Source organism: Nostoc sp. UIC 10607 (genome assembly GCF_047228265.1).
Lineage (GTDB): Bacteria > Cyanobacteriota > Cyanobacteriia > Cyanobacteriales > Nostocaceae > Nostoc > Nostoc foliaceum_A.
On record NZ_JBIQNW010000006.1, the window covers coordinates 173,014 to 230,684 of the forward strand.

General features: G+C 42.5%; 59 protein-coding genes and 1 pseudogene (1 of these 60 running past the window's edge). 30 read left to right on the forward strand and 30 right to left on the reverse strand.

Annotation, left to right across the window (positions count from 1 at the left end; genetic code table 11):
* A protein-coding gene (gene gltB, locus ACEYW6_RS08175) for a glutamate synthase large subunit (RefSeq protein WP_412979314.1) crosses the window boundary here: on the reverse strand, positions 1 to 763 show its 5' end (the start). Its footprint begins 3,980 nt before the window's first position; 763 of the gene's 4,743 nt are visible here — the first part of the coding sequence; the start codon lies at positions 761 to 763; the stop codon falls past the left edge of the window.
* 761 nt (positions 764 to 1,524) lie between these two features.
* Here gltB and ACEYW6_RS08180 point away from each other — a divergent pair.
* The 9 genes from ACEYW6_RS08180 (at position 1,525) to ACEYW6_RS08220 (ending at position 11,162) form a co-directional block, all read left to right on the forward strand.
* The gene (locus ACEYW6_RS08180) at positions 1,525 to 3,579 is read left to right on the forward strand and encodes a phosphodiester glycosidase family protein (protein WP_412979315.1); all 2,055 of its coding nucleotides are present in this window, start codon (positions 1,525 to 1,527) and stop codon (positions 3,577 to 3,579) included.
* Positions 3,580 to 3,851: 272 nt separating this feature from the next.
* A complete protein-coding gene (locus tag ACEYW6_RS08185) occupies positions 3,852 to 4,271 on the forward strand; it encodes a cupin domain-containing protein (RefSeq protein ID WP_012410234.1) in 420 nt (139 codons plus the stop codon).
* Between the two features lie 256 nt (positions 4,272 to 4,527).
* Positions 4,528 to 4,857, forward strand: coding sequence for a HesB/IscA family protein (locus tag ACEYW6_RS08190; RefSeq protein WP_412979317.1), 330 nt, complete (start codon positions 4,528 to 4,530; stop codon positions 4,855 to 4,857).
* Between the two features lie 126 nt (positions 4,858 to 4,983).
* Positions 4,984 to 5,367, forward strand: a complete 384-nt coding sequence (gene rpsL, locus ACEYW6_RS08195) for a 30S ribosomal protein S12 (protein WP_012410236.1) — start codon at positions 4,984 to 4,986, stop codon at positions 5,365 to 5,367.
* A gap of 523 nt (positions 5,368 to 5,890) precedes the next feature.
* Positions 5,891 to 6,361 carry a 30S ribosomal protein S7 gene (rpsG, locus tag ACEYW6_RS08200; protein ID WP_190892864.1) on the forward strand — a complete coding sequence of 157 codons (471 nt, stop codon included), beginning with the start codon at positions 5,891 to 5,893 and terminating at the stop codon, positions 6,359 to 6,361.
* Positions 6,362 to 6,497: 136 nt separating this feature from the next.
* Entirely contained in the window at positions 6,498 to 8,576 is a 2,079-nt protein-coding gene (fusA, locus tag ACEYW6_RS08205; RefSeq protein WP_190892866.1) for an elongation factor G, read from the forward strand.
* 23 nt (positions 8,577 to 8,599) lie between these two features.
* Positions 8,600 to 9,829 (forward strand): elongation factor Tu, encoded by a 1,230-nt coding sequence (gene tuf / locus ACEYW6_RS08210; RefSeq protein ID WP_196510854.1) that lies wholly within the window; start codon positions 8,600 to 8,602, stop codon positions 9,827 to 9,829.
* A 184-nt stretch (positions 9,830 to 10,013) separates the two neighbouring features.
* Complete coding sequence (gene rpsJ / locus ACEYW6_RS08215) at positions 10,014 to 10,331, forward strand: 30S ribosomal protein S10 (RefSeq protein ID WP_008232935.1); 318 nt, start codon at positions 10,014 to 10,016, stop codon at positions 10,329 to 10,331.
* A 183-nt stretch (positions 10,332 to 10,514) separates the two neighbouring features.
* On the forward strand, positions 10,515 to 11,162 hold the full coding sequence (locus ACEYW6_RS08220; protein ID WP_412979318.1) for an LON peptidase substrate-binding domain-containing protein: 648 nt from the start codon (positions 10,515 to 10,517) through the stop codon (positions 11,160 to 11,162).
* 99 nt (positions 11,163 to 11,261) lie between these two features.
* On the opposite strand, the gene pheA is transcribed toward ACEYW6_RS08220, so the two are convergent.
* Positions 11,262 to 12,137, reverse strand: coding sequence for a prephenate dehydratase (pheA, locus tag ACEYW6_RS08225; RefSeq protein ID WP_412979319.1), 876 nt, complete (start codon positions 12,135 to 12,137; stop codon positions 11,262 to 11,264).
* A 467-nt stretch (positions 12,138 to 12,604) separates the two neighbouring features.
* Between pheA and ACEYW6_RS08230 the strand changes: the two genes are divergently transcribed.
* Positions 12,605 to 13,195 (forward strand): DUF1997 domain-containing protein, encoded by a 591-nt coding sequence (locus tag ACEYW6_RS08230; protein WP_412979320.1) that lies wholly within the window; start codon positions 12,605 to 12,607, stop codon positions 13,193 to 13,195.
* A gap of 8 nt (positions 13,196 to 13,203) precedes the next feature.
* On the opposite strand, the gene ACEYW6_RS08235 is transcribed toward ACEYW6_RS08230, so the two are convergent.
* The 4 genes from ACEYW6_RS08235 to ACEYW6_RS08250 form a co-directional block, all read right to left on the reverse strand.
* Positions 13,204 to 13,860 (reverse strand): ribonuclease HII, encoded by a 657-nt coding sequence (locus ACEYW6_RS08235; protein WP_412979321.1) that lies wholly within the window; start codon positions 13,858 to 13,860, stop codon positions 13,204 to 13,206.
* 8 nt (positions 13,861 to 13,868) lie between these two features.
* Positions 13,869 to 15,992, reverse strand: coding sequence for an Rne/Rng family ribonuclease (locus ACEYW6_RS08240; RefSeq protein WP_412979322.1), 2,124 nt, complete (start codon positions 15,990 to 15,992; stop codon positions 13,869 to 13,871).
* An 850-nt stretch (positions 15,993 to 16,842) separates the two neighbouring features.
* Entirely contained in the window at positions 16,843 to 19,545 is a 2,703-nt protein-coding gene (locus ACEYW6_RS08245) for a TIGR03960 family B12-binding radical SAM protein (RefSeq protein ID WP_412979323.1), read from the reverse strand.
* Positions 19,546 to 19,693: 148 nt separating this feature from the next.
* Positions 19,694 to 20,023: an STAS domain-containing protein gene (locus ACEYW6_RS08250; protein WP_190892879.1), complete on the reverse strand. Its 330-nt coding sequence runs from the start codon at positions 20,021 to 20,023 to the stop codon at positions 19,694 to 19,696.
* Between the two features lie 465 nt (positions 20,024 to 20,488).
* On the opposite strand from ACEYW6_RS08250, the gene ACEYW6_RS08255 reads away from it, so the two are divergent.
* Entirely contained in the window at positions 20,489 to 20,692 is a 204-nt protein-coding gene (locus ACEYW6_RS08255; protein ID WP_190892880.1) for a hypothetical protein, read from the forward strand.
* Positions 20,693 to 20,945: 253 nt separating this feature from the next.
* Here ACEYW6_RS08255 and ACEYW6_RS08260 read toward each other — a convergent pair whose 3' ends face one another.
* Complete coding sequence (locus tag ACEYW6_RS08260; protein WP_190893040.1) at positions 20,946 to 21,305, reverse strand: hypothetical protein; 360 nt, start codon at positions 21,303 to 21,305, stop codon at positions 20,946 to 20,948.
* Positions 21,306 to 21,605: 300 nt separating this feature from the next.
* Here ACEYW6_RS08260 and clpS point away from each other — a divergent pair, with 300 nt between their 5' ends.
* The 3 genes from clpS (at position 21,606) to ACEYW6_RS08275 (ending at position 23,706) form a co-directional block, all read left to right on the forward strand.
* Complete coding sequence (gene clpS / locus ACEYW6_RS08265; RefSeq protein WP_104907504.1) at positions 21,606 to 21,887, forward strand: ATP-dependent Clp protease adapter ClpS; 282 nt, start codon at positions 21,606 to 21,608, stop codon at positions 21,885 to 21,887.
* 71 nt (positions 21,888 to 21,958) lie between these two features.
* A complete protein-coding gene (locus ACEYW6_RS08270) occupies positions 21,959 to 22,792 on the forward strand; it encodes a CPBP family intramembrane glutamic endopeptidase (RefSeq protein ID WP_412979324.1) in 834 nt (277 codons plus the stop codon).
* Complete coding sequence (locus ACEYW6_RS08275; RefSeq protein WP_412979325.1) at positions 22,789 to 23,706, forward strand: pentapeptide repeat-containing protein; 918 nt, start codon at positions 22,789 to 22,791, stop codon at positions 23,704 to 23,706. The genes ACEYW6_RS08270 and ACEYW6_RS08275 overlap by 4 nt, the downstream gene beginning before the upstream one ends.
* A gap of 51 nt (positions 23,707 to 23,757) precedes the next feature.
* Here the strand turns inward: ACEYW6_RS08275 and ACEYW6_RS08280 are convergent, their stop codons facing one another.
* The 4 genes from ACEYW6_RS08280 to ACEYW6_RS08295 all read right to left on the reverse strand — a co-directional run bounded on the left by ACEYW6_RS08280 (position 23,758) and on the right by ACEYW6_RS08295 (position 27,777).
* On the reverse strand, positions 23,758 to 23,991 hold the full coding sequence (locus ACEYW6_RS08280; RefSeq protein ID WP_190933721.1) for a hypothetical protein: 234 nt from the start codon (positions 23,989 to 23,991) through the stop codon (positions 23,758 to 23,760).
* Positions 23,992 to 24,061: 70 nt separating this feature from the next.
* Positions 24,062 to 24,700, reverse strand: coding sequence for a pentapeptide repeat-containing protein (locus tag ACEYW6_RS08285; RefSeq protein ID WP_412979326.1), 639 nt, complete (start codon positions 24,698 to 24,700; stop codon positions 24,062 to 24,064).
* A complete protein-coding gene (locus ACEYW6_RS08290; protein WP_412979327.1) occupies positions 24,697 to 26,094 on the reverse strand; it encodes a DICT sensory domain-containing protein in 1,398 nt (465 codons plus the stop codon). Before ACEYW6_RS08290 ends, ACEYW6_RS08285 begins: the two co-directional genes overlap by 4 nt.
* 93 nt (positions 26,095 to 26,187) lie before the next feature.
* The gene (locus ACEYW6_RS08295; protein ID WP_412979328.1) at positions 26,188 to 27,777 is read right to left on the reverse strand and encodes a photosystem II high light acclimation radical SAM protein; all 1,590 of its coding nucleotides are present in this window, start codon (positions 27,775 to 27,777) and stop codon (positions 26,188 to 26,190) included.
* A gap of 585 nt (positions 27,778 to 28,362) precedes the next feature.
* Here ACEYW6_RS08295 and ACEYW6_RS08300 point away from each other — a divergent pair.
* The 4 genes from ACEYW6_RS08300 to ACEYW6_RS08315 all read left to right on the forward strand — a co-directional run bounded on the left by ACEYW6_RS08300 (position 28,363) and on the right by ACEYW6_RS08315 (position 30,854).
* Positions 28,363 to 28,758, forward strand: a complete 396-nt coding sequence (locus tag ACEYW6_RS08300) for a DUF1830 domain-containing protein (protein ID WP_196510867.1) — start codon at positions 28,363 to 28,365, stop codon at positions 28,756 to 28,758.
* Between the two features lie 143 nt (positions 28,759 to 28,901).
* Positions 28,902 to 29,363: a DUF4079 domain-containing protein gene (locus tag ACEYW6_RS08305; RefSeq protein ID WP_412979329.1), complete on the forward strand. Its 462-nt coding sequence runs from the start codon at positions 28,902 to 28,904 to the stop codon at positions 29,361 to 29,363.
* Between the two features lie 68 nt (positions 29,364 to 29,431).
* Positions 29,432 to 29,998 (forward strand): hypothetical protein, encoded by a 567-nt coding sequence (locus ACEYW6_RS08310; RefSeq protein ID WP_412979330.1) that lies wholly within the window; start codon positions 29,432 to 29,434, stop codon positions 29,996 to 29,998.
* Positions 29,999 to 30,074: 76 nt separating this feature from the next.
* Positions 30,075 to 30,854, forward strand: coding sequence for an ATP-binding cassette domain-containing protein (locus ACEYW6_RS08315; RefSeq protein ID WP_412979331.1), 780 nt, complete (start codon positions 30,075 to 30,077; stop codon positions 30,852 to 30,854).
* Between the two features lie 67 nt (positions 30,855 to 30,921).
* Here ACEYW6_RS08315 and ACEYW6_RS08320 read toward each other — a convergent pair whose 3' ends face one another.
* A complete protein-coding gene (locus tag ACEYW6_RS08320) occupies positions 30,922 to 31,695 on the reverse strand; it encodes a response regulator transcription factor (RefSeq protein ID WP_190892895.1) in 774 nt (257 codons plus the stop codon).
* Positions 31,696 to 32,278: 583 nt separating this feature from the next.
* Here ACEYW6_RS08320 and ACEYW6_RS08325 point away from each other — a divergent pair.
* Positions 32,279 to 32,527 (forward strand): DUF6761 family protein, encoded by a 249-nt coding sequence (locus ACEYW6_RS08325; protein WP_104907495.1) that lies wholly within the window; start codon positions 32,279 to 32,281, stop codon positions 32,525 to 32,527.
* A gap of 353 nt (positions 32,528 to 32,880) precedes the next feature.
* Here the strand turns inward: ACEYW6_RS08325 and grxD are convergent, their stop codons facing one another.
* The 8 genes from grxD to ACEYW6_RS08365 form a co-directional block, all read right to left on the reverse strand.
* Positions 32,881 to 33,204 carry a Grx4 family monothiol glutaredoxin gene (gene grxD / locus ACEYW6_RS08330; RefSeq protein ID WP_190893041.1) on the reverse strand — a complete coding sequence of 108 codons (324 nt, stop codon included), beginning with the start codon at positions 33,202 to 33,204 and terminating at the stop codon, positions 32,881 to 32,883.
* Between the two features lie 87 nt (positions 33,205 to 33,291).
* Positions 33,292 to 33,549: a BolA family protein gene (locus ACEYW6_RS08335; protein ID WP_412979332.1), complete on the reverse strand. Its 258-nt coding sequence runs from the start codon at positions 33,547 to 33,549 to the stop codon at positions 33,292 to 33,294.
* Positions 33,550 to 33,778: 229 nt separating this feature from the next.
* On the reverse strand, positions 33,779 to 34,384 hold the full coding sequence (locus ACEYW6_RS08340; protein ID WP_190892896.1) for a hypothetical protein: 606 nt from the start codon (positions 34,382 to 34,384) through the stop codon (positions 33,779 to 33,781).
* 152 nt (positions 34,385 to 34,536) lie between these two features.
* Entirely contained in the window at positions 34,537 to 34,683 is a 147-nt protein-coding gene (locus ACEYW6_RS08345; RefSeq protein WP_190892897.1) for a hypothetical protein, read from the reverse strand.
* Between the two features lie 521 nt (positions 34,684 to 35,204).
* Positions 35,205 to 35,963: a lysophospholipid acyltransferase family protein gene (locus tag ACEYW6_RS08350; RefSeq protein WP_196510871.1), complete on the reverse strand. Its 759-nt coding sequence runs from the start codon at positions 35,961 to 35,963 to the stop codon at positions 35,205 to 35,207.
* 112 nt (positions 35,964 to 36,075) lie between these two features.
* Complete coding sequence (gene tadA / locus ACEYW6_RS08355; protein ID WP_196510872.1) at positions 36,076 to 36,561, reverse strand: tRNA adenosine(34) deaminase TadA; 486 nt, start codon at positions 36,559 to 36,561, stop codon at positions 36,076 to 36,078.
* A 302-nt stretch (positions 36,562 to 36,863) separates the two neighbouring features.
* Positions 36,864 to 37,178: a glutaredoxin 3 gene (gene grxC / locus ACEYW6_RS08360; RefSeq protein WP_190892904.1), complete on the reverse strand. Its 315-nt coding sequence runs from the start codon at positions 37,176 to 37,178 to the stop codon at positions 36,864 to 36,866.
* Positions 37,179 to 37,312: 134 nt separating this feature from the next.
* Positions 37,313 to 37,885, reverse strand: a complete 573-nt coding sequence (locus tag ACEYW6_RS08365) for a DUF981 family protein (protein ID WP_412979333.1) — start codon at positions 37,883 to 37,885, stop codon at positions 37,313 to 37,315.
* Positions 37,886 to 38,237: 352 nt separating this feature from the next.
* Here ACEYW6_RS08365 and glpX point away from each other — a divergent pair, with 352 nt between their 5' ends.
* The 4 genes and pseudogenes from glpX (at position 38,238) to ACEYW6_RS08385 (ending at position 41,760) form a co-directional block, all read left to right on the forward strand.
* Complete coding sequence (gene glpX, locus ACEYW6_RS08370; RefSeq protein ID WP_190728269.1) at positions 38,238 to 39,275, forward strand: class II fructose-bisphosphatase; 1,038 nt, start codon at positions 38,238 to 38,240, stop codon at positions 39,273 to 39,275.
* A 240-nt stretch (positions 39,276 to 39,515) separates the two neighbouring features.
* Positions 39,516 to 40,802: a glutamyl-tRNA reductase gene (locus tag ACEYW6_RS08375; RefSeq protein ID WP_412979334.1), complete on the forward strand. Its 1,287-nt coding sequence runs from the start codon at positions 39,516 to 39,518 to the stop codon at positions 40,800 to 40,802.
* A gap of 126 nt (positions 40,803 to 40,928) precedes the next feature.
* Positions 40,929 to 41,126, forward strand: a pseudogene (locus ACEYW6_RS08380) (DUF2087 domain-containing protein); the annotation flags it as partial.
* A gap of 43 nt (positions 41,127 to 41,169) precedes the next feature.
* Positions 41,170 to 41,760: a Uma2 family endonuclease gene (locus ACEYW6_RS08385; RefSeq protein WP_412979335.1), complete on the forward strand. Its 591-nt coding sequence runs from the start codon at positions 41,170 to 41,172 to the stop codon at positions 41,758 to 41,760.
* Positions 41,761 to 41,950: 190 nt separating this feature from the next.
* On the opposite strand, the gene ACEYW6_RS08390 is transcribed toward ACEYW6_RS08385, so the two are convergent.
* The 4 genes from ACEYW6_RS08390 to ACEYW6_RS08405 all read right to left on the reverse strand — a co-directional run bounded on the left by ACEYW6_RS08390 (position 41,951) and on the right by ACEYW6_RS08405 (position 47,081).
* On the reverse strand, positions 41,951 to 43,858 hold the full coding sequence (locus ACEYW6_RS08390) for an ATP-binding protein (protein WP_412979336.1): 1,908 nt from the start codon (positions 43,856 to 43,858) through the stop codon (positions 41,951 to 41,953).
* 138 nt (positions 43,859 to 43,996) lie between these two features.
* Positions 43,997 to 44,866, reverse strand: a complete 870-nt coding sequence (locus ACEYW6_RS08395) for a substrate-binding domain-containing protein (RefSeq protein ID WP_412979337.1) — start codon at positions 44,864 to 44,866, stop codon at positions 43,997 to 43,999.
* Positions 44,867 to 45,175: 309 nt separating this feature from the next.
* Entirely contained in the window at positions 45,176 to 45,958 is a 783-nt protein-coding gene (locus ACEYW6_RS08400; RefSeq protein WP_412979338.1) for an ABC transporter ATP-binding protein, read from the reverse strand.
* Positions 45,948 to 47,081: a branched-chain amino acid ABC transporter permease gene (locus ACEYW6_RS08405; RefSeq protein ID WP_412979339.1), complete on the reverse strand. Its 1,134-nt coding sequence runs from the start codon at positions 47,079 to 47,081 to the stop codon at positions 45,948 to 45,950. The genes ACEYW6_RS08400 and ACEYW6_RS08405 overlap by 11 nt, the downstream gene beginning before the upstream one ends.
* Positions 47,082 to 47,256: 175 nt before the next feature.
* Here ACEYW6_RS08405 and ACEYW6_RS08410 point away from each other — a divergent pair, with 175 nt between their 5' ends.
* The 6 genes from ACEYW6_RS08410 to ACEYW6_RS08435 all read left to right on the forward strand — a co-directional run bounded on the left by ACEYW6_RS08410 (position 47,257) and on the right by ACEYW6_RS08435 (position 52,264).
* Entirely contained in the window at positions 47,257 to 47,454 is a 198-nt protein-coding gene (locus ACEYW6_RS08410; protein WP_412979340.1) for a hypothetical protein, read from the forward strand.
* Between the two features lie 51 nt (positions 47,455 to 47,505).
* Complete coding sequence (locus tag ACEYW6_RS08415) at positions 47,506 to 47,763, forward strand: cytotoxic translational repressor of toxin-antitoxin stability system (RefSeq protein ID WP_069073154.1); 258 nt, start codon at positions 47,506 to 47,508, stop codon at positions 47,761 to 47,763.
* A gap of 113 nt (positions 47,764 to 47,876) precedes the next feature.
* Positions 47,877 to 49,463, forward strand: coding sequence for a glucose-6-phosphate isomerase (locus tag ACEYW6_RS08420; protein ID WP_412979341.1), 1,587 nt, complete (start codon positions 47,877 to 47,879; stop codon positions 49,461 to 49,463).
* Positions 49,464 to 49,787: 324 nt separating this feature from the next.
* Positions 49,788 to 50,690, forward strand: coding sequence for a cell division protein FtsX (locus ACEYW6_RS08425; RefSeq protein ID WP_412979342.1), 903 nt, complete (start codon positions 49,788 to 49,790; stop codon positions 50,688 to 50,690).
* Between the two features lie 38 nt (positions 50,691 to 50,728).
* Positions 50,729 to 51,538 (forward strand): DUF3598 family protein, encoded by an 810-nt coding sequence (locus tag ACEYW6_RS08430; RefSeq protein WP_412979369.1) that lies wholly within the window; start codon positions 50,729 to 50,731, stop codon positions 51,536 to 51,538.
* 162 nt (positions 51,539 to 51,700) lie between these two features.
* Positions 51,701 to 52,264 (forward strand): Uma2 family endonuclease, encoded by a 564-nt coding sequence (locus ACEYW6_RS08435; protein ID WP_412979343.1) that lies wholly within the window; start codon positions 51,701 to 51,703, stop codon positions 52,262 to 52,264.
* Between the two features lie 189 nt (positions 52,265 to 52,453).
* Here ACEYW6_RS08435 and aat read toward each other — a convergent pair whose 3' ends face one another.
* Positions 52,454 to 53,032, reverse strand: a complete 579-nt coding sequence (aat, locus tag ACEYW6_RS08440) for a leucyl/phenylalanyl-tRNA--protein transferase (protein WP_412979370.1) — start codon at positions 53,030 to 53,032, stop codon at positions 52,454 to 52,456.
* A 106-nt stretch (positions 53,033 to 53,138) separates the two neighbouring features.
* On the opposite strand from aat, the gene ACEYW6_RS08445 reads away from it, so the two are divergent.
* A complete protein-coding gene (locus tag ACEYW6_RS08445) occupies positions 53,139 to 53,468 on the forward strand; it encodes a hypothetical protein (protein WP_012410384.1) in 330 nt (109 codons plus the stop codon).
* 78 nt (positions 53,469 to 53,546) lie between these two features.
* On the opposite strand, the gene rpsN is transcribed toward ACEYW6_RS08445, so the two are convergent.
* The 5 genes from rpsN to ACEYW6_RS08470 all read right to left on the reverse strand — a co-directional run bounded on the left by rpsN (position 53,547) and on the right by ACEYW6_RS08470 (position 57,585).
* A complete protein-coding gene (gene rpsN, locus ACEYW6_RS08450) occupies positions 53,547 to 53,849 on the reverse strand; it encodes a 30S ribosomal protein S14 (RefSeq protein WP_190892923.1) in 303 nt (100 codons plus the stop codon).
* A 187-nt stretch (positions 53,850 to 54,036) separates the two neighbouring features.
* Entirely contained in the window at positions 54,037 to 54,726 is a 690-nt protein-coding gene (nth, locus tag ACEYW6_RS08455) for an endonuclease III (RefSeq protein ID WP_412979344.1), read from the reverse strand.
* The gene (gene rseP / locus ACEYW6_RS08460; protein WP_412979345.1) at positions 54,702 to 55,802 is read right to left on the reverse strand and encodes an RIP metalloprotease RseP; all 1,101 of its coding nucleotides are present in this window, start codon (positions 55,800 to 55,802) and stop codon (positions 54,702 to 54,704) included. Before rseP ends, nth begins: the two co-directional genes overlap by 25 nt.
* A 131-nt stretch (positions 55,803 to 55,933) precedes the next feature.
* Positions 55,934 to 57,214 (reverse strand): serine--tRNA ligase, encoded by a 1,281-nt coding sequence (gene serS, locus ACEYW6_RS08465; protein WP_412979346.1) that lies wholly within the window; start codon positions 57,212 to 57,214, stop codon positions 55,934 to 55,936.
* Between the two features lie 170 nt (positions 57,215 to 57,384).
* Positions 57,385 to 57,585 (reverse strand): hypothetical protein, encoded by a 201-nt coding sequence (locus ACEYW6_RS08470; protein ID WP_190892927.1) that lies wholly within the window; start codon positions 57,583 to 57,585, stop codon positions 57,385 to 57,387.
* Between the last annotated feature and the right edge of the window lie 86 nt (positions 57,586 to 57,671).

Below are 57,671 nucleotides of genomic sequence, written 5' to 3' on the forward strand. Positions count from 1 at the left end.
GAGCTAGGGGCCACTTGGGCATCGTGTTGGTACTAAAGCGACGGTGATAGACAGCAAAGGCACTTTTATAAGCTGGATTTTTTAAATCCTCATAAAAGCTGCCCAATACAGCAGAACGCACCATGCCTTTGTAGACAATCGTGCGGCTTGACAACGAGCAGATATAAAATTCTTCTGAGATGTTGGTTGCAGCTTTACTAATTCGGCGGCGGGTAATGTACAACTGCCGTTCTAATTCATCGCCGCTTTTGTCAACAGAAGCTAACAAAACTTGTTCAATCTGGGGTTGATTTTCTCTTGCTTGTACACCCAGTAAATCAGGTTGCACTGGCACTACTCGCCAACCCAGTACAATCAATTTTTCTTCGGTCGCTACTTGCTCAACTGTCGCTCTAGCTTTTTGTGCTGCTTGTTGGTCTTGTGGTAGAAAGATCATCCCAACAGCTATATTATTGATGGATGGAAGTTCCTTCCCCCTTTCGGCAAAGTCTTGTTGAAACAACTCCCAAGGGATAGCTGTCAATACTCCAGCACCATCACCAGAGTCTTGATCGGCGCTACAACCTCCCCGGTGTTCTAAGCAGGTTAAAGCAGCTAAGGCTTTTTCGACAATTTCGTGGCTGGTATGATTTTGGCGATGAGCAATAAAACCTACACCACAGGCATCTCTTTCCTCTACTAACCACTTTTGCCCCTGATAGGTATCTCTTGAATTTATATCCACTGTGATTTGTTGGTCTTGATTCATCGGTTTATTATTCATACCCTGTTCCTGAAGTATTGAGTTACCAATTTTGCCACTACGTTATGGAAAAAATTTCTAAATTCCGCGATGGAAAAATATACAAGCACCGAAATTTAGGGAAAAAAAATTTTAACTTCGGTTTTACTTTGTTAGTTGACCCGTGTTAAAATGTTTACGTATCTTTATGTATTTATGCGGTGTTAGACAAGTTACCTCCGCCAAGACATCATTTTTGCCCTGACAGTTTCTTTTTTATATTGTGAAGCTAAGTATTTTCTCAATTCCCTTTTTCCAGATGCACGCTAGCTACTCATAGAGCCTATTTCGGCTCACCTGAAACAAAACTAAAACTGAACGCTGTACTATCTTTTAAAGCCAAAGCCATCCTGATCCAGCAATAAAATCAGCGTATTACAATATATACCCATTTGACAATTCCCAAATATCTTTGCTGCCTAGAGTTTTGCTGCTTATAGTAGCCGCATGTATTACTATTAACTAGACCTTACTGAAGTAACTTTCAGTGAGGATTGAATATCTTAATCCAGTTTTGATAACCAAAACTACCGTGTATAGTGTGGTTAGAATTAGTGCTAGTTAAAACACTTGATTGCAGTGGCTTTAGCGTCTAAATAAATTGGCTGATGCCTAAAAGAGATGACTAGCCAATATATAGAATACCATGTTTTTTCAAAAATAAACTCATGTTATTTTTATATTTCCAAATAATTAGTTAATTTATACCTTGGGTCATAGTTTTCAAAAGTACTAAGTAAATTATGGTAAAAATGCCGAATTGTTGCCAATCAGGGATTAGCGATGGCTCCGCCAATGCCAAGGGCGATCGCAGATTTTTCCGGGCTACTGTGTCACCAATACTTTTAACATTACTGTGCTTAACTACTACCTGTGCTACCAACGCCCAGGAGTCTCCAAAAAATTTCCAATCAATACTAAGGCTGATCTCCCAGTCACCTGCACCTCCTTTAACAGGTGTAGTATCCTCTGGTAATCAAATTTCCCTCAATGGTCGTACTTTACCAGGAACTTGGTTGCAACGACCTGGAAAATCTGGTCAGGTGACAACTCATCTCAGTGATGGGGTATTTAGGCAATTAATTGGAGTAAATTTCTTAAACAGTAGTAATTCAGCGAAGCAACCAATACAGTGGTTTTCATCGGTAACAAAGCCACTGGTTTTAACCACCAGGCTACTAGGAGCATATCGCTATCTGGATATTAGTAATTTTGCTCAAACATCTGGATGGCAGATCCAAACCAATGGCAATACCTTGGTAATTACTACCCCAAAAGCACAAATTACAAATATTATTCAGAGCCAGGAACGTCCAGAGGCAAGTGCCCTTTTGCAACAAACTCGGATTCTTGTCGATTTAGACCGTCCAACTCCCTGGCAAGTTACACAAGGATCAGTTATTAAAAAAATTCAAACTTCACCTTCTGATCCAGACACACCAACTCCCAAATCCACTGTACCGCCAAATCGAGAGTGGACAATTACCCTGGATGGAATAGCCGATCCCGTTTTGATAGAACGCTATACACCGCAGCCACCAGCAGCAGCACCAACATTGCTGCCAAACCTGCTCAAACAATTATTACCAACTACACCAACACAACCAATACCGCCAGCCCCTGAACCACTGATTCAACAAGTAAAGGTGGTCAAAAACCAAACCATTATTAGTCTGAGCGTTCCCTTCGGTCTATCACCTCAAGTTAGTAGTGTCGCTAACCCCAATCGCCTGATTATCGATATTCGACCCGATCCCCTAGAAGAACGAGATATTACTTGGGCCCCAGGATTGCGCTGGCGACAGAATTATGTAAACTTAGGCACAGAACGCTTCCCGGTTGTCTGGTTAGAAGTTAATCCCCGTAAATTTGGGCTAACGTTGAAACCCATGTGGGCTAGTCCTGATGGGCTTGCGGGTACTGCTCCCTTAATTCAAACAGCACAACGTTACTTAGCAGTAGCTGGAATTAACGGTGGTTATTTTAACCGCAATAACAGATTGCCCTTGGGTGCAATTCGTCAGGATGGTCAGTGGTTATCAGGCCCCATTCTCAACCGGGGCGCGATCGCTTGGAATGATTCTGGCCAATTTTACTTCGGTCGTCTTACCTTAGAAGAAACTTTAATCACGGCAAATAATCAGCGCCTACCAATTCTGTTTCTTAACAGCGGTTACGTCCAGAGTGGCATTGCTCGTTACACTCCAGCTTGGGGAGCAACTTACACGCCCTTGACGGATAATGAAATTATCCTATTGGTACAGAAAAACCAAGTTACTCAACAGTTACCAGGGGGGAAAGTTGGTGAGGCAGCGGTTCCTATTCCCCAGGATGGCTACCTACTAACCTTACGCGCCAACGCTGTTACTGCTGCCTCACAGTTACCTATTGGCACCGCAGTAAGCATTTCCAGCAGCACTGCTCCCACTGATTTTAGTCGTTATCCCCACATTATCGGAGCTGGGCCGCTGTTAATCCAAAACCGTCAAATTGTTCTTGATGCCAAAGGTGAAAAATTCAGCAATGCCTTTATTGCCGAAAAGGCTATTCGTAGCGGTATTTGCACAACGGCAACAGGCACACTCATGATTACTGCCGTGCATAATCGTGCAGGCGGCTATGGTCCTAATTTGGCAGAACATGCCCAACTGATGCAACAGATGGGCTGTGTGAATGCCCTAAATTTGGATGGTGGTAGTTCTACCAGCCTTTATTTAGGAGGGCAACTACTTGACCGATCGCCTAGTACTGCTGCTCGTGTTCATAACGGAATTGGTATTTTCCTGAAACCACGATAATGAGGGAGTAGGGAGTAGAAAAATCTCTTAATCACCAATGCCCAATGTCCAATCTTTTTTTAAAGTTTAGAACAAGCTGTCATTTTGCTTGATGAAGACTTGGTGTAGATACAAGAGTTTTAGTAGTGATGATTTACACCGTCACGTTTGATTTTGTTATGTTTGTCAAGGTGCAACAAAATTGCTGATTTCCAACCTTGCAAGATAGCGCCAGATTTTTTATCAATAGTTAAGAGTACCAACGGTTTGTTATGTCTTCAAATGAGGTAACTATGGCTCGATATCAAGAAACTACACAGACTGACACTCTACACCTACCTTCAACTATCACTTCCAGAGGCGTTGCTGCAACTGAGTTACGCCCTTGGGGTGCTTTTACAGTTTTGGAAGAAGGGCGCGGATACAAAATCAAGCGCATTGAAGTTAAGCCCGGACACCGCCTCAGTCTACAGATGCACCACCACCGCAGTGAACATTGGATTGTCGTCTCTGGTACAGCTAGGGTGACTTGTGGGGAGAAAGAAGTACTACTGAGCAATAATGAGTCAACCTATGTACCTCAATGTACATCTCATCGTTTAGAGAATCCTGGCGTAATCCCTTTGGTATTAATTGAAGTGCAAAATGGCGAATACTTGGGTGAAGATGATATTATTCGCTATCAAGATGACTATGCCCGTACCAAGGATTAAAACCAAAAAAACGCCATTAAAGCTCTAATCGCAAAACCAAATACATTTTTGTGCAAACCGTCTTTGGTAACCACTGCACGCCAGAAGTCCCTACCTAGTTAAGGTGGGGACTGAAGCATGTTACTGTTATAAATATAGTAATAGCGATCGCCTCATGGCTTCGGTAATTTGGAATTTTCGAGGAGCGAGACTTAAACCATCTGTCTGTAAAATGAAGATAGGGTATTTAATAATTTAATTGCGGAAAACGAGTTCCATGATTAATCTGAGTCAAGCAGCCGCGAGTGAAATTGGGCGAATTCAGTCCAAGCAGCAGCCAAATGTCTTGTTTAGATTGGCAGTCAAACCAGGCGGTTGTTCTGGATTCTTTTATGATATGTCCTTCGATGAAGCAATAAAAGTTGGCGACCAAGTTTTCGACTTGGATGAGATTCAAGTAGTTATAGATGCCACAAGCTTAAATTACCTCAATGGTTTGGGGGTCGATTATTCAGAAGATTTAATGGGTGGTGGTTTTCGCTTCCACAATCCCCAGGCAATAGCAAGCTGTGGCTGTGGTAATTCCTTCTCCATAGCTAATCAATAGTCCTTAAATTAGCGATCGTTTGCTAATAACAAAAGAAAAATTACAATTGACATAAAACACTAAAAAACGATATAATCAGGATTTGTTAAAACTTAGACATATAAGCAGCTTTACGCGCTGTAACTCATGCCAACAATACAGCAGCTAATACGTAACGAGCGCGAACAAGCGCGTCAGAAAACCAAGTCCCCGGCTCTGAAACAATGCCCCCAACGTCGGGGAGTTTGTACCAGAGTATACACGACCACACCAAAGAAGCCTAACTCAGCTCTACGCAAAGTAGCAAGAGTCAGACTTACATCTGGATTTGAAGTCACAGCTTACATTCCAGGTATTGGTCACAACTTACAAGAACACTCAGTTGTGATGATTCGTGGCGGTCGGGTTAAGGATCTACCAGGCGTGAGATACCACATTATTCGTGGCACCCTAGATACAGCCGGAGTCAAAGACCGCAAACAAGGCCGTTCCAAGTATGGAACCAAGCGTCCTAAAGAAGCGAAAAAATAGGATTAGGCGATTAATCGCATCCAACACGATTAATCGTCTACCTTAAAGCGCCCAAGGACAAAAAACTATCAGGGTCTGTGTTCTAACAGCAGTTATGAAAGCTGCTCAAGTCTGTTAAAAAAAATCAAGCTACACCTACACTAAGCGAGCAAGTGTAGAAGTTCTGAGGAGAATGCTGTAACCCACAGCATAATTCTAATCTGGACATTAAAGTTTAGAATCTTGTCGCCTTGAGTATTTAGTTGCAAATAGCAAGTCAATGAATTTTAGATTTTAGATTTGCAATTTTGGATTGGTCGAACCCACAAGGGGATGAGGCTTACAGACTTTTGATTTTTTCCAATCCTTGTGGTCGGAACATCTACCAAAAACTCTAATCCAAAATTGGCAGTCAATTAAGTCAGCCTTGCTGCAACAGTCGAAAACAAAATTGAGAAAGTCTGAGGGTTGGGTTCCACAGCTTTTAGTTTCCGGTGTCTGATAGCATATAATTTCGTTGCCAATTCCGAATTAAAGGTGAAGTATGTCTCGTCGTGGTGTTATTCAAAGGCGCCCAGTTCCGTCTGACTCCGTATATAACAGTCGCCTTGTGAGCATGATTATCAGACGGATCATGCGTCATGGCAAGAAATCACTTGCCGCACGGATTGTTTATGATGCATTAAAAACTATTGAAGAACGCACTGGTAGCGGTGCTTTGGAAACCTTTGAAAGAGCAGTGCGAAATGCCACGCCTTTAGTAGAAGTAAAAGCTCGGCGAGTAGGCGGAGCAACCTACCAAGTACCAATGGAAGTGCGTTCAGAACGGGGCACGACCCTAGCACTGCGTTGGTTAGTGCAATATTCCCGGTCTAGACCAGGCCGGACAATGGCAAGCAAATTGGCAAATGAGTTAATGGATGCTGCGAACGAAACTGGTAATGCCATTCGTAAACGCGAAGAAACGCACCGAATGGCGGAAGCTAACAAAGCATTTGCACACTATCGTTACTAAGTAGAAAAGCGATATATCGCCTTGCCGAAGCGGTATATCGTGGATTTACAAAAAAGACGGTTTTCCGTAAAAGTATAGAATCTTAACAAAGAGTAATATACAAGATATCATGAGGCAAAAACTATAGGAGGTAGCTGTGGCACGCACGATCCCGCTAGAGAAAGTACGCAACATTGGTATTGCGGCGCATATAGATGCGGGCAAAACAACAACAACAGAGAGAATATTATTTTACTCTGGGATAATTCATAAAATTGGCGAAGTTCATGAAGGAACTGCCGTCACAGACTGGATGGAGCAGGAGCGGGAGCGGGGAATCACCATTACTGCCGCTGCTATCAGTACCAGTTGGAAAGATCATCAAATTAACATTATCGATACTCCGGGTCACGTAGACTTCACAATTGAAGTTGAGCGTTCCATGCGCGTGTTGGATGGTGTAATCGCAGTCTTTTGTTCTGTGGGTGGCGTGCAACCGCAGTCTGAGACAGTGTGGCGTCAAGCAGAACGCTACAAAGTTCCTCGGATAGCCTTCATAAACAAGATGGATCGCACCGGAGCGAACTTTTATAAAGTTCACGACCAAATCCGCGATCGCCTGCGGGCGAATGCGATCGCCATTCAACTGCCAATTGGTAGTGAAAATGACTTCCGAGGTATCGTTGACCTAGTACGGCAACGTGCGTATATTTACGCCAATGACCAAGGAACCGATATCCAGGAAACCGATATTCCGGAAGAATTGCAAGCGCAGGTAGACGAATTCCGAACCAAGCTAATAGAAGCCGCAGCAGAAACCGATGATGCTCTGATGACTAAGTACTTCGAGGGCGAAGAACTTACAGAACAGGAAGTTAGGACTGCCCTGCGTAAAGGCACAATTGCGGGGACGATTGTACCAGTACTTTGCGGTTCAGCATTTAAAAACAAAGGCGTGCAGTTGATGCTGGATGCCGTTGTAGATTACCTGCCAGCGCCAAGTGAAGTACCGCCAATTCAAGGCTTACTGCCGAATGGCGATACTGTTGAGCGGCGGGCTGATGACAACGAACCCCTAGCAGCTCTGGCATTCAAAATTATGGCTGACCCTTACGGTCGCCTCACATTTGTTCGCGTTTATTCTGGTGTCCTGAAAAAGGGCAGCTACGTTCTCAACGCTAGTAAGAATAAAAAAGAACGGATTTCCCGCTTAGTTCTCATGAAGGCAGATGATCGACAAGACGTCGATGAACTGCGAGCGGGTGATTTAGGAGCAGCTCTGGGATTGAAAGACACCTTGACAGGTGACACCCTCTGTGATGATGGATCGCCAGTAATTCTGGAATCCCTATTCATTCCTGAGCCTGTGATCTCGGTAGCGGTTGAACCCAAAACCAAGAACGACATGGACAAGCTGTCCAAGGCTCTGCAATCTCTCTCAGAAGAAGACCCCACCTTCCGTGTCCGCGTCGATCCGGAAACAAACCAAACCGTGATCGCGGGGATGGGAGAGCTACACCTAGAAATTCTAGTAGACCGGATGTTACGAGAATTCAAGGTGGAAGCGAATGTAGGTGCGCCGCAAGTAGCTTACCGAGAAACAATTCGGAAAGCTGTGAACAAAGTTGAGGGCAAATTCATTCGCCAAAGTGGTGGTAAAGGCCAATACGGTCACGTTGTGATCAATTTGGAGCCAGGAGACCCTGGTACTGGCTTTGAATTCGTCTCCAAAATTGCTGGTGGTTCAGTACCTAAAGAGTACGTTGGTCCCGCAGAACAAGGAATGAAAGAAAGCTGCGAATCCGGTGTTCTAGCTGGATATCCGTTGATTGACGTCAAAGCGACGCTAATTGATGGGTCATACCACGATGTAGACTCTTCGGAAATGGCTTTTAAAATCGCTGGCTCAATGGCGATGAAAGAGGCTGTGCTGAAAGCTTCACCCGTCCTCTTAGAGCCTATGATGAAAGTTGAGGTTGAAGTTCCTGAAGACTATATCGGGAACGTCATTGGCGACCTCATCGCCCGCCGAGGGCAGATTGAAAGCCAAAGCACCGAACAGGGACTCGCTAAGGTCGCATCCAAAGTTCCATTAGCGACCATGTTTGGCTACGCCACTGATATCCGGTCGAAGACCCAAGGTCGGGGTATCTTCACGATGGAGTTCAGCCACTACGAAGAGGTGCCTCGCAGCGTAGCTGAAACTATCATTGCAAAAAGCAAAGGGAACGCTTAGTTAAAATAAGGAAATGAGCATTCATGGCACGCGCAAAGTTTGAAAGAAATAAACCCCACATCAATATCGGTACTATTGGCCACGTTGACCACGGTAAAACCACGTTAACAGCAGCCATCACTATGACCTTGGCAGCTATGGGTCAAGCTATAGCTAAGGGCTACGATCAAATCGATAACGCGCCAGAAGAAAAGGCACGGGGTATTACCATCAATACCGCTCACGTTGAGTATGAAACCGAAAATCGGCACTATGCTCACGTAGACTGTCCTGGACACGCTGACTATGTGAAGAACATGATCACTGGCGCTGCTCAGATGGATGGTGGCATCCTCGTAGTTGCTGCTACTGATGGTCCTATGCCCCAAACCCGCGAACATATCCTGTTGGCAAAACAGGTGGGCGTTCCCAGTCTGGTTGTATTCTTGAATAAAGAAGACTTGATGGATGACCCAGAACTCTTGGAACTAGTGGAACTAGAACTTAGAGAACTGCTTTCCAGCTACGATTTCCCTGGTGATGATATCCCCATCATCAAAGGATCTGGTCTGCAAGCTCTTGAAGCAATGACCAAGAATCCCAAGACCCAACGCGGTGAAAATCCTTGGGTAGATAAAATCTATGAATTGATGGACGCTGTGGATTCTTTCATCCCCACCCCTGAGCGGGATGTTGATAAGCCCTTCCTAATGGCTGTAGAAGACGTGTTCTCAATCACAGGTCGTGGTACTGTCGCCACCGGCCGGATTGAACGGGGTGTTGTCAAAGTTGGCGATAACGTTGAACTAGTGGGTATCAGAGATACTCGCGCCACTACCGTAACTGGTATTGAAATGTTCAAGAAGAGTCTTGACCAAGGTATGGCTGGAGATAATGCTGGCGTACTACTCCGGGGTATCCAGAAGGCTGATATTGAACGAGGTATGGTAATCGCCAAACCAGGTTCAATTAAACCTCACATGGAATTTGAAGGTGAAGTATACGTTCTAACAGAAAAAGAAGGTGGTCGTAAGACTCCATTTTTTGCTGGCTACCGTCCCCAGTTCTATGTGCGGACAACTGATGTAACTGGTACTATCAAAGCCTATACCTCCGATGAAGGCAAAGAAGTAGAAATGGTCATGCCAGGCGATCGCATCAAGATGACAGTAGAATTGATCAACGCGATCGCTATTGAACAAGGAATGCGCTTCGCTATTCGCGAAGGTGGTCGCACCATCGGTGCTGGTGTCGTCTCCAAAATTATCAAGTAGCACCTTTTTGCTCATAACGAAGGAGCAGAGATGGTATTTGTTGTGCCTCTCTGCTCCTTTCTCTTCCCTCTATAAATAAGGTAATAAGGTTACAGGGGACAGGTAATAGTTTTCTGTAACCTATAACTTGTAACCTTAAACCAGTAAATACTCCCCTAATTACGCAGAACCTGGAAAATTAAAGATGGCAACTCTACAGCAGCAGAAGATCAGAATTCGCTTACAAGCCTTTGACCGACGCTTGTTAGATACATCTTGCGAGAAGATTGTAGACACAGCTAACCGCACCAACGCTACAGCCATAGGCCCAATTCCTTTACCAACAAAACGCCGGATCTATTGTGTGCTGCGATCGCCTCACGTAGATAAAGACTCACGAGAACACTTTGAAACCCGTACTCATCGCCGAATTATTGACATTTACCAGCCCTCTTCTAAGACTATTGATGCTCTGATGAAATTGGATCTACCATCGGGTGTAGATATCGAAGTCAAACTTTAAGTAGTCATTAGTCATTAGCAAATGACAAAAAACAAATGATATTAGTATGAATTTTTACATGGCCCTGAAGAAATATATCTCAGGGCTTTTATTTAGCTAGGAAACAAATGATAGAATGTAGACAAAGTACGGGAAAAGCAGAGAAAAAGAAATTTTAAAGATTAAGTTTATACCAAGGTAACAATGACATCATCTTCTAAAATTGCAGTTCGCGAACTACCTCTGTTCCCGTTACCCGAAGTAGTTCTATTTCCTACTAGACCATTACCCCTGCACATCTTTGAATTTCGCTACCGAATCATGATGAACACGATTTTGGAGAGCGATCGCAGGTTCGGTGTTTTGATGTTAGATCCCGTTAAAGGTACAATTGCAAACACTGGTTGCTGTGCCGAAATCATTCATCACCAGCGATTGCCAGATGATCGGATCAAAATGTTGACTTTAGGGCAGCAAAGATTTCGTGTATTAGAGTATGTTCGTGAAAAGCCATACCGCGTTGGCTTAGTAGAGTGGATTGAAGACCAACCACCGACTAAAGATTTGCGACCTTTGTCTTCTGAGGTAGAACAACTACTGCGAGATGTTGTGCGTCTATCAGCTAAATTAACCGAACAAAATATCGAACTGCCAGAAGATTTGCCTGACCTCCCAACAGAGCTATCTTATTGGGTAGCCAGTAACCTTTATGGTGTGGCAGCAGAGCAGCAGTTATTGTTAGAAATGCAAGATACTGCAACTCGTCTAGAGCGGGAAGCAGAAATTTTAACTTCTACTCGAAATCACTTGGCAGCTCGCGCTGTTCTTAAAGACACGTTTAATGAAAAGTGATCAGTGAGGAGTTAGGAGTTAGGAAGAAATAACAAAAAATAAAAGATTGACAACTTATAATTTATAGTCCCTAACTGATAACTGATAACTCCTAACTTCTCAAGTAACAGCGCTGATTGGCAAAACATTGTAAGCGCCAAGAATTTTTAAAATTTCTGTGTGGATAGTTAATTCTGCTAAAGCAGATTGCATTTGTGCTTCCTTAGCATCAGCTTCTAAATCCATAAAAAACAAGTATTCGCCTAGCGATCGCTTTGTCGGACGAGATTCAATCCGGCTAAGGTTGATTCCTAACTGAGCAAATATTTGCAAAGGTTTTACCAATGCTCCTGGTGTATTGGTAGGCATACTAAAAGCTAGCGATGTGTGGCTGGCAGACGCTTTTAATGTCTGGTATCCAGCGTCTGCTTCACCCTGACTTACTACCCAAAAACGAGTAAAGTTTTCTGGATAGTCGTTGATGCCACTGGCAAGTATCGGCAGGTTGTATAGTTGAGCCGCTCTACTAGAAGCGATCGCTGCTGTTGTTGTCTCTTGCTCCAATCGCTGTAGTGCTTCAGTTGTAGAATTACTCGGAATAATCTGTACAGTCGGGAGAAACCGCTCTAACCATCCCTGACATTGTGCCAAAGCTTGCGGGTGAGAGTAAACAGTTTTAATTCTATCTAAGCTAGACGCACAGGAAATTAACATATGGGCAATGGGTAATACCAAAGCCAACTGAATTCGCAAACTGTCTAACTGCCAGAGTGTATCCAGTGTTGTAGTCACACTCCCTTCAATAGAATTTTCCACTGGCACAACAGCTAACTGAGCTTGACCATCAGCAACGGCGTGAAGTGATTGAGAAATGCTGGGATAGGGGCATAATATAGCTTCAATTCCCGTATTTTTGCTTAACCAGTTAATATAAAAATAAGTTGCTTGTTCTGCGTAAGTGCCAGGAGGCCCTAAATGTGCGATCGATAAAGTCATACCTTTAGCCTTGAGTTGCGAGTTTAATCGTTAAACAGAGATTATGATATTTTGGTCTTGGCAAATATATCCAAATCTACTCTTACTAGATACTGTTATCTCTAAAATTTACGCACTAAACGAATAGACCGAAATATGTATCCAGGAAAACAAATTATGAAAAACAGCACTTCTACCAGATAGATTTCCTGGTAGTTTTGTTGCTAAATTCTTCTGAAGATTTAAGAGCCATTATATTGGTTTCCGACCATAAATATATGCATATTATCATTTTTATGTCAAGAGCTAAATCATTATCTATATTTCTTGAACTAAAGATAGTAATGAGCGTACCAACTTTTTCCTAATCATGTATAGCTGATAAGCAACAATCATTTTTATAGTCAATAAATTTTGTACTTTTCTAATAATCAGAACTAAGTTGTTAAAAAATATTAAAATTAAGAAACAGATATTTTTATCCGCTCATGGCTACCCGGTTTACTGCCTCCCAATCGGTTGAAATCGCTGTTCCAGAGCAGCCTATTCCCATTCAGCACTACTTACGTCAGCCTCAACGTCTAGTTAAGGCGTTGGTTGACAATAGCCGGATTCAGCAACTTTCTGAGGAAGTATTTCGCTTGAAAATGCGTCCGCTAACTTTTATGTCACTGAGTATTCAACCTACCGTAGACATGAGAGTTTGGGCAGAATCCAATGGAATAATTTATTTGCGATCGCTAGGCTGTGAAATCTTGGGTTTCGAGTATATTAACCAGCGCTTTACTCTCAATTTAAAAGGGCATTTGTCTCCCAAAGAGTTAAGCACTGGCACTCACCTCCGAGGAAAGGCTGATTTAGAAGTGTTGGTGGATTTGCCACCACCATTTTCCTTCACTCCTAAGCCGATTTTAGAAGCTACTGGCAATGCTTTGCTCAAAAGCGTGCTGTTGTCGGTCAAGCAACGATTATTAAATCAACTTTTGGCGGATTATCGCTACTGGGTGATATCACAAACCAAAGATAATAGAAGACTTGACGGTGACAGTACTGAATTACCAATCCTGAGTGCTGAGTAATTTTGTAATCACTCAACACTCAGTAATTTGATTTGGCAAGGACGAAAAGACAGACGATGTAGGGGCGAGGGCCCGTATTGTTGCAAAGCCAGCAAATGCCGCTGGCTACCATAACCCTTGTTACGCTCCAGGTTGTACATAGGGTATTTTAATGCTAGACGCATTACCAGATCGTCACGCCAGACCTTAGCAACAATACTAGCAGAGGCAATAACCAGCGATCGCTCGTCCCCCTTAACTATTGTTTGTTGTGGCAGTAGCAAGTCTTTGATTGACTGATTGCCATCAACCAAGCAGATTGCGGGCTGTACTTTTAACTTCAGCACAGCCCGCTTCATAGCTAACAGTGTCGCTTGCAAAATATTTATCTTGTCAATTTCGGCAGTAGAAGCAAACCCAATTTTCCAGTCTATAGCCAGTCCACAAATTTGCTGTGCTAGCTGAGTTCTACGAAAACTAGACAACTTTTTACTGTCTTTAATTTTAGCTGCCATCAGTATTGGCAAAGCATGATTTGGTAGGATCACTGCCGCCGCTACCACAGGGCCAAATAGAGCACCTCGCCCTACTTCATCCACACCTGCAACCAATCCTGGAATCTCTGACAAGGTAGAAAACTCCAGCCAATTGGATTGTTCCAAGGGTGTTGGCGACGTTTCTACCATAAAGCAAATTAATTATCCTCGATCGCTGAGGAACGACGGCGGCGACGGCGGCTGGCAGTGGCGGCACTGTTTGCATCACTTTCGTCTGCGATCGCGTTTACCGCGGAAGGTGTCGTAGACAAGTGTCCCGAAGGGTTTGCAGTCAACTCCGCTGGTTCAGTTGTCTCTTCTATCAAAGATTTTTGTTCTGGCTCAATAACTTTTGGTATTGGTAACTTGGTTGTAATTACTTCAGGTGTTACTTTTTGGGCAATACTTGATTCTGAGGTTGATTCAGTTGGGTTCGTTGGTAGCTGACCAGGCTGAATCACGTTAATAATCACAGACTTGGTATTTTTAACCTCTTGCTCTAACTTCACCAATGGAGAGATTCCCATCAAGGCAAACATGTCCTGTTCTTGGAGGCTCATTTCTACAGTTCTAATCTCCGGCGGTTCTACCACTGGTTTGACTGGCTCTGCCTTAGTAATTTTAGTGCGCTCTACAGTGCGCTCTACTCTTTCACTCCAACCTGGTTTACCAAGGGTGGGTGAGGGAATCTCTGGTGCAACTCCTAGTTCTGGTTCCACATCAAGGTCTAGGTCTGGCTCGTTGACAAAAGCCAGTGGATTGGGAACAATCCGAGCTTCATCTTTCCCATTTAACCCATTGATGCCAATTCGACTGCGGCGAGTGCGGGTACGACGCTTATTATCATTAAGTTCTTGATAACTAGGATGATTGATCAGATTTAGGTTACTCAATTCCGAGTCGCCGTCAAATGCTTCCCCAAACCCATCATAGGTTTCTCGTGGTTCCGGGACGCGGGCAGATGGCTGACGTGGTTCTCGGTGAGGTAGGGATACAAAACGTTCACGCTCTGGTGTTTCTGCCGGTATTGGTAATCGGTTTTCGATTTCTCCAGGCAGACGCACAGTATGTCCTAAACCGCCACAGGTGGGACAAGTTTCACCAAACAATTCGTAAATGTTTTGACCCTGACGTTTGCGGGTCAGTTCTACTAAACCCAGTTCGGTTAGTTGGGCAATCTGGGGGCGAGCTTTGTCTGCTTTGAGTGCTTTATTAAAGTGTTCGAGAACTTGCAGTTGGTCACGTCGTGATTCCATATCAATGAAATCAACGACGATTACCCCGGCGATATTCCGCAGACGCAACTGGCGGGCAATTTCTGTTGCAGCTTCGCAGTTTGTCCACAAAACTGTTTCTCTAGCTGTTGCCGATCGCGTGAAGGAACCTGAGTTAACATCGATTACGGTTAATGCCTCTGTCGGCTCAATGATGATGTAGCCTCCAGAAGGTAGGTCTACTCTCGGCTTGAGGGCTTCTCTAATGGCGGCACTGATGCGGAAGTACTCTAAAATTGGAGAGCGATCGCGGTGATGGTCAATTAACAATCCCTGCGGTGTTTGACCTCCGCTCCAATTCTGCAAGTACTGCTTCACGCGCTTCAAACCAGTACTGGAATCCACGACAATCCGATTTACATCCGCGCCGTACATATCCCGCAATACTCGCTGAATGAAGTCATCGTCTCGGTTGAGTAGTGCTGGAGCACGGGTGGAATGCGCTTCCTGTTGAATGGCCTCCCATTGCTTTTGCAGCAACTCCAAGTCTTCCATAATCGCTTCTTCAGGTTTGCCTTCTGCTTCTGTACGCACAAGCAAACCCATTCCCGCCGGTTTGACCAAAATCGCTAGTGCCCGTAAGCGGTTGCGCTCACTTTCACTTTTAATCCGTCGAGATAAATTTACACCTCTACCATAGGGCATTAGTACTACGTAGCGTCCGGGTAAGGTGATATTACCCGTAAGCCGGGGTCCTTTTGTCCCCGTTGGCTCTTTCATTACTTGCACCAAAACTTTCTGCTGTGGTGCAAGTAGTTCTGTAATTGCCGCTGCGGTACGCTTTAGCTTTAATGGCCCTAAGTCGGTAACGTGAATAAAACCGTTGCGCTCTGGGTCGCCAATATTGACAAAAGCTGCATCTATCCCAGGCAATACGTTTTCTACTACTCCTAAGTAGATATCACCTATTTGATGATGACCCGTAGCAACAACTAGTTCCTGTATTTGATCTTCAGAAAAGACAGCAGCAATTTGGTGCTGCTCCGCGATGATAATTTGTTTTGGCATTCAATTTCCTCAAAAATTGGCAGCACCAATAGGTCTGGAGGTTTGTTATACCTTTGTTGCCCCTGCAACCCTCAAAAGGCGCTACTGATGATAAAAATCGCAAACCTGATGTTCTAAGTTAAATAGCTATTGGCGCTCTTAAGAGCGTTTTTACGGCGGATTATTCCAGAACGGCTGCATGTTTAAGCAATTAAATCAACCACGGATGGTTGATTTTTGATGCAATACTCTCAATAAAGAGAGTTCTGAGTTGAAAGTTCTGAATCCTGAGTGAGTTTTTAACTCAGGAAGCTTCATTTGAGAGTAATCTACTGAAGTCGTTAAGAAAAAGAAACTATTTCTATTTTCCATTCCATGGATTTATCCTTAGGGTTATATTCAGCAATACCAGCTGCTACCCTACCTTAAGTCACGCTTTGCGCGTCTGTGAACGTTTGCAAATCGGCCTAACCGACGGCATTTGTTTACCCTACGGGAACGCCAAGGGCGAACAACTCTAGAAGAGTAACTCACTAGCTCTTGGGCACTACTGTGGATTAGACATTCAGCAGTTGTTTAAAAAGCATGAATTTGGAGAAGCTAACCGAGCCTGCTGTTAGTTACTGATTCACAAGGTAGCTATAGAGAGAGTGTGCGTTCTTTAATCTGCCTCAGTTTGTCTGGGATAAAATCCTAGAATTTGCACTCTAATATCTTTGCTTTCGCCCCCTGAACACCAGGGTAGTGAACCAGCTAATTCAATGCAGCGCCAGAAAATTTCTCTTCACCCCATTCTAACGCAACCTTGCTAAAAATCAATTCCGACGATATGCCATGTTAGGACAACTACTAGCAAGTTGCCCTACAGGGATTATACCCCTAAAATTAGCCGATTGCGGTGGATGCGCAGGAGTTGAAATTCTCCACTAGCCACTGTTGCTAGCATAAATAGGATTTGTTCAGGACGCAATAGAAAACCATCTTGGCGATAGCTACCTACATAACGGATAACAGATATAGATTCTGCAATGCAATTGTAGTTTTCTACTAATTCCAGTTCAAATAAGCGATCGCGCAGATTTATGAACTGGCTCTTGCCTGACTTTGTTGTATGCTCGTACCATAGCTCGTCTTTTGCTTTGATGGTATCAATCCATTCTTGCCATTGTATAGGTGTTACTTCTTCCAGTGCTGCTACGGTAATTAAATATTCTGCTGTTTCTAGCAGTTGAGTAGCTGCCGGAGTTTTTAAATCTATCTGCTCCACATTATATATAGGTATGTCTGTGGGCATTTCCTGAACTAACTGTTCTCGAAAAGTATCTACTGCCACTGGTGCAGTTAACTCAAAATCCGCAATTTCACCACTACTAGTGGCTCCTAAAGCCAAAGCAGTTGCTACAGAAATCCGCGGCATTGGATGAAATCCACCAGTGAAAGCGATTGGTAAGCTTGCTCGCCGTACAACTCGGTCAAACAGACGGATTAAATCCAGGTGGCTTACCAAAGCCATATTACCCTGTTTTCCAAACCAAACTCGCAGTCGTTGTGCCTTAGTTGTGTTGGGGACAAATTCGCCAGCGAACTTCGGGATAGCAGGTGATTCAATCACAATGTTATGGCCAAAGTCGGTTCCACATACGCCACAGTGAGAACAACCTTCAAAAGAGCAGTCGGGTACAATTGCAGCTTCTAAGGCGCGTTGCAAGTCTTCTTTGAGCCAGTTTTTGTCAATCCCGGTATCAATATGATCCCAAGGGAGGGGAGTATCGAGGGAGTGGGGAGTTGGGAGTGGAGAGTTAGGAGTTAGGAGTTGGGTATTTTCCGTATCTCCCGATCTCTTCTGATCTTGTGCGTGAAACAAATTCCATTCGCCATTTTCTACTTGGCGGTATTTCCAATCTAGATCGGCTTGGGCGATCGCAGACCCCCAAGCGCTAAAAGCTTGATCTAAATTTTCATACCAGGAATCCATACCTGCACCCAATTCCCAGGCACGGCGGACTACTTTGCCCAAATTGCGATCGCCTCGTCCCACAAAATCTTCCATTGCCGAAATGCGGACATCGGTAAAATTTACCTTTACTCCCTTTATCCGACGGAATTCTTGCCGTAACAGGTTTTGTTTTCGCTTAAATTCAGTGGTAGAAACTGAGTGCCATTGGAATGGGGTATGGGGCTTGGGCGTAAAGTTAGAAATTGTCAAGTTAAAGTTTAGGGCTTTTCTGCCCTTGCCCCGACATTCTCGCTGTAGCCAGCTTACCGTTTCCGCAATGCCCAAAACGTCAGCATCCGTTTCACCTGGTAAGCCAATCATAAAATACAACTTGATTTTATCCCAGCCTTGCTCCCAAGCGGTTTTCACCCCCCGCAACAATTCTTCATTGGTCAAACCCTTATTCACGATGTCTCGCATCCGCTGAGTTCCGGCTTCTGGAGCAAAAGTCAGTCCACCTTGCCGTGTACCTCCAAGGATATTGGCAATATTATCATCAAATCTGTCTACCCGTTGGCTTGGTAGAGTCAGAGAAATATTTTCATTTTTTAAGCGATTTTTGATTTCCATCCCCACTGCTGGTAGGGACAAATAATCAGAACAACTCAGAGATAGTAGGGAAAACTCATTGTAACCAGTTGCCCGCATCCCCTGTTCAATTGCTTCTACAACCTTATCGGGTTCTACATCCCGTGCTGGCCGAGTCAGCATTCCTGGTTGACAGAAACGACAGCCACGAGTGCAACCACGCCGAATTTCAATCGTCAAGCGGTCATGTACCGTTTCTACGTAGGGAACTAACCCAATGGAATATGCTGGTATAGGAGTTGCAACCCGTCGCAGAATTCGTTTTGGTATGTCAGAGCGACGAGGATGAACTGAGCCATCCTCTGCCATGTCATAAAACTGAGGGACATATACGCCTGGTATCTGTGCCAAATCCAGTAATATCTCTTCCCTACTCAATCCTGCTTGTTTGCCTTCTTCTAATACCAAACCAATTTCTGGCAGCAGTTCCTCTCCATCCCCAAGGGCGATAAAGTCGAAAAAGTCAGCGTAAGGCTCAGGATTCGATGTTGCTGTTTGCCCACCAGCAAAAATCAACGGAAACTGGGACTGGAGATTAGTAATTTCTCCTTTGCCCGCCTGCTGCTCTGCTGCTCTGCTTCTCTGCCTCTCTCGCCACGTCAATGGTATTCCAGCTAAATCCAACATTTCTAGGATATTAGTTGCACCCAGTTCGTAACTGAGGCTAAAGCCTAAAATGTCGAATTCTGTAAGCGATCGCTTTGACTCTACCGCAAACAATGGCGTATTAGTTTCGCGTAGTTTGGCTGCCAGGTCTTTTCCTGGGAGGTAGGCGCGATCGCACAATTGACGCGGTTGGGCATTCAAGATGTTATAGAGGATGATGTGCCCTAAATTAGATGCACCGACTTCATACACTTCTGGGTAAGTTAAAACCCAGCGTATTGCTGTCGTATCCCAGGCTTTATGTACTGCTAAACGCTCATTACCCAGGTAACGCCCTGGTTTTAAAATATCCGATGTTATTAATTTTTCAACTGCAACAGCCACTGTGCTATCTTCTAGCTACCTTAATTACAGCTACTCAAATCAAACCTTAGCATTGAATTCGGTCTTCTAACAAAGTTTATCGTTGCAACTTATAACTCCTTTACATAAAGTCCACTTTTGACCCGAACATTTGTGCTTTTACATAAAGTTATGTTGCAGCTAACTCGGCTTCACTGTTTAATATTTCAAATACGCTATCTAGTTGCGTTAGTTCAAAAATCATTCTAATTGACGGAGCAACAGCGCAAAGTCGGAAACTTCGTCCTAAACTAAGAGCCAGCTTGTGTGTAGATAACAATGCCATCAACCCGGCGCTGTCTAACGATTCTACCGCTGCTAGGTCTACTACCAAGATGGAAATACCATTTTGTGCCAATGCTGTCGTCATATCTCGTTCAAATTCTAAGGCGTTTACAGCATTCAAACAGCCTTGAGGGCGAATAACTGCAATTTTGGGATAGTTAAGCACTGCTTGCATAGTTACATCCTATATCCTATTGAGAATTGTTGAAGCGTCAAGCTAAGGATTATTTGAACATAAACTCTTTTTTGTTGCATCGACCATATGTCTTAGGTCTCTTTGCTGAATCTTTATGGCTTTAGTATCTCTGTTTAAAGATTGTCATAATTCCAGTTTAAAGTGTGTTTATATATACTTTTTTTTTATCCCAGTTCAAAAACAATCAACTATAGACAGCCCTAAAAAAGACAAATTATCAGTAACTATGCTGAGAAAATTTGCTTAGTCTATAACTCAAGCTAATTTAGCCAAGCCTTAACGGTAAGTTAAATCTCACACTTTAGCGTTGCTGATGGCATAGCAAATTTTCTATTTAACTAATTAAAAAGGTGATCTATATCACTAGTAAATTAGTATTTGATCACTTTTTATACTTAGACAACTCTGGGAGAATTAGTATCATATAAAGTTGGATTATTACTTATGAAAACTCAGTACGCTATTCGGAAACTAGTAGAAAAAGCTCTTGACATTAAAAAACTAACTCCTGAGATAGAAAATGAAATCAACTCAGAATTGACAGAACTGGGTTACATTTCTGATGTTGATTACGAAGCTCTGGAATTATTAATGTCAGAGATGGATGCTGGTAGAATTCAGTTAGTTCCTAGCTTGGGATATTTCTAATTGCTTAGGTCTAGAGGTTTATTGCCTATATCAAGTGAATCTGATGGTAAATGAAGCAATAAAACTTTAAAATAGGTAAAACAAGTATTAGTAAAAGCAGGGCTGAATAAAAAGATTGCTTTAACTATCCCTGATGAACGGTTACGAGAAGAGATTGAACGCATGAAAGATGCTGGTATATACTAAAATTAGTGCTGAGTAAAAAAACAACCCAATACTCTAAACGCCTCACTACTGTGCACTCACTCGTTACTCAGCACTCGGTACTATTTTGGTATGCTTGCCACAGTTGGTGAATAAACTGATTAAGTTGCTGCTTGGCGGCTGAGTCAGGTTCAGTTTTTGGTTCTTTTGCTAAAACTTGGCTCAAGAAGGTAATTACTTCTGTGTCTAATGCTGGCCGAAACAAATTGGCAGGCCAAAGCAAGTCAGACACATCTCGCAAATCGGTAATTAGCGGCGATTCCTGAATCAAAGTAACCATTAATAAAGGACGCACCCAGCACAACTGCCGGGAAACTACAAATTGAATGACTTCTGCATACAGATTCCTGTCGCCATGCTCTAAAGACACAATTTGTCCTGGTTGAAGAAAATCTAGGCTAATGTTCATCATTATGCAGTTTGGGCAGGGGCAAGAATTATTTTGTAACTTCCTTATTCTTAAAAATGAAAATGCGCTACGTTTAACGGAAGGTTATGTAACATTAGGTTAGCACTCTCACGGCAACGATGTCTAAGACATATGCCTCACAAGTGGCTACGCAAAACTAATAAAACCAATCCCTGAAAGCAAAGGGTTTTCCTAGCATAGTATCTCAACAGAAATACTATAGAATAGGTAAATAACTGTTAAGCGATCGCTACACAGACACTTTGTAGTAGTGAATCAACAAGAAAAGAGCAAAGAGCCGTGTCAGTTGAAACTATTGAAAAGCCTTCCACAACCCGTAAGCTAGCGCCTCGGTATCGCGTTTTGCTCCATAACGATGACTACAACTCTATGGAGCATGTTGTGCAGTCACTAATAGCCACTGTACCAAGCCTTACCCAACCCCAGGCTGTTAGCATCATGATGGAAGCCCATACTAACGGGCTAGCTTTAGTGATTACTTGCGCTCTGGAACACGCTGAGTTCTATTGCGAAACATTGATAAGTCACGGTTTAAGTAGCACGATTGAACCTGACGAATAGTCATTGGTAATTTGTCATTGGTCATTTGTCGAAATATAGAGTATTGACTAGTGATTGGTGACTTACTTGGTATGAAAAAAAACTTTGTCCGTCTAGCTGAACGCCCTGCCCCTATCAGGCTGGGTTGTTTTATTTTGACTTTATTGCTCCTATGGTTGCCATTAGCTGCACCAATATACTTACTAGTGCATGATTCAAACTTAGAAAGTATATTGACATTGGTATTGTTATATGCAATATTTATTTTTCTCCTGAGACTATGGGGTAAATATGTCTACCAACAGCCCCAAATTCTCCGGCATTATGGCTTAGAATTCACGCGACAAAACGGTGTGGATTTGCTGCGTGGTTTGGCTATGGGGATAATTAATATTCTGATACTTTTTGGGGTAGAAAGTTTATTGGGTTGGTTGGTGTGGCAACAACCGAAAGTTTTTTTGCTGAAAGTTATTTTAGAGGGTTTACTTGTTGGTTTGGGCATCGGATTTGCTGAGGAATTGTTATTCCGAGGCTGGTTGCTAGATGAATTACAACGAGATTACAGTCCGCGTGTCGCACTGTGGACGGATGCAATTGCCTTTGCTACATTGCATTTTATTAAACCCTTGGAGGCAATTATTCATACACTGCCACAATTTCCAGCTTTAGTACTGCTGGGATTAACGCAGGTATGGGGAAAGCGTTGGCGGAGGGGACGCTTGGGTTTACCAATTGGTTTGCATGGTGGTTTAGTTTGGGGCTACTACATTATTAATGTTGGGGAATTAGTTAAATATTCTGGTCAAGTTCCTGATTGGCTAACTGGTGTGAATAATAATCCCCTGCAAGGAGTGATGGGGGTGTTGTTAATGAGTGTACTAGCTTTGTGGATACGAGGGCGAACTGAGCGATCGCGTCATATATGAAAATAAAAATATTAATCGTATCAGCTTTATTACTTACTTTTCTTTCTAGTTGTAAAGATTGTCAGGCTAAAAAAACTTCAAATCCCGCTCATGTGAAGCAGTTGCTAACAACTAAAAAATGTCCCAAGTGTGATTTAGGTGGTGCTGATTTAACAAATACTGATTTAGCTGGAGCAGATTTAAGAGAAGCTGAACTGACAGATGCTAAATTAAAAGGTGCAAATTTACAAGGATCTGATCTACGCCAAGCAGAGATGCGATGGACTGATAAATCTGAAAATGATCATGGAGAATCTGGATTCTCAGAAATCGGTGATATTGATTTTAGTTGTAATGTTGATTATAAAGTTTCGTTAGAGAAAGTTAACTTACAATCAGCTAATTTTTCTGATACTAATCTTTCTGGCTTATTTATTTCTGATAGTAATCTCCGTGCTGCGAATTTAAGTGGCGCTAACTTAAAAAGTGCCTACCTTACAGGTTTAGATTTAACGGGAGCAAATCTAAATCAAGCTAATTTATCTTACGCAAGCTTTGGCAATGTTAACCTTCAGTCGGCAAACTTACAAAATGCTGATTTAAGCCACAGCAAATTAATCGTCGATGTAGACTTAAGAAATGTAGATATGAGTGGTGCTAGATTAAATGTCGCAAAATTGGATGGAAATGATTTAAGAGGTGCAAATCTCCGTGATGTTGACTTTACTCAAAGTAGCGTAGATAGAACAGACTTTCGTCATGCTAAAAATCTCACAACCGAGCAGATTAAATTGGCAGAAAATTGGGAAGAAGCAGTATATGACGAAGAATTTCGCGCCAAATTAGGACTACCTGCTTGCAAAACTAAGTTAGGTAAATATTTGGGATATCCTTTCATTTTTAGTAAAATCAAGAAAGGATGTTTTCAAAATTAATTAGTTGCCTCGTTCCCAGGAGTACATATTTGTCAGCTACAGCACGCAGCATCAAATATCCTCCCGTGGAAAATTAGCCCATTCTTCACTACGGTCTATATCAATTTCCTCTGTGGAAGGTGCGTTTCCTAAATCAGCACATAGTCCCCACAAGGATTGGCGGGGAAAGGTAGAGAGTTTCTCTGTTAACTCACGTTCTATATCAGGAGCAATTTGCTGGATCAAACGTACTTTGTCCACAGATGAAAGCTGCTTTGCTAGTTTGATAACTTCTTGTAGACTCACAAATTTTTACCTGCTTCATCTGCAAAAATTTTAACAATAGCCAAGGATACTGGGCTTTTTGGTGCAATCTTTACGCAAGCGTCTCAACCACAGTACCCACCACACACGCTTTATTCAAATTAACGCCGCTCAAATTTGTACCTTCTAACTCTGCACAAAGTAAATTAGCTCCTGTCAAATTCGCCCCTGCCAAATTCGCCCCCCGCAAATCAGCTTCTTCCAGGTTCGCTTCACTCAACAAAGCACCTTGCAAATCGGCGCGACTCAAATCTGCACCTTTGAGATTTGCCCCAGTCAGGTTTGCACCGCGCAAATCAGCACCGCGCAAATCAACGCCTTGCAAGTTCACATTCATCAAATTGGCACCACTCAAGAAAGCACCCACCAATGACACATCACTGAGTCTTGCTCCCATCAAGTTAGCGCCACGCAAATTGCTACCCCGCAAGTCAGCACCTGTTAAATCTGCTTGCATCAGGTTTGCTCCCATCAGGTTCGCCCGTAAGTCAGTTTCTTGGAGGTTGGCTCCCATCAAATTTGCCCCCTCCAAATGCCCACCTTCGAGTTTTGAAGCGGCGAAATTAGTGCCAATAAGGGTAGCACCAGCAAGATTAATGCGGCTTAAATCTAGTCGGGAGAGTTCCTCGTCTTCTAAATTTGCCCCTGGAAGTTGTTTGAGTTTTCCTAATCTAATGGCTTCAATATTCATGTAAAGTAACTACTAATCTCTTCACTTATCTTGCTGTGGCTATCCCATTGGGAATCGAGTATCCAGATGCCGGCGCTGAATTTGGGTGTCATGATGGGTAAGTCGAGTCCCTGTTGTAAACCCATAACTAATAAAGTTAGGGTATCTACAAGTTTAGGGTCAAAACGGGTAGATTGTTGCTGTCTGCACTCATCTAAAGCTTGAGTAAATATCTGTTCCCGGCTTTGATTTGAAGATTTTCGCTCATTGACTCGCCACTGAAAATCTGCCAATAATGCCAAAATTCTTGACTCTAAGGGAATTTCATCTCCAGCTAAACCTGCTGGTTCCCCTGTGCCATTCCACCACTCGGTTTGGTGAGTGATAATTTGGGCAACTGCTCGCAGTCTTGGCATTGTTCGCAATACTTGCGCCCCCGGTACTAAGGGACAAGTTAAAGGACAACTGGGAGCATCTTCTTGGTAGCGTGTGGATATACCACCTGTGAGAACGCTTTCTGCTTTCTGTAATGGATCTATGCGATGTAACAAAGCCGCTAGCCGCAACCTTTTAATCTGCCATGCGGGAAGATCCAAAAGCTGGGCGATCGCTTCAGCAAGTACTACTACTTCTGCAGCTGCCATTGGATTGTTGACATCTGCTATATCCATCAGCTGCGCCATTCGCAAAAAGGCTTGGATTTCGTTAGAAACCAAGTTGCGATCTAGCGTTTGTTTCTGAAGCGCTGTTGGTATGGATAAATTATCTTGCCCAGTCTGGAGGTAATCTACTACACGGGAGACAACTGCACCTAAATTTTGGGATCTGTCCATTGACGGTACAATTTGCCGTTTATCGGCTGTGAGTTTTTCCGCCAATTCTGGGTTGTATTTTTTGATGTGAGCGATCGCTATTTCTGCTGTATCTTGCACTAACTCTGGCTCAAATGTCCACAAGCCATAAAATTTACGCTCTAAGTCTGATGTCGGTACTCCAGCGCTGCCATAATCAGCCTCTGATAACTCTTGACAAATTACCATCGCCGTGTAATTTGGCGATAAAATAATTAAGTGCCACTCCTGCGCCACTGGATCAACTGGAGCTAATGCCACTAAGTCTACATTGGGTAGCTGGCTGGTAGGATGTTCAGCAAAGCCGGATTCAGAGGCAGCCATAATGGCAATTTGGCGACTGCGCTGGGCTATGTCTGCATATCGTTGAGCTTCTTGTAGATACCATTTACCCTGTTGGAAGGCTGTGATAACTAGGGGTGTACCGTCGTCGGTTAAGATATGGTCTTCAAGAGCATGGCACAGGGCAACCAAGGTATTCTTGTAGTAAACACCGAATCGAATTGGCCTAGTAGTGTGGCGATGGGCTGTTTCTAGCTGTTGTAGAATTGAACCTTCTAACATGGGATTGGGTGAAAATAACCGCAGAGGGTAAATAGGGGGACAGGCGAGAGACAAGGAGATGAAATTTGCTCTTGTCTGATTCTGGGAAGTTTATCAAACAGCTGCTAACTGTTTGTCTTTTCTATCTATTGGGGCAGAAAGTGCTGCTTCTAAGTCGGCACAACCCAGCTTTTCTTCTAAAATTTTCATGACTTCGCGTCCGAAATCGTTAGGGTTTTGTTGCCAAGCTTGCAAGCAGACTTCTCCAAAGAATGAACCAAGAGGTTCGGGATTCCAGAGGAGTTTTTTGGCTGTCCACGGCATCAAGCTCATTGGATCATACCCTGGTTTAAGGATGCCTTCTTTGAATGCGTATTCTTCTAAATGGGTATGGGGTTGCAGCCCAATAAAGAAAATGGCAGGTTCGACTTTATCAGCACCAAAGATCCGTTCTAGTTCCCGGTGGTACGCGATGGTTTGGCGGATGGTTTCGGGACGTTCGTCAATGACGTTAAAGGAGTAATTAACGGAAACTAAATCGTTAAAACCAGCTGCTTTTAAATCGCGGCAGTTTTGCAACACGGTTCGTAAGTTATACCCCATCCGCATTTTCCGCACAAGTTCTTGAGAACCACTGGTAATACCTATTTCAAAATAGTTCATCCCGGTTTTAGCCATCAAGTCACACAACTCTGGTGTCAAATTGTCGGCTCTAATATATGCTGCCCAGTGGATATCTGTCATACCAGAATCGACGATTTTTTGCAATAGTTCTATGGCATCGTCGATAAATTTTCTTGCTGGGATGAATTGGGCATCGGTAAACCAGAAGTTGCGAATGCCGCGATTATACAATTGGCGCATCTCAGCAACTACTTCATCTGCTGGGTTGATGCGTACTTGTTTCCCTTCGACAACAGTGTAGACGCAATAGCAGCAGTTGTGAGGACAACCACGCTTAGTTTGTACACCTATATAAAAGTCTTCTTCTTGCAGGTAAAAGTTAAATTCCGGCCAGATGCTTTCGATATAGTCGTAGTTACAAGCTGTTTTTTCTAGCGGCGTGGGTTGTTCGTGAATTAGCCGTTCCCGTGGTTGAGTTTCTCCCGCAACGTAACAGCGTTCATCTCGAAAATCTCTGCCACTTAAAAGTTTTTCCAGCAGGGTTTCGCCTTCACCTACAGAAATAATTGTCCCTTGAGGTAAGCTTTTGCCCAACTGTTCGTAAAATACACTGACTGCACCACCACCTACAACTACACGGGCATTAGAATTATATTTTTGGGCACGCTTTAAACCGCGTTTGATTAAGCCCTGATTGCGCCATAATTCTACATAGTAAGCGATGAAGATTCGCAAACCGCCCAATCCTCCACGCAGTTTCAATAGAGGATTCTTTGCGTAGTAAAATTCAAAAGCATTTTGTAGTGGGTTACCACCACGCCCGCCAACTGGAGCATAGATTTGAATATCCCGCCAGGAAAATACTAGTAGTGTCGGTTTAAAATCATCGATACAGCGATCCAGAGCAGAACTGTAGTCTAAAGGTGGCACTGTTCCCAAATCAAAAATGCGCTGTTCGATATCAGGAAACTGTTTGTGGACATGATCGCTCAAGTAGACAACCCCAATGGGAAAGATAGGGTTACAAGGAAGGCGAACGTAAAGAATTCGATTTTCCATCATGGGTGTTTTGACTTCCATCTTGCCAATCTTTGGGGAAAGCGAGATAAATTCCAGTTTTAAAGCGTGTTTTTGTTTTGGCTGCTCTTAATTTATGACAATCTTGCTTGACATTGAAGCTCATTATTGATATGTGTGAAACTTTTGCTCACAGATGTAGGAATCAATAAATTGCTTTGCATACCAAACGCAGGGGATCAAGAGAGGGTTTATGAAGACATTTTTCATATAGCTTTACGATAACATCGAGTTCATTCATTAAGCGATGATCCCAGGCTTTTAATCCTGCAATAGATGAAACACAAAAATACACTCCTGAACTAGCTCAAGCTAAGGGGTTCTTCGCCATAGCTACCCTGTAATTATCCGCCTTCAGAAAGTTAAAGATTTTTTGCGGTAAATTAAGAACTTAAAAATGTTCACATAGTGTAAAATTACAGATAAAGCATAAATGTTTACAAGATTTTTACAACCTGGGTATATCTTTAGGTAGAAATAATCTACAAAGATTTAAGTTGGTAGTCGGAGCTACAGCAACTGGGGATCAGGCAATGCTAGGCTTGGCTGGTGTAATGTAAAATTGTGGCGTAAAGCTCCTCAGCAGTTATGGCTCAAATATTAGATCCTCTACCACCTGAGCAATCGGGAAAAATTCTCTGCTGCTACATTAATGCCACCAGCAAAATACAGGTAGCTCGCATCTCCAATATTCCCAACTGGTACTTTGAAAGGGTTGTTTTCCCTGGACAACGTTTAGTGTTTGAAGCTCCGCGAAAAGGTCAAATGGAGATTCATACAGGCATGATGGCAAGTGCAATTTTATCCGATAAAATTCCGTGCGATCGCTTGATGCTCGAAGAATCCAGCGCTTATGAGTTTGATACAGACTCATCAGATGGAAAAGACCTTATTAATACCAGACCTATGGTGCAGCAAATTCATACAAAAATCGGAGATACTACAAAACCCTTACAAATTGTTGGTTTAGCATCGGTTGATTAAAAAAAAATTTACTAAATTTAAGGGTTGCTAATTCAGCAGCCTTTTTTGTTTATTATTTATTGGGCATTGGGCATTGGACATTGGTTATTCTCCTTGTCTCCCTTGTCCTCCTCATCTCCCCCATCTCATCTACAATCATTCTTATGAATCTGCCTTCATTTCTTTGGTTGTGGAAAATAGCCGCTTGGTCAATGGGGTTGTCCCTGCTGGCATATCTGATGCTAGCAGTAACCGGCGTTTGGATGTTTCGGGCGAGAACTTCGCAGCAATTCCCTTTTATTACCCCATTTATGGGAGGGAATAGGACAGTGCGATCGCTCCACTATACAATGGGCATCAGCATGGTAAGTTTAGTGCTACTACTGCTAGCGATCGGCATCGTTGGCACTTGGGGGCACTTTGGTTCTTTAGGTCACTCATCGCACTTAATCGCTGGGTTAATAGTCGTAGCATTAGTTTTACTATCTGCTTTCAGTGCCACCCAAATTAGTGTCAGACGACCTTGGGCTAGACCCTTACACATCGGCGTAAATATTATTCTATTTATAGGATTTGCCTGGGTGTCCCTTACTGGTTGGATTGTAGTGCAGAAGTATTTACCGTGAACTGCCATACATCAACTACCAGGGACATAGACCTACCCTACAATGAAGAAAAGCATTGTAATTGAGCCGTGACAGCAAACTCAGCCAATATCTCAGCTTCTGTTTTTCGTCTGTCTCCTTTGATTCGGATAACGTTGCTGAGTCTATACATAGCACTCACAGTCCCATTACCTTTTTTATCGCAGGTAACAGCTGCACCCGTACCTCCAGAATTATTGTGGATAGGGATTGGCATCGGTTTAGTTGCCTTGTACGCGGTATTAACTGAACAAGTAATGGTAGATGACCAAGGAATTCAGGTTACTTACCCCGCCTGGGTGCCTCGCTTTTTTCGTAAAGGCTGGTCTTTACCTTGGTCACAAGTTAAAGAGTTAAAACCCCGCAGTACTGGACAAGGAGGGCTAGTTTATTACTTCCTCAGCCAGGATGGGAAAGCTTATTTACTACCGATGCGTGTAGCTGGATTTGCCCGTTTGGTGCAAATTGTCCAAGCAAAGACGAGTATTGACACCACAGATGTTCGCCCTTTAGCGCAGCCCTGGATGTACCTGATTTTACTAGTATTCACACTGCTGCTACTATTAGTCGATGGCTGGGCGATCGCTACAGCGTTAACTACTACACAATTAACTTAAAATTGGCAATGGGGCATGGGGTATTGGTTCTTTCTTCCCCATTTTCCTACTCTCTACTCCCTATTTTTCATTCACCTTGAATAATGTCACAGCAAAACCCACGCTCAGACTAGAGCAAGTTAATCTATTTACAAGGCTGAAAACCCAACTTTCAGGCAATCAGCAAGGATACCCCATATTGCAAGATATTTCCTTAGAGGTATTCCAGGGCGAACGACTTGCGATTATAGGCCCAGTAGGCGCTGGGAAAACTTCGTTATTACGTCTCCTCAACCGCCTCATAGAACCCACGAGTGGTAAACTCTATCTAGAAAATCAAGAATATCGCCAAATTCCCGTCATCCAGCTACGCCAGATGTTTGTACTTGTATTGCAAGAATCAAGACTATTGGGGATGACAGTTCAGCAAGCCTTGGCTTATCCTTTAGTTTTGAGCGGTTTGCCCAAACAGACTATTCAGCAACGAGTCAGTCACTGGACAGAACAACTGCACATTCCCAATGAATGGTTGGGGCGAACAGAGGTGCAACTTTCTGCTGGACAACGACAACTAATAGCGATCGCACGTGCCTTAGTCGTCCAGCCTAAAATATTATTATTAGACGAGCCAACCTCTGCCCTAGATGCTGGTACTGCTTCTCATCTAATGCAAGTCTTAACCCAGTTGAGTCAAACTCATCAAACTACGATTTTGATGGTAAATCACCAACTAGAACTAGCCCAGATGTTTTGCACTCGGTTGTTACATCTACAGCAAGGTCATTTATTGGCAAATCAAAGAGTCTCTGAAATAAACTGGGTTAAATTACGAGAAAGCTTAATTCAAGCAGAAGCTCAAGACGATTTTGGATTTTAGATTTTAAATTGCTCAGGAGACAGAAATCAGGAGTCGTTATCTTACTCCTTCTCTCACAAATGCCCCATCACACTGGACTACTACTAAGCGTTGAACGTTGATTATTAAATCTCTCTCTAGCTAACTTTGTTGTTTGTGACTGTGAAATATTGGTATTCAAAATTTCCATATTAAAACGGTATCCTACATTGCGGATAGTTTGAATCAAATTGGGTTGGCGGGGATCAAGTTCAACCTTTTTCCGCAGCGATAAAACGTGAGTATCAATAGTACGAGGGTTATCGATAGCGTCAGGCCAAGCACGACGCAGCAATTCTGATCTACTCAGAGGTACGCCCCCAGCTTGTGCCAAAACGTACAGTAAACTGAATTCTTGGGGTGTTAAGTCGATGAACTCCCCCTGAAAGCGGACACGACGCTGAACTAAATCAATTTGCAAAGTGCCATAATCCAAATAAGCTGGTGCAGTCGGTGTACGCTTCCGGCGAATCAGCGCCTCTACCCGTGCCAAAAACTCTTGCATTCCAAAAGGTTTGCTCAGATAATCATCTGCACCCGCTTTTAAACCTGCGACGATATCACCTTCACTATTACGGGCAGATAGCATTAAGATTAGAGGTTGCTGCTGACGATGCAACCAACGACAAAACTCGATGCCATCACCATCAGGTAGGTCTGCATCCAAGACGACCAGTGTTGGTTGATGACTTAAAAATACTTCCCTTGCTTGATAAATGCTGGCAGCTTGATGCACACGGTATTCCAGTTGTTGCAAGTGCCAACCCAGCAACGACCTCAGATGGGGATTCCCCTCAATGATTTCTATACAAACCGAACCCACGGTGGCAAGACCCCTTAGCGTCGATGACTTTCAAAGTAACAAGCCCATCTCTAAGGTTTTGTAGCCTTTGTTACTTCAATTGCTATTAACTTTACATTCCCTAATAAAAAGCGTGGCAATATCTTTAATTTATGCTTTGCCGATAGGCGATTAGAAATATTCTTAAATTTTTATTAAATTTATCGAAAGTATTGTTAGACTTATCAAAAGTTCTTTTAGCTTAACATTCTGTTTTTACATGGGCGTAATATGGCAAAAATCTACAACCCAACCAGCTAATCGCTACTAAAACAGCTTTTCAACCTGATGGTGAAAGTGGATTTTTTCGCAAAATTTAGTGTCCCCATCCAGGAATATAACACCAATACAATTGCGTTGTTGACCATGAAAATCAAAAAAATAACTTAGCAGCTAACTAGAATCGATGTTTTCTGGAATAGGATTAAAGTAGCTTGTAGCAGCTATGAAGGTATTGCCCAAAGTAGATGTGTTTACTTTGAGTTGATGCCAAAGTGAAATTACACTTCACATTTGAGCGTGAATCATTTACAATTCTCATTCCAAAGAGTTTAATACAGCAGTTATGCTCCAAGACACACAAACCATCCGCTATTACCAAAGACTCACCGACGCCTTCGTCGAGTTATGGAATCGCGGTTATCGCACGGATGATATGCGGATGTATTTGGATGGATATCTAGCCGCACTGCGACATAGCAACGTCATTGAACCTTTTCTAATTCATCGCCTAGAAGAGGAAGCCAGCCGCTACTTGTACGATGGATCAAACTTTGCGGTGCCGCAACCACAGCCACAACCCGATTACTACTAAGTACCATTTACGTGGTCATTGATAGTAACCGTTAATTACCGCAGATAATTATAGCATATTATCTGTATTGGTCAACGGGTTGACGTGGTGTGAAATTTTGGAGATATTGTATTGATTAAACGCATCCCCTCAGCCTTATATTGGTCTTGCCAATAAATACGACTGAGGGGATTGTTGGCTACCTATAAAATCAAGCCCAACATAGGTAAAGTATTTTTGTCAAAAATCCATTAAAAAACCCTTGAAAGGCGAGACACTATTTCTCTACCCTTTCAAGGAAATTTAAAATGGCATATTGCCTTAATTGGGAAGCGCAAATTCAGCAGCATCCCTTTAGTTTACGTAAAGAAAGATTAAGAAGCTAGTGCTACTTCTACCTTTTCCTGCAATTCACCTTTTTGGTACAGTTCAATCAAGATGTCAGAACCGCCAACGAATTCACCATTGATATACACTTGGGGAATTGTCGGCCAGTTAGAGTATTCTTTAATTCCTTGACGGATTTCAGAGTCTGATAAAACATCAACCGTCTCGAAGGGAACTCCCAAGGTATTGAGAATCTGCACAACGTTGTTGGAGAAACCACATTGGGGCATTAATTTGTTTCCCTTCATGAAAACTAAAATCTTGTTCTGTTGTAGCAAGTTATCAATTTTGTCTTTGAGTTCTGGTGTCATGGTATTTGTGTTTCCTATGTTGGATTCAACAGTGAGGAGTGAGGAGTGAGGAGTCAAAATTCATAACTCCTAACTTCTAACTCTTATTTACGAAGCTGCTATTGCTTGCCAAGCTTCGGGAGTGTATGTTTTTACCGCCAAGGCATGAATCGCTTCAGTTGACATAGCTTGACCCAACGCACCATAAACCAACTGGTGCTGTTGCACTAGTCCTTTACCTGCAAAGTGCGATGAAACTACTGTCACCTGATAGTGGTCACCGCCACCAGTCAAGTCTTGCACCTGAACCTGGGCGTCTGGCAGTTCCGCCTTGATCATTGCCTCAACCTGCTGCGGACTAATCATCGCAATTCCTGAAAAAACTTACTTTTCTATTATTAACAGATATAGAGCAAATGACCGTGCCAACTTCAGGTTTTGGCAAGGCTGTAGATAAACGTGCCTCTGAGGTGTATTTTTGAGAACGCTCAGGTTTTGGCTACGGCGGATAGCTCTATCCTAGCACTGGGGCGTTCCCAAGCGAATCGTTAGGGAGATGGGGGAGATAGGGAAAAAGAGGCAACAAAAATTTAATTTATTTTTTTGGGGATGAGGAAGATGAACTACCACCTTCTCTAGGATAGGGAGAATCTACAAAACCTAATTCAAACAACTGTTTATAGGCTTTCTTGCCTAAATCCCGCGTCGGGTTTTGACTCTTAATGATTTGAACCAACAATGGCACAGCTAATTCTGGCTGATTTTGGGCCCGATGTACCAATGCTAGCTGAAAGGTGGCTTCATCTCTCTTTTGGGCTGTTAATAGAGCTTTTTGACGCTGAGAGTCAGAAACTCTATTGTCAATTCCCGAAAAGCTAGAATTTAACTCTTGATAAAAATTAGATAGCTGATTATAAACCTGACGTGCTTCTTGCAGTTTCTTAGCAGCTAAGGGGTAGTTTTGAGCAGAAACAGCTTGTTCTGCATCTTTCACAAGGCGATCGCCACCTTGAATACTCAAAAGACTGTTACTTTGGGTTATGGGGCGTAAATTATTGGGATCGTTGGGATCAATAGGTTGTGGGCTAGTAGTGCCTGGTGCCTGTGATACCTGAGCATTCACAGGTGATAGCAGGCTGAGGACTGCTATGACTGATAAAAGAGTACGGTGCATCAAGGTAACAGCGGCAGCAGTGTTCATGGGATCAATTAGTGCAATGACTATACAGAAAAGTTATGGAAACTTCGGGTATCTTAACTCTGTTTTGGTTTTGGACAAAGCAAAGCCGCATCCTAAGTTTCTTTGATTTAGACTGAAAATTGGTTTAGTAGAGTTCCCATTGCTCCTGTATACTAATTAACTAAAATCGTTCCTATGAGCGATCGCATTAATTCCTCTGATTTTACAATCATCGGTTTACTAGCAAGCAGCTTGGGAGTAGTTTGACAAGGCGCTGGCGAAAAGTTGATTTGAGAAAAGAATTTAAACTGCTCCACCATCTATCTTGCTACCTACTTTCCTCCCCAATAATTATCTCAGGTTAAGTGGGATATTTGGCACGATAATCTTACCAAAGCACTGCTTGAACTATTCGCGATCGCTTCCAGCGGGCGTGAAACGCCATCGCACCAACCAACCATTGAAACATGGCGATGTCCCTAGTCCGCGCTCCTCAAAATTTTGTTTTTACCAGTCGTATTTACAAAATCATGGAAAATCTAAAGACTTTTATTTAACTATTTGACCAAATATAAGAATATTTATCATCAACCAATTCAGTAGTTTCGAAACAATTATTAGCTATTCGCTCAAAAAATGCCAATTTGGCTAAATATCCTGTTAATAGAGGGTAATCTATATATATACATCCTCAAAGGTTGCAAAATACCACTAATTCAGGATGAACATAGCACTTACAACTGGTGTCAAACCTTGACAATGTGCAGTTAGTTTCTTAATCATGCACGGTTAATGGTCAATAGCTAAGAGCCAGTCTTGGGACTCTTGACGGATGACAAGATTAAGAATTAGTAATTTCTGCAAATGCGTGATTAGTAATTTTTGTTTCTTGATGGCTTAATTGTTGCAGTGCCTTTGCTAAATCAGCTGTGATGCTTTTGGCATCTTGTTTTATACAGCCACTCATGTAATCCATTACTCTAATTGGGGAGCCAATGTCAATACTCACATCTGTACCCCAATTTGGATAAGGTTGGCTGTAATTAATAGCTATAGGTATAATTTTCACTCCCAGCCCCGAATGACTAGATTCAGCACTCAAAGCAAGACGAGCAATTCCGGGTTTCAACTGGTGAACTTGGCCATCACGAAAAATGTTACCTTCTGGAAAGATGACCAGGGTTTTTTTCTGCTGAAGTAGCTCAACTCCATGTCGCAGCGTGCGGATTGACGGATGCTTAGAATTTACAGGAAACCCCCCCAAACGTCTGACAAACCAGCCTTGCAAGCCTTGGCATTCGTCAATAGTCACCATAAACCGCAGGTCTTGTTCTCTCCGACAATCAGCGGTAGCGTAGGGTACGAGCAATGCATCCCAACGCGCCCGATGAGTAGGCGCGAAGATCACAGGCCCAGTTGTAGGGATATTTTTTTGTCCGGTTATTCTAATTTGCCCAAAGAATAATGGTAATAGGCAGTGACGCCCTAATAAATATGCCAGAGGACTTAACCAAGGAGAAACCCTTGAGGTAGTACGAGCCACCTGAGGATTTGCTGCTGTGTGCTGGCAGGTATCGGATGAAGAGTAAAATTCCATCATGACGGATGCAGCTGATTGACGGGTAAAAATTTAACGAAAAGCTGATTAGTTACACCGTAGATTCTCTTGCGTGACTTGTGTCCTAGTAGATGGACAGTTTTACCTCTGTCCGTTAGTTTACTGTACGCCGTCTAAGAGCAAACCAAGCCTGTAGTTGTTCACGACAAGCTGACTCTAGAACGCCTCCGATTACTTGTAAGCGGTGATTAGAAGCAGCGCTATGGGGTATGTTAATAGCTGTACGAATTGCGCCAGTTTTTGTATCGTCTACTCCATATACGAGTAGTCCTAGTCGCGCTTGGACGATCGCACCTGCACACATTGGGCAAGGTTCAAGAGTTACGTAGAGGGTACATTCATTAAGATGCCAATTTTGTAAAGTTGTTGCAGCTCTCTTGAGAGCCAGAATTTCCGCATGAGCGGTAGGGTCTTTGTCGCGCTCCTTTCTGTTTTCTCCTTGTGCTAGCAATTTGCCTGTTGAATCAATGATAACAGCACCTACAGGGACTTCACCTGCATCACCTGCTGTTTGTGCTAATTCTAGAGCATAACTCATCCATTGTTTATGTATAAGATAATCTGCATACTTACTTAGCATTTTCTTAATCAATACAAAAATTTTAAAATTCTGATCGCCTTTGGACGAGTGAGACACCGATCCTACGAGAAAGAAAAAGTATATAGTCTAGAAATTTTGTCATTACTTAATTATCCCGCCTCGGAATAAATTCCAAGGCTAATAGCTAAAGTCCTCTTATAAAGGACTAAACAAGAATTTCTGTCCACTTGAGTGGACAGTAGCTCTTAGCCTAGAACTTAAGTTCTAGGCGGGATGTGCGTCACTGCAATAGTTAAACTGTTACAAAAATGGGGGTAATGACAAGGACTAGAAATCTGAAGCTAAATAGCAGCTTGGGCTAAAAGGGAATCGAGTTGATTTTGTGTGTCTAGTTGATAAAGATCATCGCAGCCGCCAATGTGCTGATTATTGATAAATATTTGTGGTACGGTACGGCGTCCGTTAGCGCGTTCTGCCATTTTCGCTCTAGCTGCTTCGTCGCCGTCGATTTTATATTCAGTAAAATTTACACCTTTCCACCACAGCAGCATTTTGGCACGGATGCAGTAAGGACAAGTTTGCCACGTGTAAAGCTCGACGTTGGCTTTGACTCGCTCTGGATGGCGATTTAAGAGGGGATTAAGAAAGTCCAGCATATTTTCTTAAACAAGGTTCTAACTATGTCTCTAGCCTATAGCAATCCTATTTGAGTTGCGAAATTAGTCGTGGAGGTAGGGAATAGGGAACAGATTTTTTTCACGAATGATTTGAGATTGCTATAGATTATTGCTTACCGCATTGGCGCTGGAACCCACTTTTGAAAACCCTCTAAATGATTCCAGTAAGCTAAATATCCAGTGAATGCCCAAATTAGAGCGGCTACTATCAGCACTGCTACGCCTATTAGCCGCCAGGTGCGGTTAGTTTTCCAATAGAGAGTTGGGGCTGCAAAAACACCACCTAATCCAGTTAGAATAAAGCCGATTCCCGACAAAAGCGGTTGCCGTGTCAAATTCAAGTTGATGATGCGGATACCGACTACGATCGCAACTACGCCAGCAAAGAAGCCGTAAATTGCTATTGTCAATAAATCCCAACCTTGAGCAAGAGCGATCGCAGCCGCAACAAACAAGATTCCAAATAAGACACTTGTCTCACCGAAGGCAATGTTAAAGCTACCAGTAACTGGCCAGGTGAAGCTCATGTGTAAACCAGTTGTAAGTGCGATCGCACCCGTAATTCCGAAACCTGGAATCCACTGTCTTTGATTAGAACTATCTATACTACGATACACATAGTCAGCTAGTAGAAATAACCCAGCTACCATGTTGATTAACATGAGTGTGATGTAGTCGATAAACACGATTAACCTCTTAATTTGACAAGCTTTTTACTCTGTGCCTCGTTTTTCAGTTTTTAGGGAATTCACCAGCTTTTTTTCTTTATTATTTTATACCTAGAGAGAAACACTGAAGAAAAGCAATGTTCTTATACACTGCTACCCATTTGTGCTAGTTCTTAACTTAATTGCTTTTGAACACGCTTTATACTGGAGTAGTAAGGGTAAAAAAGCAAGATGTCTTAACTGGCACTTTTCTAACCAGTTAGCAGCAAAACTTAACTTTCTTCCACGTGTATCCGCCCTTTGGTAGACTTGAAGACTGAAATAGCCAGATGAAGCGGCGGAAATTCAAGCAGTTGAGAGGGCAGACTCTGTGGAAAATACACTTGGGTTAGAGATTATTGAAGTAGTAGAGCAAGCCGCGATCGCATCCGCAAAGTGGATGGGTAAAGGCGAAAAAAACATCGCTGACCAAGTAGCTGTGGAAGCTATGCGGGAGCGGATGAATAAAATCTATATGCGGGGTCGCATTGTGATTGGGGAAGGCGAACGCGATGACGCGCCTATGTTATACATCGGGGAAGAAGTTGGTATCTGTACCCAACCAAATGCCGAAGCTCTTTGTAACCCTGATGAACTAGTTGAAATTGATATCGCCGTTGACCCCTGTGAAGGTACGAACTTAGTAGCTTATGGACAACCTGGTTCAATGGCTGTCTTGGCAATTTCTGAAAAGGGTGGATTATTTGCTGCTCCTGACTTTTACATGAAGAAGTTAGCAGCACCTCCCGCAGCTAAGGGCAAGGTAGACATCAACAAGTCAGCAACAGAAAACCTCAAGATTCTCTCTGAGTGTCTAGAGCGCTCGATTGAAGAACTTGTAATCGTGGTCATGAAGCGCGAACGCCACAACGATTTAATTAAAGAAATCCGTGAGGCTGGAGCAAGAGTCGCTCTAATTTCAGACGGTGATGTGGGTGCAGCTATAAGCTGCGGTTTTGCTGGAACTAATATCCACGCACTGATGGGTATAGGTGCGGCTCCTGAAGGTGTAATCTCAGCAGCAGCAATGCGTGCTTTAGGTGGACACTTCCAAGGTCAACTGATTTACGATCCAGCAGTCGTAAAAACAGGTCTGATTGGAGAAAGCAGAGAAGCCAACATCGATCGCTTAAAGTCTATGAATATCAATGACCCCGATAAGGTCTATGATGCTCATGAACTGGCATCTGGTAAAACTGTTCTGTTCGCTGCTTGCGGTATTACCAGTGGTAATCTGATGAATGGTGTACGTTTCTTCAACGGCGGAGCAAGAACTCAAAGCTTGGTAATTTCTAACCAGTCGAAAACTGCTCGATTTGTTGATACAATTCACATGTTTGGTGAACCCAAGACTCTCCAATTGAACTAATTTTTAGGGAATGGGGAATAGTAAAAGTAGGGACGAGGCATTTGGAAATAAATCTTTCTCTAAAACGGAAAGATAGTCATCCAAATGCTTTACCCTTACAGTAGTTAGTAGTTAGTAGTTAGTGATTAATAGTTGTTTGTTGCTGGGAATAACTACCAACCAATAAACAAAAATTCCCCATTCCCTATTCTCACTCAATGCCCTATTTTCAACTACCAACTAGTAACTACGATTTAGCAAATGAATATAGCAGTGGTGGGGTTAAGCCATAAAACAGCCCCAGTAGAAGTCCGGGAAAAACTGAGCATTCCAGAACCACAAATTGAAAGTGCGATCGCTCAACTGGCCAGCTATCCTCATATTGATGAAGTTGCAATTCTTAGCACTTGTAACCGCCTGGAAATTTACATTGTTACCAGTGAAGCAGACCAAGGTATCCGAGAAATAACTCAGTTTCTTGCGGAATATAGTAAATTACCTGTACTTTCTCTACGACAACACTTATTTATGCTGCTTCATGATGATGCCGTGATGCATGTCATGCGGGTAGCCGGTGGTTTAGATAGTCTGGTACTCGGAGAAGGTCAAATTCTGGCTCAGGTGAAAACTACTCACAAACTGGGACAGCAATATAACGGTATAAAAACCATTTTGAATCGATTATTTAAACAAGCGCTGACTGCTGGTAAGCGGGTTCGCACTGAAACTAGTATTGGTACTGGGGCTGTCTCTATAAGTTCGGCAGCTGTGGAATTAGCACAGATAAAAGTAGCAAATTTAGCAGCTTGCCGAGTGGTAATTTTGGGTGCTGGTAAAATGTCGCGGCTGCTAGTGCAACACCTTATTTCTAAAGGTGCTGTGGAAATTAGTATTGTAAATCGCTCTCGCGATCGCGCCCTAGAATTAACAAAGCAGTTCCCTCAACAACCGATCAATATTCATCCACTATCGGAAATGATGAGCGTAATTGCCGATAGTGATTTGGTGTTTACAAGTACTTCTGCTACAGAGCCAATACTTGACCGTGCCAAATTGGAAATGGTTTTAGAAGTTCAGCGCTCTCTAATGTTATTTGATATTTCTGTGCCGCGTAATGTTCATGCGGATGTAAATGAACTAGAAAATGTACAGGCGTTTAATGTGGATGATTTGAAGGCAGTAGTAGCGCAAAACTACGAAAGCCGTCGGAAGATTGCACAGGAAGCAGAGAAACTTTTAGAAGAAGAAGTCGAAGCCTTTGATATTTGGTGGCGCTCTCTTGAAACTGTTACCACTATTAGCTGTCTGCGAAATAAAGTCGAAACCATCCGCGAACAAGAGTTAGAAAAAGCTTTGTCGAGATTGGGTTCAGAATTCGCTGAAAAACATCAAGAAGTAATCGAAGCATTAACACGGGGAATTGTCAATAAAATTTTACATGACCCAATGGTGCAATTGCGATCGCAGCAAGACGTGGAAGCCAGACGGCGCTGTATGCAAACTCTGCAAATGCTGTTCAACTTAGATGCAGGGGAGCAGTTTAGTTAAATTAAACAACAAGTAAGATCCCCGACTTCTTAAAGAAGTCGGGGATCTTAGCTTTTCAATTAGATATACTTCTAATTAGACATCTATCTAATTAGAAGTTAGTTATGCAACTACCTCCTCAAATAAATTCCTGCTAGTCGGAAAAAGCGTCTAGTAATTCTTAAGTGGTTAGCAAACCAATTTGATATAGGAGTCAACTACCCTGAACGTTTGGTAAATGATATTCTCAAACGCTAACATCTTGACTGCGCCACACTGCGACGGGAGTTGATTGCTTGCCAGTTAATGCAGCGAGAAAATGGGATTTATTGGCGTACAACATAAATATAAAAAATGAGCAAATCCCACAATCATAGGTTGTATTTTTATGCAGTTAGAAACCAAAAAATTCTATTACACACCTGAAGAGTATTTAGAACTTGAAGAAAAGGCAGAATATAAAAGCGAATACCGTGATGGAGAAATTGTACCGATGACGGGTGGCACTACAAATCATAATAAAATTGCTTTGAATTTAGCTGCATCCTTAAAAATTGCTTTAAGGCGTAAAAATTATGATGTTTATATTGGTGATGTACGTTTATGGATACCCCGTTATCGGCAGCACACATATCCTGACGTGATGGTGATTGAAGGACAACCTATTTATACGGGAACTAGCACAACAACAGTTATGAACCCGATGTTAATTGCTGAAGTTTTATCTAAATCGACTAAAAATTATGACCAAGGCGATAAGTTTCTTTATTATCGCTCTATTCCCGAATTCAAGGAATATATTTTAATTGACCAATATCAGTATCACGTGATGCAGTATGTAAAAACTGCGGAAAGTCAATGGTCATTCACTGAACTGGAGCATGAATCTGCAACTTTATCACTGCAAACGGTTGATTTTCAAATTGAATTGCGCGACCTTTACGAACAAATCAATTTTGCAGAAAATAACGAAGATTAAAATAATTCGTAATTCGTAATTCGTAATTTGTAATTTGTAATTTGTAATTAAGTTTTGCATTAGCAAGTCAGTGAGCGTCTGGGGATTTTAATCCCACCTCAAAACTTGTCGCTTGTTAGAAGCGAGGAACTTAGACTCCTCAAAAATGTTAAAAAAAAAGGAATTTTATAGAACTATTGTGCAAAATCACCTATCGAATCGGGATTGTAATTACAAACTCTGCACCCTTTCCTGGTAATGAAATACACTGTAATGAGCCACCATGTTTTTCAGTAATAATTTGGTAGCTAATAGATAATCCCATACCAGTACCTTTGCCAACAGGTTTAGTGGTGAAAAAGGGGTCAAAGAGATGTGATTGGATTGCTTCTGGAATCCCTGTGCCATTATCAGCAATCTGAATAACGACATTTTCATTCACCTGCGCTGAAGAAATACGAATTATTGGGTCTGGACAAAGCCCATTTTGAAAAGCCTCTTCTAAAGCATCAATAGCATTTGCCAAGATGTTCATAAATACTTGATTCAATTGTCCTGCAAAGCACTGAATTTTAGGGATGTCAGCATACTCTTTAATCACTGTGATTTGAGGGCGATGACTTTGGGATTTGATCCGATGTTGTAAAATTAATAGAGTGCTGTCAATCCCTTCATGGATATCAGCAGTTTTAAACTCGGCTTCATCCAAACGAGAAAAGATTCTTAAACTGAGGACAATTTCCCGGATGCGACTGGCTCCAATCTTCATGGAAGTCAACATTTTAGGCAAATCTTCTGTTAAATATTCAATATCAGCTTCTTCTTCAGCTTTTTGAATTTCTGTTTCTGGGTAGGGATAATGTTTTTGATAAAGTTGAAGTAACCACAACAACTGTTGAGTGTAATCATCAGTATGCTTAAGATTGCCGTAGATAAAATTAACTGGGTTGTTAATTTCATGAGCAATACCAGCAACTAATTGCCCCAAGGAAGACATTTTTTCATTCTGGATTAATTGAGACTGGGTATGCCTGAGTTCTTGTAAAGTTTCCTTGAGAGCAATATTTTTTTGTCGTAGTGCTTGGGTTCGTTCTTCTATTTTTTCTTCTAGTGTTTGGCTATAAAACTCTAACTTTTGTTTCGCCTCATATTGTTCTGCTAATAGTCGCTTTACTTGTTGAATTAACTGGTTAAAAGCAATCGCTAAGATTCCCACCTCGTCTTGAGTCGTTACAGGAGCTTGCAGATCAAAATTAGATTCTTGGGTGACTCGTTGTGCCACTTGTGTAACAGCTTGCAGATGACGAGTAATAGTTTGTGCAATTAAAAACCCAATAACTGCCACAATACTGCTTCCCGACAAAAACAACAATCCTAAATGTGTCCATAACTTCCATTGAGCAACTTCCAGCAGTGAGGTAGGATACAACACTGTGGTTGTTAAAGACTGACTCACTCCTCTAAATATGATGCTTTTAGCTAAATAGTTTTTGTGATCAATAGTGATTTGTCTAGCAGGTAAATTAGGATGAGGAAATTCCCAAGTTCCATCTTTGGCTACCAACAAGGTTGTTGCAATTACACGATTTTCTCTGTGGACAATCAGTTGTTTTGAGGAACCCTCGGCAATTTTTTGTATTAGGGTGTCGTCTACTAAGTTACCAATAATGATTCCTCCCAAAAGTCCTGCTGATGATTTGATTGCATTTGTTACCACTTCGAGAACTTGTTGCTTGGCTTCTACATTTACTAAATCGACTAAATGCGCTCCTCTACTAGCAGTGTTGGTAACTACTTCGTCTAATAAAGTGGCTTGACTTAAAGAGTTATTTCGTAAATCTACGAGGACATTACCCTGAGTATCAATTACCTTAATCCAATCCAACTTTAATATAGATTTGAGTGGTAGCAATACTTGTAAAAGCAAACTTTGATCTCGCTGTTCCACAGCCTGATTTAGCATATCTCGATTAGCAATCAGTTCGATTTGAGTTTCTAGGGTTTGCTGTTCATACTGAAAATCCTGAGAAACTCGTTCAGCAAAACTTTCTATTTCTTGGCGAAAATTCTGCTGCAAACTATCGGTAAACCAATTTCCTAGCACTACTAAGCCCAGCATAAATACGCTCAGGCAAACTGTAAGTATTGGTAGAACAATTTTTTGGCTGAGTTTCAGCCCCCTAAAAAATCTCTGCATGGCACATTTAACAATAATTACTAATTCGTAATTCGTAATTTGTAATTACGAATTATTCATTTATTTAGCAGGAACAAAGCCATTATTTCTTAGTACTTTTTCACCTTCTTTGCTCAATATAAAATCGATAAAACCCTGAGCAGGTGCGGAAGGTACTTTGTCCGAAAGAATACCTATATGACGCACCATTTGGTATTTACCATTGGCGAAGTTTTCCGATTTGGGAGCAACACCATTGAGACTGAGATGATTGACAGGTGATTTATTGATGAGAGAATAAGCCAAAGAAAAAGCGCCGATAGAATTAGGAGTACTTTGCAAGGTTTCGATTAATTCTCCCTCTTTGCTCAAAATCACGGCTTTATTTGTAGTCTTATCTTCTCCCAAATAATGTTTTCGTAATAACTTTTTCGCTGATTCATCTTCGGGTCTATCCAATAATACAATCTTTGCGTCAGCACCACCTAATTCTTGCCAATTTGTAATGTCACCTTTGTAAATTTCTTTTAATTGCTTGGTTGAAAGGTTATTGACACCTTTGACACTGTTGTTGGTGGCGACAAGTAACAAATCTTGTGCAATTTCACGATATTGAATTTTCCCGTTATCTTCTTCTGGTTTGAGTTTGTGACTGCTACCAGCGATATCAATAATATCGTTTTTTAGGGCTGCGATCGCTCCTTCAGATTGGCTATTGGAGATAAACTCAACTTTGACAGTTCTATTTTGGGATTGATAAGCTTGTGCTAAAAGTTTTAAAAGTGTTATCGTTGAACTAGAATCACCAATTTTGATAATTGTTTTGGCTTGAGAATCAGCTTGACTACTAACTAGACTAGAATCTTTCAGTTCGGTTGTTTTAACTGAGTTACAACCGCACATCTCAAGTAAGATGATGCCGATGATCATTAACTTAGCAATCTTTTTCATAAGTAAATCTCCAAATATCCAAAATCCGATATCGGGTCTAAGCTTTCATAGCTTAATATTCCCGAATAATCATAAAATTTAACTGTAATAAACAAAATACCCCAATACGGTTCGGTTAAGGCAAGAGACGCGATAAATCGCCGTCTCTACAAAGGACTAATTATTGTAAAGACGGCGATAAATCGCGTCTTTGCAATTAGCCGCGTGTCATCAAAAAACCTTATCCGAACCGTATTGCAAAATACCCAACTTCTCAAATAAGTTGGGTATCTATGGTTTTAATTAGTAAATAAATTTTTAGCTCATAAACTATTTTCCCAAATAAGCTTCTAAAACTTTGGGATTAGTTTGAATCTCTGCTGGTGTACCATCAGCCAAATTCTGTCCTTCGGCAAGTACCCAAACACGATCGCACAAGGACATAACGACATCCATATTGTGTTCAATAATCAGAAAGGTCATCCCGTCTTGGCGGTTCCAAGTGAGAATGCGATCGCAAATATCATCAATCAGTCTCGGATTCACACCAGCAGCCGGTTCATCCAACAAAATTAGCTTGGGATTAGTCATCAGCGCCCGTCCCATTTCCAGCAGCTTGCGTTGTCCACCCGACAAGCAACCAGCATAATCGTGTGCTTTTTTTTCCAAGCCCACTGATTCTAATAGGTACATTGCTCGCTCTTGCAGTTGCTTTTCTTCCTTAGCAACGATGTGCGGTTGCAATTGTACTTGCCAAAAATTTTCACCCGTTTGTTTTTGCGCCGCCAGCAGCATATTTTCTAACACCGACAACCGCGAGAGAGTCCGTGCAACCTGAAAAGTGCGGATTACTCCCTGCTGGGCGATTTGATATGGTTGCAAATTGTGAATCGGTTCGCCATCAAAAATCACTCGTCCCTTATCTGGGCGGATAAAGTTCGAGAGTAAGTTAAATAAAGTGGTTTTACCAGCACCATTGGGGCCAATCAAGCCCGTAATACTGCCTTTAGCAACTTCGATTCTCGCCTCATTAACTGCTTTGACACCACCAAAGCTTTTAGAAAGTCCAGTGGCTACCAAAAGGGGAAGTGGCGATGACTGGTTATTTACCAAGAGTGAGTTCCTCCTTTTTCCCTAGAATACCTTGAGGTCGCCAAATCATCAGTACCATCAGAATTAATCCGATGACCATGATCCGAAATGCACCCAAACGGGCTTCATCAAGGGTAACGATTCTGGGTAAGACTTCCCGCGTCAGCGCATCGTAAGCAAAGAAAATTACCGCACCTAAGATTGTGCCAACGTTATTTCCAGAACCACCTAAAATCACCATGATCCAAGTATCAAAGGTGATCTGCGGTTGAAAATTATCAGGGTAAATGGCGCTGAGTTGCCAAGCAAAGAAAGCACCAGCGATACCTGCGATCGCACCCCCTAACATTAATGATTGTAATTTATACCAAAAGACATTTTTTCCCAGCGCTTTGGGAATTTCTTCATCTTCACGGATGGCTTTGAGAATTCTACCCCAAGGCGATCGCACCAAAATTTCTAAACGCCAGTATACAAATGCTAAAACCAACAACAAAACCAGCATTAAACCCGCTTTTGGGTTGTAGTTATACAGTCCAATCACCCCAGAAATATAAATCGCTGCTGCCAAAGCTGCTAATACAATTCCCACTCCCAAGCGGGATATAAATTCTTGTTTGCTAGTTGTCCTTTTGCCTAAATCAGTAGTCCGAGATATTTGGGTGGTGCGAATCCATCGCCACAACGTAAAGAAAGTTATAGCAGCTAACAGTGTTAAAAGCCCAATCATCAAAAATCTGACAAACAAATTCGGCTCTGTGGATAGGGGTATGGGATAACTTTGCACACCAAACGCCCCAGAAATCCAGGTGTCACCCACAGGTAATTCCTGATTGTTTACCACCAAACGAATTAATTCGCCCGTACCAATGGTGACAATCCCTAAATAATCTTCCCGCAAGCGTAGAGTTGCAAAACCAATTATCAAACCCAACAAGGCGGCGACAATTGCCCCAGCGACTGCCGATATCAGTAGGGGTACGCCCTTTAAGCTTAACAATACCGTTGTATATGCTCCAAGGGTCATGAAAGCAATATGACCAAAGTTAATTAACCCGGTAAAACCCCACTGTAAATTGAGTCCCAGACCGAATAAAGCAAAAAGTGCTGTAGAAATTGCTAAGAAAATTAGATAGTCAACCATGTTTAGGAGTTAGGAGTCAGGAGTAAAGCTCAGAGGTTTAATTTCCCTATTCTCGGAAACTTGCTAGTTTTCTCCTCTGGTACTAGGCGAATAAATTTTAGCGTAGCTTGAGCGTAGCTAATTTTTATGGGAATACTATTTATTGTTAGTGTTTTGGTATGGGAATAGTTGACGTATGAATTTGCTGCGACTGAGAATGCATCACTTAATTGAGCAGTTAGCCGATGACGATTTGCAAGACATTTGGGACGTTCTCAAAGCTTTACATTGTGACTTTTATATGCTCAAAGCGATACAACAAGTTAAGCGATCGCAGCAACCGTGGGATATCTTAACCCATGAAGAAGCGGTAAGACTGTTGATGTTTTTCTGATTCAGCAGCACTCTTTTGGTGTCCCTCAAGTTTTGGTTAAGGTAACGCCTAGTGAGTCTGGAAATGCGCTATGCACGGTCTTTTTTACTAGACCTGAAAAATTTAGAACCTGCCGCCTACGAGCGGGTACATGATTTTGTGTTTATTGAGTTAGCCCAAAAGTGGCAACTGACTGATTTAAAAGAACTGCGACAGCTTGATGGTGAAGGCATTTTTCACCGCTTCACCCTAGACAATTACCTGATTGGTATAGAAATTAGGGGTGAAATTGTGAAATTTCTGCGTGTCATCCCTATGCCAGATGTGTGAAGTGAAGAGTCAAGCGAACACTTAAAACTGTAAACTGTATAAGGCTAGGCAGGGATCGCTATAACCTTACATTAAACTGGTTTTTGAGAAAACACTTTATTTGAGATTTCCCTATGGATGCTAGGGCACTTTGGCAACGATACCAAAACTGGTTATATTTCCACGAGGGATTGGGACTGTACTTAGACATAAGTCGAATGCGGTTCGATGATGGCTTCGTGGATTCGTTGCGGCCGAAGTTTGACAAGGCGTTTGCGGATATGGCTCAACTGGAGAAGGGTGCGATCGCAAATCCCGATGAGAACCGCATGGTTGGACATTACTGGCTGCGAAATCCTGATTTAGCGCCAACTCCAGAACTTACACAAGAAATTGTCCAAACCCTAGAACAAATCGAAGCCTTTGCGGAAAAAGTCCAAACAGGTGCTATTCATCCTCCCAGAGCAAGCCGCTTCACGGATATTATCTCCATTGGCATTGGTGGTTCCGCGCTCGGCCCCCAATTCGTCGCTGAAGCTCTCGCTCCTGATTTCCCGCCCCTGAAACTTCACTTTATCGATAACAACGATCCAGCAGGTATCGATCGCGTGATCAATCATCTGCGAAACAGCCTCGCCAGCACTTTGGTATTGGTGATCTCCAAATCTGGGGGAACACCGGAACCTCGCAACGGCATGATTGAAGTTAAAAAAGCTTACGCCGGACACAATTTAGAATTTGCTCAATATGCGGTAGCTATTACCAGCGTTGACAGCAACCTCGATAAACTGGCTAAAGACGAAGGTTGGCTGGCCAGATTTCCTATGTATGACTGGGTGGGAGGACGCACCTCAGAAATGTCTGCTGTGGGGCTAGTACCAGCTGCATTGCAGGGCATTGATGTTCGCGCCATACTAGATGGTGCAAAAGAAATGGATGACGCTACCCGCGTCCCAGATGTGAAAAATAACCCCGCAGCCTTGCTTGCTTTGTCTTGGTACTTTGCTGGTAACGGAAAGGGTGAAAAAGATATGGTTGTCCTACCTTATAAGGACAGCTTATTTTTATTCAGTCGCTATTTGCAACAGCTGGTGATGGAATCCTTGGGCAAGGAAAAAGACTTAGACGGGAATGTTGTCCATCAAGGCATCGCCGTTTATGGCAACAAAGGCTCAACAGATCAACACGCTTATGTCCAGCAGTTGCGTGAGGGTGTAGCGAATTTCTTTGCTACTTTCATCGAAGTGTTGGAAGATCGTCAGGGCCCATCCACTGAAATAGATCCGGGAGTAACATCAGGCGATTATCTTTCCGGTTTTCTTCAAGGAACCCGACAAGCGCTTTATGAAAATCACCGCGATTCAATTACAGTCACGATTCCCCAAGTTAATCCCCGAACTGTAGGGGCATTAATTGCTTTGTATGAACGTGCTGTTGGTTTATATGCTAGTTTGGTTAACGTCAACGCCTACCATCAACCAGGCGTAGAAGCTGGCAAAAAAGCAGCCGCTTCCATTCTCGATTTGCAAACACGAGTGTTAGCAGTCCTACAAAAAGAAAAAACTCCCATTTCTCTTGACGAACTCGCAAAGAAGGCAGGCGCATCAGAGCAAGTTGAGGCAATTTACAAGATTTTGCGTCATATCCATGCCAATCAGCGAGGTGTAGTTTTGCAAGGTGATCTTCAGAAACCCGGCAGTTTAACCGTTTCTGCTAGCTGATAACTCTAGTCTGAATATCACATTTTGTCCATAATTGTTGTATCAGCAACAATTCTTTATGGTGAAGCATCCTAGATAGAAGATATATCTTCAGTCTAGGATGTTTCACTATTCTGTATCCAATTCATAATTCATTATTGATGCCACAGAGCAACTAAATTTATTTATCCACCGCTATTTCTGAATTGCAATGAGCCAAAAGTCCAAGCTGTTGTTTTGTTCTAAAAATAAATAGTTTTGGTAAATTCTGTGCTGTCGAGTATAAATAGTGGTGTTATCTGACGCATAGACGCAAAACTGTTCAAATTTTAGGGTGGGTGATGTGTGTTTAAATCTTTCACGAAACTTGACTACCTGCTGAAAGAAACTTTCCTCGGGTTACTACGGGGAGGTTGGATGAATTGGGCAGCAGTAAGTACTGTTACGGTGTTACTGTTTTTATTTGGCTTGAGTTTGCAAACCTCTTGGCAAGTCGAAAAACTTCTCTATCAGTTCGGTAGCCAGCTAGAAGTTTCAGTTTATCTCGAACCAGATACGCAAGCCGAAAGCATTGAGTCATTGATCATAAAAATGCCAGAGGTAGCGGCGATGCAAACCATTACCAAAGAACAAGCTTGGACTAAGTTAGTTAAGGAAATGAGAATTTCTGATATTGAGGGTGCTACCCAGCAGCTAGGCGAGAATCCTTTAGTTGATGAGATGAAGGTGAAAGCGCGTAATTCTCAAGTTGTACCAACCTTAGCAACGCAACTGGCCAAGTTACCGGGAGTTGATACGGTGCAGTATGTGGATGAAGCAGTTAAACGCATTGCCCAATTGCACCAAGGTCTGAACTGGATTACTTTAACGATTACAATTATTTTGACCTTAACAGCGATCGCAGTGACTACTACGACAATTCGGCTGATTGTCATGGCGCGACGCCAGGAAATTGAAATTATGCAACTAGTGGGAGCAACTTCTGCTTGGATTTACCTGCCGTTTATTTTACAAGGAATTGCTTTTGGTTTAGTTGGTGGTGCGATCGCTTGGAGTTTCATTTCAGTAATTCAACAGTTTCTCGGTAAGTTGCTAGCCAATCAACCTGAGTTTATTCAAGCTATTACCAACGGTGTGCAACTCACTCCAGCCCAAATTTTATTATTACCCCTGATTCTTTTAAGTTTCGGTGCAGGTGTAGGATTAATGGGAAGCTTATTTGCTGTCCGACGTTTTGCTAAAGGTTAGTCATTGGGCATGGGGAAATGACAAAGGACGAAATCGCTATGAAATCGCAATGGGAATGTTTTCTGCAAAATCTCGGTGTATGGGAAGGTTCATTCACCAATTTTTCTCCCGAAGGTACACTTCTGAACGATACTCCTAGCCGTCTTTCCCTAGAAGGTTTGAACAATAACCAGATAGTGCGTCTAACTCTGAGCCGCTCGGGACAAGATGATCTGATTAGAGAATATAGTTCTGTGGGAGGGGGTCTCCTATTTTTTGAAAATGGTTCATTTTCTGAAGGTTTAATTCAGCTAGGGCCATTTTCCGAATTTGGGGCAGAACTTGCTTTTGTTCATGAAAATCGCCGCTTACGTCTGGTGCAAGTATTTGATAAGACCAGTCAGCTAAGTAGACTAGTTCTAATTCGAGAACATCTAGCTGGAACCACAGTAGCAGAACGTCCACCCTTGCAGATAAATGACTTGTTGGGAGAATGGCAAGGAAAAGCAGTGACAATATATCGAGATTTGCGTTCGCCTGATATTTACTCTACAACTTTGAAAATACAACTTGATGATACTGGGCGATTAATTCAAAGTACCTCTTTTGGAGAACGCACAATTACCTCAACTGCTACCATCAAAGGTTCCATCATTCTCTTCGACCAAGATCCCCAAAAGCAAGTACAAGTATTATTGTTACCTGATGGCGCTTCTGCAACTTCTCCTCTAAAGGTGCAATTACGTCAACCCTTATTTTTGGAAGCGGGTTGGTTAATCCAGCCAAATCTGCGCCAGCGGATGATTCGCAGCTATAACGATAAAGGTGAATGGGTTAATCTGACATTAGTTACTGAAGAAAAGGTGTAAGGGATTTTTAGCTTGCGATCGCTTATCCCCGGTAATTCAAAGTAACTCTTCGCAAAAAACTTAAACAGGTTAATGGCACAGTTCGACCGCGCCAACTGATTGATCCATCTGTAAAATAACAAATAGCAGTAGTACAACTTACCCCTAGTAAGAAAACCTTAAATGGTACAGACCCCTGCTAAACCCCTGACTCTAAGTGAATTCCTGGATCTGCCAGAGACAGAACCTGCTAGTGAATACATTGATGGGCGTATCATCCAAAAACCGATGCCGCAAGGAGAACACAGCGCAATTCAGACCGAGTTAGCACCTGCAATTAACTTGGTGGTAAAACCCAAACAAATTGCGCGGGCTTTCTGTGAGCTTCGCTGTAGCTTTGGCAATCGCTCAATTGTGCCTGACATTTCTGTGTTTATGTGGGACAGAATTCCCCGCAAAGAAAATGGTGGGGTTGCTAACGTCTTCTCTCTAGCCCCAGATTGGACAATTGAAATTCTATCTCCTGATCAAAGTCAAACTAAAGTTACCAAGAATATTCTGCATTGCCTGAAGCATGGAACTCAGATGGGATGGCTGATTGATCCTGAAGAACAATCTGTGTTTGTCTACTTGCCAGATCAACCAACCAGTTTTTACGAAGAACTAGGAGCACATTTACCAGTGCCAGAATTTGCTAAGGATTTCAGCCTGACAGTAGAAGGTTTATTTAGCTGGTTGCTGGAGTGATTGTAGTTTCGCCATTTCTTCACGAATAATCTCAAGGTATCGTCTCACAAATAACCTAGCGATCGCACTTCTCCTACTGAAAGTGTTTAAGATTGTGAGTGGAAAAACATGTTGGGTTTCCTAGCGTTAACCGAACCTACAATATTAGCGATCGCACTAACGCTTCAGCAGATATTGCAAAAGCTCTAATTAATATACTAAGGAACAACGGCGTTGCAACGCTTGCTTAAGTAGCATTTGATATTCTTTATCCCCAACCCGATAAGCACCAAACCTTTCCAAATGCGGATTCATCATTTGGGCATCGAAAAACACAAATTTCCTCTGGCGCAATCTTTCCACCAACTTTACCATCGCTACCTTTGAACCTTCAGGAATGCGGTAAAACATCGACTCGCCAATAAAAGCACCGCCAATAACAATCCCTAAAATTCCCCCAGCTAATTCGTCACCCTGCCAAGTTTCAAAACTATAAGCATAACCACTCTGGTAAAGCAGCCAGTAAATCTTTTGCAATTCCGGTGAAATCCAAGTTGTCTCTCTGTCAGCACACCCAGCCACCACAGCTTGGAAGTCCCGATTAATGTCCACTGTAAAACGCTCTTGATTCAGGACACGCTGTAAAGACTTGGGGTAGTGAAACCGTTCATCCAAAGGAATAAAAGTTCGATCGCGACTTCCGTACCAACTCAGGCGATCGCGCTCATCAGCCATGAGAAAATAGCCTTGTGCATAACCCTCAACAATAGCGGCGATATCATATTGCATAAATAAACATAAAAAAACACTAGAGAAACGCAATTTGATGCTATCAGTCATTCTCTGCGTTCCTCTGTGTTTCCCTCCGCGTCCCTCTGCGTTTAAGATAAAAAAGATGACTCAACCAATTCCACCTATCACCTTACCACCACCTGAAAATCCGCTGCTCGAAGGTGAATGGTTACGAGAGCGTTTACAACGGTGGCTAGATACAGAATTTATCCCCGAAGCAGTAAACCAAAATATTGCCCAACGAGCAGCACAGATTTTTGTGCGTCAACGGATGGAAGGAGAAAACGACCTTGGTTCTCTGGTAATTGCCATTGTCACAGAGATGCAGTCGTATGATTTTTCCAATAGTTTCTACGGAGAATTTGCGATCGCTAACGCCGTCAGCGATCTACTCTTAGAAAGTCTGGGAATTGATAAGTGTTGTGGTCAATAATAGTTAGGAGTTAGGAGTTAGGAGTTAGGTTTGTCTCAATTAATAACTCATCACTCATAACTCATCACTCATAACTTTTTACCAGCTAGACTTAACAACTCCAGGCAACAGACCTTCATGCGCCCATTCTCGCAGCACGTTCCGAGACAGTCCAAAATCGCGGTAAACACCTCTAGAACGACCAGTCAACCAGCAACGATTGCGGTGGCGGGTGGGCGCACTATTCCGGGGTAGTTGTTGAATCTTCCGGTGAATTTCCAACTTATCTAGGGGAGATTCTGCACTTCTGAACTCTTCCAGAAGGGCTTCCCGCTTGTCAGCATACTTTTCTATCAACCTGGTGCGCTTTTTCTCGCGCTCAATCATGCTCTTTTTTGCCATACATTTTTTAATTTGTTTAAAGACAGCATTTTCTATTCTACAGTCTCGCCATCAATTCTAGGGTTACTCGTAGCGCTTACTGGTCTGTCAAGTTGAAATTGATCGATACGGGTTAAGGCTGACAAGGGGACGCAGAGATTTCTTTCTTTGCGTCTCCTCGTATTTGCATCGATCTTCTTGATCAAAACTACCCTACAACCACTGGCTTATTCGCAGCAGGGCACAAATCGGCAAGCTCACAAGCAACGCAAGCGGGAGAGCGGGCTTTACAAATAGCACGACCGTGATAAATCAGTCGAATAGACCAATTTTCCCAATCAGGTTGCGGCAATAAACCCATTAAATCTTGCTCAATCCGAACGGGGTCTTTTGCTTCAGTTAAACCCAAACGCTCGCTGAGGCGCTTGACATGAGTATCTACCGTCACCCCAACATTAATGCCATAACCATGACCCAAAACGACATTTGCTGTCTTCCGCGCCACACCTGGAAGCTTTAACAACTGTTCCATTTGGTTGGGGACAACAGAGTTAAATTCGGTAACAATCATCCGACAGGCGGCTTGAATGTTTTTGGCTTTATTGCGATAAAATCCAGTTGAACGCACCAAGTTTTCTAATTCTACTAAGTCAGCGATCGCTAAACTAGCAGCATCAGGAAACCGCTCAAATAAAGCTGGTGTCACTTTATTCACCCGCTCATCAGTACACTGAGCAGAGAGAATCGTTGCCACCAACAATTGTACTGGCGTTGAGTAGTTCAAAGAGCAAGTAGCATCTGGATAAAGACGCTTCAGGCGAGCTAAAACTTCTATCGCCCGTTGCTTTTTAGATAACGAATTGCGGGTAATGCTCACTGGAACAATTTTTGTACCCACTCCAATTGGCTAGTTAATTGAGTAGTTTCTTTGACTATCAGGAAAATTCCTAACCCTAAGAGTAACACCAAACCGGTTTGCATTACACCTTCTTGAATCCTCGCAGGCACTGGCTTACCGCGCAAACCTTCTATCAGAAGAAAAGCAAGTTGTCCGCCATCCAAAGCTGGCAAAGGCAAAATGTTAATAATAGCCAAGTTAATGCTGATAATTGCAGCAAAAGACAACAAGTTTACGGTATTGTCCTCAGCTAATTTGGCACCGATTTTGACAATATTAACTGGCCCAGAAACTTGTCCAGCAGTTTGTTGAAAGTTGGTAATCAACTGGCCAAAACCGCTGAGTGTACCAACAAATAATTGTTGAAACCTATTAGCAGCAATGCCAAAAATTTCAAAAGGACTATTAGGACGGCGATAAGTTGCTGTAGCATTTGGACTAAGTGCTACACCAATTACACCTTTGCCGTCGGCTCCCAATTTTGGCGTTAATTTCAGGGATTTTTGTTGGTTTTCACGCTGAATTTTCAGTTCGATTTGCTGATTGGGATGAGTTTGAATTTCTTTTGTCAGCAAAGGAGTTGACTTATCAGAAGCCGGGAGTTCCTGACCGTTAACAGCCAGAATAATATCTCCTTCCCGAATTCCTGCTTGATAGGCAACAGATTCCTGATTAACAGGCTGTACGGCGACACCAGCTTTATAGTTTAATTCCTTGGGAATACCAACGATACCCAATTGCAGAGCCAACACCAAATAGGCAAATATTAAATTTGCTATCACTCCGGCACTGATGACGATCGCCCGGTCTAAAATTGGACGGTTACGCAGCAGATTTGGGTCATTGGGTGGAATATCGCTATCGGGGTCATCATCGGGAAAGCCCACAAAGCCGCCTAAGGGAAAAGCACGGACAGCATATTCGGTTTGTGAACCTTGGTACTTAAAAAGAACTGGGCCAAAACCCAAAGAAAAACGGTTAACGAGAATGCCTTGAGAACGTGCTGCAACAAAATGTCCCAACTCGTGTACCAAGATCAAAACAGCCAAGACTGCGATCGCTGCTAAAACTGACATAGAGCAAATTAGTGAAAATATTAAGCTATAGTTATCTCCATTCTAATTGGGCATTGGGTATTGGGTATGGAGTATTGGGCATTAGTCATTAGTAAAAGACAAAGTACTAATGACTACTTGCTAATAACTAATTACAAAATTTCACGTCCCAAATAAGGTTGCAACACTTCTGGTATCTTCACCGTCCCATCAGGTTGTTGATAATTCTCCAAAATTGCTGCCATCGTTCTTCCCACCGCCAAACCCGAACCATTCAGAGTATGTACAAACTGAGTACCTTTCTTCCCCGCCTCTTTGAAGCGAATATCAGCCCGTCGCGCCTGGAAATCTATAGTATTGGAACAGCTAGAAATTTCACGGTATTTGCCAGAAGAGGGCAACCAAACCTCTAAATCATAAGTTTTGGTAGAGGCAAATCCCAAATCTCCAGTACTTAAATTTACTACTCGGTAAGGCAACTGCAACGCCTGTAAAATTGCTTCTGCATTCGCTACCAATTTCTCCAGTTCATCAAAAGAGGTACTGGGTTCGACAAACTTCACCATTTCTACCTTGTTAAATTGATGCAGGCGAATTAATCCCCGCATATCGCGCCCATAACTACCAGCTTCGCGGCGAAAACAGGGAGTAAAAGCACAATGGTAGATAGGTAAGTCTTCAGCAGCGAGAATTTCACCACGGTAGAGATTTGTAACTGGAACTTCAGCCGTAGGAATCAGCCATAAGTCATCCTCAGCACATTTAAAGCTTTCTTCAGCAAACTTGGGCAACTGACCGGTCGCCGTCAAAGACTCGGTATTCACTAACAGCGGCGGACTGACTTCCACATACCCAGCTTGAGTATGAAGAGCCAGCATAAATTGAATTAATGCCCTTTCCAATGCCGCACCAGCGCCTATCAATGTCACAAAGCGACTTTGGGAAACTTTCACAGCCCGCTCAACATTGAGAATACCTAGCTTTTCGCCAATTTCCCAGTGAGGGAGAATATTGAGATTTTGAGGAATGTACTCATCACCCCAACGGCGTACTTCTACGTTATCTTCCTCATTCTTTCCAAGGGGTGTAGAGTCGCTTGGCAAGTTGGGAAGTGCCAACACAAGTTGGGCAATTTCAGCTTTGAGTTCTTTTTCTTGGGGTTCCAGTTCGCTCAATGTAGTTTTAACAGAGTTACCTTCGTCCCGCAAAGCTTGAATTTCTGGGTCTTGAGGATTAACCCCAGATTTAATCTTCTGCCCGACAATTTTACCGATTTCGTTGCTCCGGGCTTGGAGTTGACTGCGCGTTCCCTCAAGTTCCCGTTGTTGCCGATCTAACTGTAATATCGGTTCGATGTCGTATTTACCACTACGACTATTCAATCGTTCTTGAACTAATTGCGGATTTTCCCGTATTTGCTTGATATCCAGCACAGATTTTTCTCAGTTTTTAGCCTATTATCTACCTGCCAACACATCAGCATATACTGATTTTGGCTTGCCATGAGCAGAAAAGCAAACATAAAAATTTTGATCTGCCAATCTTGGTAGGGCTAGAAAAATTTAAAATCCAAAATCCAAAATCCAAAATTCAAAATTTGCTATTACTCCTCTGATTTTCCAGACCCCTGAGTATTCGCAGGTGAGGGTAGCCAGTAGGCAAGTACGCCTGATAAACCACTCCAGTAAACTGCCTGGTTTTGGCTATTATCACGTTCCATAAAGATTAAGGAACTACACAATCCAATCATTAATGTACTAAAAAGCACTTGTATGCCAAATTTCCAGATTTCTAGTTTTTTCATAGTGTAAGACCTCCAATAAAGATTAATTCACCCTTGTAACGGTTCTAATATCACTCTGTAGAAGGGTGCTAATAATAAGTAACTGG

Coding starts and splice junctions, on each gene's coding strand:
- ACEYW6_RS08180 (WP_412979315.1), top strand. CDS start 1,525: ATGGTAAAAATGCCGAATTGTTGCCAATCAGGGATTAGCGATGGCTCC.
- ACEYW6_RS08185 (WP_012410234.1), top strand. CDS start 3,852: ATGGCTCGATATCAAGAAACTACACAGACTGACACTCTACACCTACCT.
- ACEYW6_RS08190 (WP_412979317.1), top strand. CDS start 4,528: ATGATTAATCTGAGTCAAGCAGCCGCGAGTGAAATTGGGCGAATTCAG.
- rpsL (WP_012410236.1), top strand. CDS start 4,984: ATGCCAACAATACAGCAGCTAATACGTAACGAGCGCGAACAAGCGCGT.
- rpsG (WP_190892864.1), top strand. CDS start 5,891: ATGTCTCGTCGTGGTGTTATTCAAAGGCGCCCAGTTCCGTCTGACTCC.
- tuf (WP_196510854.1), top strand. CDS start 8,600: ATGGCACGCGCAAAGTTTGAAAGAAATAAACCCCACATCAATATCGGT.
- rpsJ (WP_008232935.1), top strand. CDS start 10,014: ATGGCAACTCTACAGCAGCAGAAGATCAGAATTCGCTTACAAGCCTTT.
- ACEYW6_RS08220 (WP_412979318.1), top strand. CDS start 10,515: ATGACATCATCTTCTAAAATTGCAGTTCGCGAACTACCTCTGTTCCCG.
- pheA (WP_412979319.1), bottom strand. CDS start 12,137: ATGACTTTATCGATCGCACATTTAGGGCCTCCTGGCACTTACGCAGAA.
- ACEYW6_RS08230 (WP_412979320.1), top strand. CDS start 12,605: ATGGCTACCCGGTTTACTGCCTCCCAATCGGTTGAAATCGCTGTTCCA.
- ACEYW6_RS08235 (WP_412979321.1), bottom strand. CDS start 13,860: ATGGTAGAAACGTCGCCAACACCCTTGGAACAATCCAATTGGCTGGAG.
- ACEYW6_RS08240 (WP_412979322.1), bottom strand. CDS start 15,992: ATGCCAAAACAAATTATCATCGCGGAGCAGCACCAAATTGCTGCTGTC.
- ACEYW6_RS08250 (WP_190892879.1), bottom strand. CDS start 20,023: ATGCAAGCAGTGCTTAACTATCCCAAAATTGCAGTTATTCGCCCTCAA.
- ACEYW6_RS08255 (WP_190892880.1), top strand. CDS start 20,489: ATGAAAACTCAGTACGCTATTCGGAAACTAGTAGAAAAAGCTCTTGAC.
- ACEYW6_RS08260 (WP_190893040.1), bottom strand. CDS start 21,305: ATGAACATTAGCCTAGATTTTCTTCAACCAGGACAAATTGTGTCTTTA.
- ACEYW6_RS08270 (WP_412979324.1), top strand. CDS start 21,959: ATGAAAAAAAACTTTGTCCGTCTAGCTGAACGCCCTGCCCCTATCAGG.
- ACEYW6_RS08275 (WP_412979325.1), top strand. CDS start 22,789: ATGAAAATAAAAATATTAATCGTATCAGCTTTATTACTTACTTTTCTT.
- ACEYW6_RS08285 (WP_412979326.1), bottom strand. CDS start 24,700: ATGAATATTGAAGCCATTAGATTAGGAAAACTCAAACAACTTCCAGGG.
- ACEYW6_RS08290 (WP_412979327.1), bottom strand. CDS start 26,094: ATGTTAGAAGGTTCAATTCTACAACAGCTAGAAACAGCCCATCGCCAC.
- ACEYW6_RS08295 (WP_412979328.1), bottom strand. CDS start 27,777: ATGGAAGTCAAAACACCCATGATGGAAAATCGAATTCTTTACGTTCGC.
- ACEYW6_RS08300 (WP_196510867.1), top strand. CDS start 28,363: ATGGCTCAAATATTAGATCCTCTACCACCTGAGCAATCGGGAAAAATT.
- ACEYW6_RS08305 (WP_412979329.1), top strand. CDS start 28,902: ATGAATCTGCCTTCATTTCTTTGGTTGTGGAAAATAGCCGCTTGGTCA.
- ACEYW6_RS08325 (WP_104907495.1), top strand. CDS start 32,279: ATGCTCCAAGACACACAAACCATCCGCTATTACCAAAGACTCACCGAC.
- grxD (WP_190893041.1), bottom strand. CDS start 33,204: ATGACACCAGAACTCAAAGACAAAATTGATAACTTGCTACAACAGAAC.
- ACEYW6_RS08335 (WP_412979332.1), bottom strand. CDS start 33,549: ATGATTAGTCCGCAGCAGGTTGAGGCAATGATCAAGGCGGAACTGCCA.
- ACEYW6_RS08340 (WP_190892896.1), bottom strand. CDS start 34,384: ATGAACACTGCTGCCGCTGTTACCTTGATGCACCGTACTCTTTTATCA.
- ACEYW6_RS08345 (WP_190892897.1), bottom strand. CDS start 34,683: ATGGTGGAGCAGTTTAAATTCTTTTCTCAAATCAACTTTTCGCCAGCG.
- ACEYW6_RS08350 (WP_196510871.1), bottom strand. CDS start 35,963: ATGATGGAATTTTACTCTTCATCCGATACCTGCCAGCACACAGCAGCA.
- tadA (WP_196510872.1), bottom strand. CDS start 36,561: ATGCTAAGTAAGTATGCAGATTATCTTATACATAAACAATGGATGAGT.
- grxC (WP_190892904.1), bottom strand. CDS start 37,178: ATGCTGGACTTTCTTAATCCCCTCTTAAATCGCCATCCAGAGCGAGTC.
- ACEYW6_RS08375 (WP_412979334.1), top strand. CDS start 39,516: ATGAATATAGCAGTGGTGGGGTTAAGCCATAAAACAGCCCCAGTAGAA.
- ACEYW6_RS08385 (WP_412979335.1), top strand. CDS start 41,170: ATGCAGTTAGAAACCAAAAAATTCTATTACACACCTGAAGAGTATTTA.
- ACEYW6_RS08390 (WP_412979336.1), bottom strand. CDS start 43,858: ATGCTGGGCTTAGTAGTGCTAGGAAATTGGTTTACCGATAGTTTGCAG.
- ACEYW6_RS08395 (WP_412979337.1), bottom strand. CDS start 44,866: ATGAAAAAGATTGCTAAGTTAATGATCATCGGCATCATCTTACTTGAG.
- ACEYW6_RS08405 (WP_412979339.1), bottom strand. CDS start 47,081: ATGGTTGACTATCTAATTTTCTTAGCAATTTCTACAGCACTTTTTGCT.
- ACEYW6_RS08410 (WP_412979340.1), top strand. CDS start 47,257: ATGAATTTGCTGCGACTGAGAATGCATCACTTAATTGAGCAGTTAGCC.
- ACEYW6_RS08420 (WP_412979341.1), top strand. CDS start 47,877: ATGGATGCTAGGGCACTTTGGCAACGATACCAAAACTGGTTATATTTC.
- ACEYW6_RS08430 (WP_412979369.1), top strand. CDS start 50,729: ATGAAATCGCAATGGGAATGTTTTCTGCAAAATCTCGGTGTATGGGAA.
- ACEYW6_RS08435 (WP_412979343.1), top strand. CDS start 51,701: ATGGTACAGACCCCTGCTAAACCCCTGACTCTAAGTGAATTCCTGGAT.
- aat (WP_412979370.1), bottom strand. CDS start 53,032: ATGCAATATGATATCGCCGCTATTGTTGAGGGTTATGCACAAGGCTAT.
- ACEYW6_RS08445 (WP_012410384.1), top strand. CDS start 53,139: ATGACTCAACCAATTCCACCTATCACCTTACCACCACCTGAAAATCCG.
- rpsN (WP_190892923.1), bottom strand. CDS start 53,849: ATGGCAAAAAAGAGCATGATTGAGCGCGAGAAAAAGCGCACCAGGTTG.
- rseP (WP_412979345.1), bottom strand. CDS start 55,802: ATGTCAGTTTTAGCAGCGATCGCAGTCTTGGCTGTTTTGATCTTGGTA.
- ACEYW6_RS08470 (WP_190892927.1), bottom strand. CDS start 57,585: ATGAAAAAACTAGAAATCTGGAAATTTGGCATACAAGTGCTTTTTAGT.